Source organism: Neoluteolibacter marinus (assembly GCF_014904755.1).
GTDB lineage: Bacteria > Verrucomicrobiota > Verrucomicrobiia > Verrucomicrobiales > Akkermansiaceae > Haloferula > Haloferula marina.
In genome coordinates, this window is sequence record NZ_JACZFQ010000086.1 from 1 (window position 1) to 57,671 (window position 57,671).

General features: G+C 64.6%; 35 protein-coding genes (1 of these 35 running past the window's edge). 24 read left to right on the forward strand and 11 right to left on the reverse strand.

Annotated elements, in window-relative coordinates; all coding sequences use genetic code 11:
• Positions 1–2,604, reverse strand: a 2,604-nt coding sequence (locus tag IG178_RS16225; RefSeq protein WP_193213621.1) for a glutaminase family protein, incomplete at its 3' end; no start/stop codon positions are given.
• A 133-nt stretch (positions 2,605–2,737) separates the two neighbouring features.
• Positions 2,738–3,802, reverse strand: a complete 1,065-nt coding sequence (locus tag IG178_RS16230; RefSeq protein WP_193213622.1) for an SAM-dependent methyltransferase — start codon at positions 3,800–3,802, stop codon at positions 2,738–2,740.
• Positions 3,803–3,913: 111 nt separating this feature from the next.
• On the opposite strand from IG178_RS16230, the gene IG178_RS16235 reads away from it, so the two are divergent.
• On the forward strand, positions 3,914–4,240 hold the full coding sequence (locus tag IG178_RS16235) for an RNA recognition motif domain-containing protein (RefSeq protein ID WP_193213623.1): 327 nt from the start codon (positions 3,914–3,916) through the stop codon (positions 4,238–4,240).
• Positions 4,241–4,258: 18 nt separating this feature from the next.
• Here IG178_RS16235 and IG178_RS16240 read toward each other — a convergent pair whose 3' ends face one another.
• The gene (locus IG178_RS16240; protein ID WP_193213624.1) at positions 4,259–5,149 is read right to left on the reverse strand and encodes a hypothetical protein; all 891 of its coding nucleotides are present in this window, start codon (positions 5,147–5,149) and stop codon (positions 4,259–4,261) included.
• A 122-nt stretch (positions 5,150–5,271) separates the two neighbouring features.
• On the opposite strand from IG178_RS16240, the gene IG178_RS16245 reads away from it, so the two are divergent.
• The 9 genes from IG178_RS16245 (at position 5,272) to IG178_RS16285 (ending at position 18,193) form a co-directional block, all read left to right on the forward strand.
• Positions 5,272–5,913 carry a DNA-3-methyladenine glycosylase family protein gene (locus IG178_RS16245; RefSeq protein WP_226895508.1) on the forward strand — a complete coding sequence of 214 codons (642 nt, stop codon included), beginning with the start codon at positions 5,272–5,274 and terminating at the stop codon, positions 5,911–5,913.
• Between the two features lie 149 nt (positions 5,914–6,062).
• A complete protein-coding gene (locus IG178_RS16250; protein WP_193213626.1) occupies positions 6,063–9,161 on the forward strand; it encodes a DUF5060 domain-containing protein in 3,099 nt (1,032 codons plus the stop codon).
• Positions 9,162–9,414: 253 nt separating this feature from the next.
• The gene (locus tag IG178_RS16255; RefSeq protein ID WP_193213627.1) at positions 9,415–10,230 is read left to right on the forward strand and encodes a PEP-CTERM sorting domain-containing protein; all 816 of its coding nucleotides are present in this window, start codon (positions 9,415–9,417) and stop codon (positions 10,228–10,230) included.
• Between the two features lie 632 nt (positions 10,231–10,862).
• Entirely contained in the window at positions 10,863–11,951 is a 1,089-nt protein-coding gene (locus tag IG178_RS16260; protein WP_193213628.1) for a ribonucleotide-diphosphate reductase subunit beta, read from the forward strand.
• Positions 11,952–12,007: 56 nt separating this feature from the next.
• Positions 12,008–12,391: a four helix bundle protein gene (locus IG178_RS16265; RefSeq protein WP_193213629.1), complete on the forward strand. Its 384-nt coding sequence runs from the start codon at positions 12,008–12,010 to the stop codon at positions 12,389–12,391.
• Positions 12,392–12,529: 138 nt separating this feature from the next.
• On the forward strand, positions 12,530–15,817 hold the full coding sequence (locus IG178_RS16270) for a ribonucleoside-diphosphate reductase subunit alpha (protein ID WP_193213630.1): 3,288 nt from the start codon (positions 12,530–12,532) through the stop codon (positions 15,815–15,817).
• A 625-nt stretch (positions 15,818–16,442) separates the two neighbouring features.
• A complete protein-coding gene (locus tag IG178_RS16275) occupies positions 16,443–17,345 on the forward strand; it encodes an ATP-binding protein (protein ID WP_193213631.1) in 903 nt (300 codons plus the stop codon).
• Positions 17,346–17,678 carry an STAS-like domain-containing protein gene (locus tag IG178_RS26230; protein ID WP_193213632.1) on the forward strand — a complete coding sequence of 111 codons (333 nt, stop codon included), beginning with the start codon at positions 17,346–17,348 and terminating at the stop codon, positions 17,676–17,678.
• Complete coding sequence (locus tag IG178_RS16285) at positions 17,678–18,193, forward strand: hypothetical protein (RefSeq protein WP_193213633.1); 516 nt, start codon at positions 17,678–17,680, stop codon at positions 18,191–18,193. Before IG178_RS26230 ends, IG178_RS16285 begins: the two co-directional genes overlap by 1 nt.
• A gap of 87 nt (positions 18,194–18,280) precedes the next feature.
• Here IG178_RS16285 and IG178_RS26375 read toward each other — a convergent pair whose 3' ends face one another.
• Positions 18,281–18,379, reverse strand: a complete 99-nt coding sequence (locus tag IG178_RS26375) for an integrase core domain-containing protein (RefSeq protein ID WP_193213669.1) — start codon at positions 18,377–18,379, stop codon at positions 18,281–18,283.
• A 313-nt stretch (positions 18,380–18,692) separates the two neighbouring features.
• Between IG178_RS26375 and IG178_RS16295 the strand changes: the two genes are divergently transcribed.
• From IG178_RS16295 to IG178_RS16335, 9 genes are all read left to right on the forward strand, one after another.
• Positions 18,693–18,989 carry a hypothetical protein gene (locus IG178_RS16295; protein WP_193213634.1) on the forward strand — a complete coding sequence of 99 codons (297 nt, stop codon included), beginning with the start codon at positions 18,693–18,695 and terminating at the stop codon, positions 18,987–18,989.
• 264 nt (positions 18,990–19,253) lie between these two features.
• Positions 19,254–20,222: a transposase gene (locus tag IG178_RS16300; protein ID WP_193213635.1), complete on the forward strand. Its 969-nt coding sequence runs from the start codon at positions 19,254–19,256 to the stop codon at positions 20,220–20,222.
• 284 nt (positions 20,223–20,506) lie between these two features.
• The gene (locus IG178_RS16305) at positions 20,507–21,952 is read left to right on the forward strand and encodes a LamG-like jellyroll fold domain-containing protein (protein ID WP_193213636.1); all 1,446 of its coding nucleotides are present in this window, start codon (positions 20,507–20,509) and stop codon (positions 21,950–21,952) included.
• Between the two features lie 240 nt (positions 21,953–22,192).
• Positions 22,193–23,776: a bifunctional AfsR/SARP family transcriptional regulator/alpha/beta hydrolase gene (locus IG178_RS16310; RefSeq protein ID WP_193213637.1), complete on the forward strand. Its 1,584-nt coding sequence runs from the start codon at positions 22,193–22,195 to the stop codon at positions 23,774–23,776.
• Between the two features lie 100 nt (positions 23,777–23,876).
• On the forward strand, positions 23,877–27,380 hold the full coding sequence (locus IG178_RS16315) for a choice-of-anchor Q domain-containing protein (protein WP_193213638.1): 3,504 nt from the start codon (positions 23,877–23,879) through the stop codon (positions 27,378–27,380).
• Between the two features lie 296 nt (positions 27,381–27,676).
• Positions 27,677–29,653 carry a choice-of-anchor Q domain-containing protein gene (locus IG178_RS16320; protein WP_193213639.1) on the forward strand — a complete coding sequence of 659 codons (1,977 nt, stop codon included), beginning with the start codon at positions 27,677–27,679 and terminating at the stop codon, positions 29,651–29,653.
• A gap of 147 nt (positions 29,654–29,800) precedes the next feature.
• Entirely contained in the window at positions 29,801–32,512 is a 2,712-nt protein-coding gene (locus IG178_RS16325) for a hypothetical protein (protein ID WP_193213640.1), read from the forward strand.
• A gap of 193 nt (positions 32,513–32,705) precedes the next feature.
• A complete protein-coding gene (locus IG178_RS16330) occupies positions 32,706–33,311 on the forward strand; it encodes a L,D-transpeptidase (protein WP_226895509.1) in 606 nt (201 codons plus the stop codon).
• Between the two features lie 96 nt (positions 33,312–33,407).
• Positions 33,408–34,346, forward strand: a complete 939-nt coding sequence (locus IG178_RS16335) for an SGNH/GDSL hydrolase family protein (protein ID WP_193213641.1) — start codon at positions 33,408–33,410, stop codon at positions 34,344–34,346.
• Positions 34,347–34,457: 111 nt separating this feature from the next.
• On the opposite strand, the gene IG178_RS16340 is transcribed toward IG178_RS16335, so the two are convergent.
• The 6 genes from IG178_RS16340 to IG178_RS16365 form a co-directional block, all read right to left on the reverse strand.
• Positions 34,458–35,981: an OmpA family protein gene (locus IG178_RS16340; protein ID WP_193213642.1), complete on the reverse strand. Its 1,524-nt coding sequence runs from the start codon at positions 35,979–35,981 to the stop codon at positions 34,458–34,460.
• A gap of 822 nt (positions 35,982–36,803) precedes the next feature.
• Positions 36,804–37,280 (reverse strand): hypothetical protein, encoded by a 477-nt coding sequence (locus IG178_RS16345; protein WP_193213643.1) that lies wholly within the window; start codon positions 37,278–37,280, stop codon positions 36,804–36,806.
• Positions 37,281–37,390: 110 nt separating this feature from the next.
• Positions 37,391–37,891 carry a sigma-70 family RNA polymerase sigma factor gene (locus IG178_RS16350; protein ID WP_193213644.1) on the reverse strand — a complete coding sequence of 167 codons (501 nt, stop codon included), beginning with the start codon at positions 37,889–37,891 and terminating at the stop codon, positions 37,391–37,393.
• Between the two features lie 281 nt (positions 37,892–38,172).
• A complete protein-coding gene (locus IG178_RS16355) occupies positions 38,173–38,472 on the reverse strand; it encodes a hypothetical protein (protein WP_193213645.1) in 300 nt (99 codons plus the stop codon).
• A 258-nt stretch (positions 38,473–38,730) separates the two neighbouring features.
• Positions 38,731–39,960 carry a hypothetical protein gene (locus tag IG178_RS16360; protein ID WP_193213646.1) on the reverse strand — a complete coding sequence of 410 codons (1,230 nt, stop codon included), beginning with the start codon at positions 39,958–39,960 and terminating at the stop codon, positions 38,731–38,733.
• 19 nt (positions 39,961–39,979) lie between these two features.
• Positions 39,980–42,946, reverse strand: a complete 2,967-nt coding sequence (locus IG178_RS16365; RefSeq protein ID WP_193213647.1) for an IPT/TIG domain-containing protein — start codon at positions 42,944–42,946, stop codon at positions 39,980–39,982.
• 377 nt (positions 42,947–43,323) lie between these two features.
• Here IG178_RS16365 and IG178_RS16370 point away from each other — a divergent pair, with 377 nt between their 5' ends.
• The 5 genes from IG178_RS16370 (at position 43,324) to IG178_RS16390 (ending at position 57,378) form a co-directional block, all read left to right on the forward strand.
• The gene (locus IG178_RS16370; protein ID WP_193213648.1) at positions 43,324–45,024 is read left to right on the forward strand and encodes a right-handed parallel beta-helix repeat-containing protein; all 1,701 of its coding nucleotides are present in this window, start codon (positions 43,324–43,326) and stop codon (positions 45,022–45,024) included.
• A gap of 141 nt (positions 45,025–45,165) precedes the next feature.
• A complete protein-coding gene (locus tag IG178_RS16375; RefSeq protein ID WP_193213649.1) occupies positions 45,166–50,688 on the forward strand; it encodes a right-handed parallel beta-helix repeat-containing protein in 5,523 nt (1,840 codons plus the stop codon).
• 104 nt (positions 50,689–50,792) lie between these two features.
• Positions 50,793–54,977, forward strand: a complete 4,185-nt coding sequence (locus IG178_RS16380) for a choice-of-anchor Q domain-containing protein (RefSeq protein ID WP_193213650.1) — start codon at positions 50,793–50,795, stop codon at positions 54,975–54,977.
• Positions 54,978–55,075: 98 nt separating this feature from the next.
• The gene (locus tag IG178_RS16385; RefSeq protein WP_193213651.1) at positions 55,076–56,428 is read left to right on the forward strand and encodes an SGNH/GDSL hydrolase family protein; all 1,353 of its coding nucleotides are present in this window, start codon (positions 55,076–55,078) and stop codon (positions 56,426–56,428) included.
• A gap of 194 nt (positions 56,429–56,622) precedes the next feature.
• Positions 56,623–57,378 carry a PEP-CTERM sorting domain-containing protein gene (locus IG178_RS16390; protein ID WP_193213652.1) on the forward strand — a complete coding sequence of 252 codons (756 nt, stop codon included), beginning with the start codon at positions 56,623–56,625 and terminating at the stop codon, positions 57,376–57,378.
• A gap of 41 nt (positions 57,379–57,419) precedes the next feature.
• Here the strand turns inward: IG178_RS16390 and IG178_RS16395 are convergent, their stop codons facing one another.
• Positions 57,420–57,671, reverse strand: the 3' portion of a protein-coding gene (locus tag IG178_RS16395; protein ID WP_193213653.1) for a DUF3137 domain-containing protein. It continues 750 nt past the right edge of the window; the window shows 252 of its 1,002 coding nt (coding positions 751–1,002); its start codon lies beyond the right edge, outside the window; the stop codon is at positions 57,420–57,422.

The window sequence follows — 57,671 nt, forward strand, 5'->3', positions numbered from 1 at the left end:
CTTGCCCGGCTGGACGTCGACGATGCCGACGTCGATGTACTGGCCGCCGCTGGTCTGGTGGCAGTGCACGGCGATCAGGTTCTTGCCGGGCTTGAGCGCGGCCTTCCCGGCATCGGACAGCGGGATCAAGGTGTGATCGGTCACGAAGCCACCGGCCGAGCCGGCGCGGACGCCGTTGATGTAGATTTCCACGTCTTCATCGAAGTGGGCGGAAAGGGCCGCGCTGTCCGGAATGCTTGCCGGCAGGGTGACTTCCCGGCGCAGCCAGATGTCGGCGCTGGTCCACGGGGTGCGGATCTTCGTGTTCGGTGGGCCGCCGCCGCCGAAGCCGGCGGCGCCGGACTTCCAACGGGAGGCATCGTAGTCCGCGGCGAACCAATCGCCCTCCGGCCGGTCGGTGGTGTATTGCCAGATCACGTCGCCCTTCTCCATGGCGTTCGGGACGATGGAGGTGAGGATCGGGGCAATATACTCCGGCATCGGCGCCCAGCCCTTGGACTTGGACACGTCGCGGGCGGCATACTTGGCCCACATCTCCTTGTCGTAGAGGGCGGGGATGAAGACGCCGCCGACCACCGGGCGGGCGGTGAAGTTCTGCTTGCGACCGGTGATGGTATCGTACCAGTCGGTCAGCGGGGCGCGGGCCGGGCCTTCGTTGACGAACTTGAAGACCGGATCGACCAGCGCCTGGAAGTCGGCCTTGTCCCCGGTGAGGGTGGCGGTCCAGACGACCCAGTCGAGCTTGGTGTAGGTCGCGCGGTTGTCGAGCGGCAGGCCATAGCGGTTCTGCTTGGCTTTGTAGAAGTCCATTTCGGTGCGTCGGACCTCATCGGGGAAGAGCTCCAGGCCGAGGATCTTGTCCCAGACCAGGTTGTACTTCTGGCTCCAGGTGCCCGGGCGGTCGAAAGCGAGCTTGTAGTGGTCGCCGTCCTTGCCTTCCTCCACCCAGCGCTGGGCGTAGTCCTTGGCGATCTTGCCATACTCGGCGGCCATCTCCTGGTCGCCGCGCAGTTCGCAGAGCTTGGCGAAGGCACCGAGGCCGCAGATCGCCTTGGCGGAGAGGTTCACGTTGTGCGCCAGGTGGCCGGAGAAGTCGTCGGTGCAGAGCTGGTTGTCGGGGTCGAAGCCTTCTTCCTTCAGGTAGTTCGCCCACTGCACCAGGCGGTCCCAGTAGCGGCCGGCGAAGTCGGCATTGCCCTCCATCTGCGCGACGGCGGCCATCAGGATGAGCATGTTGCCGCTTTCCTCGACCGGCATCTGGTTCTCCTCGGTCTTCTCGCCGCCGCCGTAGACCTGGCCGTTGGCCTGCGGGTAGGTGCCGAGGTCGTGGGGAGCGAAGGGAAACTTCCAGCGCTCGCTTTTCGCATACTCCATGAAGGGCGCGATGAAGGACTTCGCGAGGCTCGGGCTGAAGAGCAGAAACTGCGGGGCCATCGGGTAAAACACATCCGAGGTGGCGATGCAGCCGTTCGAGTGGTTCTCCTTGGAAAACTGCAGCGGCTGGCCGTTGTCATCCGCGACGAACTTGCCCGCCGCGAGCGCCTGGCGGTAGCAGAGCGCGGCGAGCTTGGCGTATTTCTCGCCGCCGAGCTTGGCCATGTCCGCCATCACCTCGGCGTCGAAGGCCTCGCAGCGCTGGCGCAGGGTGGGGAATTGCTTGGCGCTGTCCTCGAGCAGGTCCTTCGCCTCCCAGCCGTCGCGGCGCCAGAAGGGCCGCAGGTTCTTGCGGTTGAACTGGATGCCGAACAGGTCGTCGTAGGCGATCATCGCCCAGGTCGAAACGGTCTCGGCGCCGACTTTCAGCGGCTTCAGCTCCAGGCCGGCTCCTATGCTGTCGGCGTGCTTGGCGGTGCCGGAAGCGCCCTGCTGGTCGGCCAGGCCTTTGCCGGCGAAAGCGACGGCCAGCTCGTTCGGCCGGGCGAAGGCGCGGGCGGCGGTGTTTTCCTCCGGCGCGGCGAGGTAGAGGTAGCCCCAGTCGATGCGGTGGTCGTCACCCTTCTTCATCAGGATCGGTTGCTCCACGCTGCCCATGCGGACCGCGGCGAGGCCGCCGCCGCTGGCGTCGTTCCACTCGATCTCCTGGTCGGTGTTGTTGACCGTGAGCTCGCCGGAAGCGCCGAAATAGACGGCCACCTCGTGTTCCTTGCCGTCCGTCGCCTTGAAATCATAGGCGAGATAAGTGACCGGGCGGGACAGCAGGTCGATGTCTTCCGGCAGGGCGGGGGTGATGAAGTTCAGATCGAGCGCGATGCCGCCGCCTTCGAAACTGTAGGTGGTGGTGGTCGGCAGCACGGTGAGGCCCGTTTGTGCCATCGGCGGCGTGGCGACCGGGGTCGCGCCCATCACGCGGAAGGCCTGGCCGTCGACCTTCACCACGCTGGTGACCTGGTGCCGGCGGCCGGTCCAGTGGGTGGTTTCCGTGGCGGTCAGCGTGTCGGCGGGCGACCAGATGCTGAAGTAGGGATCGCAGGCGACCAGCGGGGTGGACGGCGGGATCAAGGTGTTGTCGCCGGGAGGGGAGGGGCGGAGTTGCGCCTGGGCCAGGCCGAGGGTCCCCGCCGCGAGCAGCGCGGACCTGGAAATGCGGAACGAGTGGATTCTCATGACGTTGCGTGGATGGAGGGGAGGATGAGTGTGGACCCGATCCCCGGGATTGTCTCCGTGAAAACTCCCGCCGATGCGGGAGACGCAGCGTCTAAAACGCGTTTTTCATGTCAAACCCAATGGGCGACAGCGCTCAGTCCGGCTTTTCGAAGAAGAGGGTGAACTCGTGCCGGTTGTAGGTCAGGTGGGTGGTGGCGAGGTGGGCCAGCCCCGACGCGGTGGCATAGGCGACGGCGGCGCGGGTGAGGGTGGTCAGCTCGTCCGGGCTGTCGGCACCGGCGCCTTTCAGGGTGAAGATGACGAGGCCGCCGGGGTTCAGATGGGCGGCAAGCCGAACGACCTGGCGCAGGGTCGAGCGGGCGTCGCCGTTCATGTCGCTGAGCAGGGCGTCGAATCGTTCGCCTTCCGCCGGCCGGTAGGTCTCGACGTCGGCGCGGACGAAGCGGAGGCCGGGTGCCTTCGCCAGCCGGTCGTCGAGCTTGGCCTTGTCGACGGCGGTGACCTGGAAGCCGCGGGCGAGCAGCTCGGAGGTCATGCCACCCGGGCTCGCACCGAGTTCCAGCCAGCGGGCACCGTCCGGCACCGCGGGGCGCAGGAGTTTCAGGTAGTGCAGGGCTTCGACGACCTTCGCGCCGGCGCGGCTGATCGAATCGGCCTGGCGGATGAACTTGGTGCCGCCGGGATAGAAGCCGTTCGAGTCGCGAGGGCTCTGCAGGCCGCAGTAGAGGCCCTCCTTGCCCACCAGGCAGAACAGGCTGGGGACCGAGGGATCCTGCGCCTCGACGTCCGCGGCGGCGGGCAGCGGCGGGAAGAGCTGCAGCGTCCGGCCGCGCAGGTTGGTGGCGAGGTGCTTGTAATAGGGATGCGGCGCGCCGGGTTGCAGCGGACCGGCGAGCAAGGTTTGGGGATGGCTTTCACCGAATTTGCGGAAGATCGCCTGCGCCGCCTTTTCGACGAAGCCGTCCATCTTCTGCGGGCAGCACGGCCAGGCGTGATGGACGGGGAGGTTCCAGCTGACAAAGGGCGCCCAACGGGAGTCGCGCAGCACCGCGGGGTCGTCGAGGCGCACCAGGTGGTAGTCGGTGCCGAGCTTCTTGAGCGGCGACGCGCCGAGGCCGTCGAGGATTTCCCGTGTCCGGTCTTCGAAAACCTCCGGGATCCGGAGGAGCCAGCTGGCGGGATTCGGCGGCGTCGTCATGGCGCTGTCCTTGCGGGCAAGGCGGCGGCGAGAAAAGGACAATCCGGCGGGGCGGCGGCGAAATCCGTTCTCGTTCTCCGCCGCCGGCGGCGATTATCGTCCGCCCATCTCATGATCATCCTGGTTCGCAACATCGACCGCAGCATCACCGAGGACGAGGTCCTGCGGTTGTTGAAAAAACACGGCAAGGTCCGCTCCTTCGACCTGGTCCGCGACAAGGTGGCGGACACGTCGAAGGGCTTCGGCTTCGCCGACATGCCGTCGCTCGAACAAGCGACCCAGGCGATCGAGGCGCTGGACGGCTACCAGCTCGGCACCCGGAAGCTGCGGGTGAAGAAGGCGGCCTCGTCGTCGCTGCTCAAGGAGTCGCCGAAAAAGAAGAAGGGCAAGAGCTACGGCAAGAACCCGTTCAAGGAACGCCGGGAGCGTCCGGACTGACGCCCCCGCGCCCCGCGGTCACGGTTTGGTGAGGGTGATCGTCTCGAGGATCGTCATCGGTCCCTCCACGTGCATCTCGGCCTGGGGACCGACCGTGCCGTGGATGGTCATGGTGCCGTTGACCTTGGCGTCGATGTCCTCGAGATCGGCGAGCGAGCGGTGAATCAGCGAGTCGCCCTTGAAGGTGACCTTCATGGAGTTTCCGGTGCCGTCGGAGGGGGTGTTGCCGGTGACTTCGAAGGTCGACTTGATCACGGCGCAGGGCGTGCCCTGGAAATCGGTGACCTCGACAAATTCGAGCTCCATGGTCCCTTCCATCGCCTCGATGGAGCCGAAGGAGCTGAGATCGGCGGGATTCACCTGCCAGCGGTCCCCGGGCTTGCGGGGATCGGTGCCGTACATGGTGAGGCTTTCGCGGGAGCCATTCCGCTTGGCGATCTTCGCCAGTTCCTCCTCCTGCTCCGGGGTGGCGGTCCCCGATTCCAGGGTGGCGGTCCAGGTGCCGTCCTTCTGTTCGATCATCACCGGCAGTCCCAGCAGGGGTTTGGGCTCGCCGGGAACCGGCCGCTCGTTGCCGTTGAGAACCATCGAGCCGGTGGCCTCGGCTTCGACTAGCAGGTAGCGGGCCTTGTTGCCGGGGAGGCCCTCCAGGGTTTTCACCTCGCTGTCGCGGCGGGTCATCGTGCCGGCCATCTCCTGGCCACCGGCGGAAACGGTCATGGAACCCTCGTCGAGGGTCATCGTGGACTCGATCCGGGCGATCACGCCCGGGGCAGGCACGGCTTCGTTGTCGGCCAAAACATAGCCTTCCTCCGCGGGAGCTTGCGCCGCCGCCGGCTCCTTCTTTTCGCCACAGGAGGTGAGCAGGAATCCGACCCCGAGCCAGGTTGCCAATGTCAGTTTGTTCATGTTCCCCGCATCTAGATCGGAACTTTTCAATCTGGAAAGATGATATTGGAAGCAAGATGATCAGGAACGGCGATGCTTGTCCGGGGGTTGACGCGCCGCCGCGGGATTCCATGCTCGCTGCCATGCCGACCGATCACACCCGGGCCATCGCCGGTTTGCGGAAATCCTGCCCGGCGATGAAGGCGCTGATCCAGAGGGTCGGCCCGTGCACGCTGGAGAGCGATCCGAAACGCTCCCCGTTCCAGTCGCTGGTCAGCGCGGTGGCGCACCAGCAGCTCCACGGCAAGGCGGCGGCGACCATCCTCGGCCGCTACCGGCAGCTGTTCGGCGGCCGCATGCCAGGGCCGAAGGCGCTCGCCGGTGTGACCGACGAGCAACTGCGCGGGGCCGGTTTCTCGCGGGCGAAGACCGCCGCAATCCGTGATCTGGCGGATAAAACCTTGGCCGGCGTGGTGCCGGGGCCGCGGGCGATCGCGACGATGCCGGACGCCGAGATCATCGAGCGGCTGGTGCAGGTCCGCGGGGTCGGCAAGTGGACCGTCGAGATGCTGCTGATTTTCACCCTCGGCCGCCCTGATGTCTGGCCGGTCGATGATTTCGGCGTCCGCGCCGGCTGGCGCATCCTCTACGACTTGGAGGGCATGCCGACGCCGAAGCAGCTCCAGGAGGCCGGGGAAAAGTTCCGCCCGCACCGCTCGGTTGCGGCCTGGTACCTGTGGCGGGCGACCGATCTGAATCGCTCGCCGGAGGTGCAAAACTCCTGATCCGGATTTGACGCCGTTGCAGTTTGCCCCGAGGGGTGGCGCGCCCTCAACCGGGCCAAGACGGAAAACCCCTTGAATTCAGGGGTTTCGGGGACAATTCCCGCCGATCCGGCATGGTCCGAGCAGCCCCGTAGTAACGAAAGGTCGCCATGAAAACTTTAGCCTCATTGATCATCTGTATCCTCGCCGGGTTGTTGCCAGCGGCGGGGGTCGTGGGCCCGGTGACCGGCGAGCTGAAGCGCTGGCACAAGGTGACGATTGATTTTACCGGCCCGCCGACTTCCGAAGACGCCGCCGTGAATCCGTTCACGGACTACCGCCTCGATGTGACTTTCACCCATCCGGCATCGGGCAAGACCTACCTGGTCCCGGGCTATTTCGCCGCGGACGGCGATGCGGCGAACACCTCGGCCACGGCCGGGGACGTCTGGCGGGTTCATTTTGCCCCGGATGAGATCGGCACCTGGATCTTCACCGCATCGTTCCGGACGGGTCCCGACGTGGCGACCGACGACGACCCGGCGGCCGGTTCCAGCGCCGGCTACTTCGACGGCGAAGGCGGGAGCATCGACGTCGAACCGACCGACAAGACCGGGCGCGATTTCCGCGGCAAGGGCCGCCTCGAGTATGTCGGCAAGCATCACCTCCGCTTCGCCGGCAGCGGCGGGTACTTCATGAAGATGGGGACGGACTCGCCCGAGAACCTGCTGGCCTACCAGGATTTCGACGGTGATTTCAAAACCGACGGCGTCGAGGACGACCGGATCAAGGACTGGGCGCCCCACGTGCAGGACTGGCACGAGGGCGACCCGGTGTGGCAGGGGGACAAGGGCAAGGGCCTGATCGGAGCGGTCAACTATCTCGCCTCGGAAGGCCTCAACGCCTTCTCGTTCTTGACCATGAACATCGACGGGGACGACGAGAATGTCTTCCCCTACGTCAGCAACTCCGATGTGGAGCGGATGGACGTGTCGCGGCTGGACCAGTGGGAGATCGTCTTCGAGCACGGCACCCGGATGGGGATGCATCTTCATTTCAAGACCCAGGAGACCGAGAACGAGCGGCTGCTCGACAACGGCAACCTCGGCAGGGAGCGCAAGCTCTACTACCGCGAGCTGATCGCCCGCTTCAGCCACAACCTCGCGCTGAACTGGAACCTCGGCGAGGAGATCAACGACGCCACGACCTCGCAGAAGGCGGCGTGGGCCCGCTACTTCCACGACCACGACCCGTACCAACATCCGATCGTGATCCACAACGGCGACAGCCACTTCGACCTGATGGGCGAGGACTTCGACCTTACCGGGATGTCGCTGCAGTTCAACCAGCCGGACTTTTCCGACACCTTCCGCTTCACGTTGCGCTACGTGAAACGCTCGACGGAATACAACAAGCCCTGGGTGGTGGCGGCGGATGAGCCGGGCAATTCATCGACCAGCTTGCAGCCGGACGACGAGCCGGCGAACAGCCACATCGATGCCCGCAAGAATGCGATCTGGGGCAACATCATGGCCGGAGGCGCCGGCTGCGAATTCTACTTCGGCTACAACTTTCCGAATTCCGACCTGACCTGCAACGACTTCCGCAGCCGTGACCGGTTCTGGGACTTCTGTCGATACGCCCTCGAGTTCTTCGAGGACCACGATTTCCCCTTCCAGCTGATGAAATACCAGCAGGACTTGGTCAGCGGCGACGGGTCGGACGAAGACGCGGACTCCAACCGCTGCCTGGCGAAAATTGGCGACACCTACCTGATCCAGCTCCACGACGGCGGCAACCATACCCTGGACCTCACCGCGGCCAGCGGGACCTTCACCTCGCTGTGGTTCAATCCCCGCACCGGAGCCACTCCGGTCACCGGGCCGATGCTGACCGGGGGCGCGGTCGTCCCCCTCGGCGACCCTCCGGACAGCGAGACCGATGACTGGATCGTGCTGGTCGAGTCGACCAGCGGTGGCAGTGCAACCAACAGCCCGCCGGTGGTCGACGCCGGTCCCGACAAGTCGGCGTTCCTGATCGATTCCAGCGTCGCCGTGGACCTCAACGGCTCGGTGGCCGACGACGGCTTGCCCGAAGAGTTCGCGCTCACCCGTAGTTGGTCCCAGGTCAGCGGTCCGGCGGAAGTGAGCTTTTCCAGCACCGCGGCGTCTGTCACCACCGCCACGTTCACCGCGGACGGGGAATACGTTCTCCGCTTGGCTGCAAATGACAGTGATCTCAGCGCCGCGGACGACGTGGTGGTGAACATCCGGCTGCCGGAGCCGGACCAGTTCGTCGGGTATCTTCCGCTGCACGACGCGTTCCTCGATGCGGGTGCCAACGACAACGGCACCTTGCTCAAAGTCGGCGGCGGGGAGAAAACCGCCTACCTGAAGTTCGACGTCCCGGATCCCGGGGCTCCGGTCACCGGGGCGGAACTGTTTCTCACCGAAGGGGCATCCGTGGACTCCGGCACCGTGGCCTTGCGGCTCTACGAGGCGGCCGCGACGCCGTGGACGGAGACCACCCTTGATGGCACCAACGCCCCGTCCAAAGGGGCCCAAGTCGCGGTTTTTTCGGGCGAGGTCCAAGCCGGGTCCGTGATTTCCTTCGATCTTTCCGGCCATGTCACCGCTCCGGGCAGCTACGGTTTCATCCTCGAGGCCGATCCCGGCGCAGCGGAGGTCGCCTTCGCCTCGAAAGAAAACTCCACCGGGGCCGGGCGTCCGTCGCTGGTGATCAGCCATGCCGGCAACAACGATCCCGAGTTTTCCGGCTTCCTGCTGGCGACCCCGGTGAACACCACGGCACGCGTGCCGGTGTCCCAGATTCTTGCCGAAGCCTCGGACCTGGACGGCGACCCCCTGTCGCTGGCCAGCGGGGAAGGTGGAACCACGGCCGGTGGCTATGTTACCTTCGAGCCCGGGTTCTTGGTTTACACCCCGTCGATCGATTTCCTTGGCAGCGACTCCTTCGACCTGACAGTGCAAGATGGACGGGGTGGTTTTGTCAGTGCCTTGTTGAGAATCAACGTATTGGAGTCCGATGGCCTCGGCGGTCAGGTGCCCTCGGTAACCAGGCTGCCGGACGGCACGATGCGAATCAGCTTCGCGGGCGTGGCGGGTTTCCAGTACCAGGTCGAGCGCTCGGTCAATCTGGTCGACTGGACATTGATCGGCACCCTGGGTGGGGGCGAGACCGGTGAGGTCCAGTTCATCGACGACGATCCGCCGGAGGGCGCTGCGTTCTACCGGTGGCAGACCCCCTGACTGGACCGGCGAACTCCGGGAGCAGGGGGCATCTCGATCCCGGGGGCCTCCAAGGGCATGGGGGAGGGCATAGGCCGGGTCTGGACCGGGTCCGGCCGCCTTGGAGCTTGATGGATCAAGACGGTTCAGGACGACCCTTCGGCTTCGGAAAGGGTCCGCGGGACCTGCCCGGCGAGCCGGGCGACGGGATTTGCACCTTGCCATTATATTTTTGAACCGGTAATTAACCGCCGATCCCTTGCGCCGAAGTTTTATGAAGTTACCCCTCCCTCTTCTATCTCTTGCTGCCGCATTGAGCAGCGTCGCTTCGGCGACAGTGGTGAACATTGACTTCGGAACATCCGAGAGTTTCACCGGTCTCGCGGCCGCGCCTGATCCAGAGAATTCGTCTGCCATGTGGAACTACATGGCCTCGGTGGCCGGCACAGCGAGTTCTTTGGACTTGAACGATTCCGCGGGCAATTCCACCGGGATCGAGTTCAGTATTTCAGGGGTAGCCAATGAGAATCAGACGAGCGGAAATGGCGATCTCGCGGCTGGCATCGGGCTGATGCGGGACTATTTGCGAATCGATTCCGGCTCATCGACCTCGCCAGTCAGCGTCACTGGTCAGTTTTCGGGACTCGTGGTAGGTGGCACTTACGACCTCTACTTGTTCGGTCAAGGGCAGTACATGGCTCCGTCGGGCGGTACCAACCGAGGGCAGAATAGCCTTTTTACGGTCAACGGAACATCCAAGCAGACGGGATGGGATGGAGTTGTCGGGGGGAATGGCCTCTTTGAGGAAAGCACTTCACTGTTAAATCAAGGTGAGTATGTGAAATTCACAGTGGTCGCGGTGGACGGGGGCGGTTCTCTGGGCGGCGTTATCAGCTTCGATTTTGCCAATGTCGTTCCCGGTGGAGCTTCCCCTAATCCCGTCGATGACTTCGCAGACAATGGTTCGGGTGGTGGATCCCGTTATGGTGCGCTGAATGGCATCCAGTTGGTCTCCGTCGTCCCCGAGCCTTCGTCGATGTTCCTCGGCGCGCTTGGAATGCTCAGCCTGGCTCTTCGCCGCCGCCGCTAACCGTTCGCCACTTCTTTTTCGAGCAGCCTCCGGAGTTCACTCCGGGGGCTGTTTCGTTTCATGGGGGCGCGGAGGCCGGCCGGCCGGAGGGGCAATCGATGGACCCGGGACGGGAGGGGAGTCCCCTCGAGAGGATCCAGCTGTGCATTCCATCCCGCCCACGCGCGCTCGGATCGTTTGAAGATGCGGACTTTTTTCGATCGCCAGATCGCCCGTTCCACGGGCTTTCGCCTGCCAGGGACGGGCATCGCGGTCCCCCGGATCGGCCCGCGCCCGCGATTCGGGCGCCTTCCCGGATCTAACATTTTAAAACTTTGGTGAGCCCCGAGAGCGGCAAAATCGCTGCGTAGTTTTTCGCGCCCCTAGACGCGCCACCCCCGGATTCGGGCACGTCGCCGAATCCCCACATCTTTCAAGCCCTTACGACAGCGTTGAGGATTGTCAAGTTTGCGCACGAATTTCAATACCACCACATGTAGTAGTGTGAATAATTTGTGGATACTATATGAGCAGAATCGGCTTGAGCCCTGCTTTGGATTCCGGCAGCCTCCCTGACGCTGCGCCCGCGGCGCCAGGCTGCCTCCAGCAGCCTTTCAAACAGCAAGAATTCACCCGAAGTCGCCTCCCTGTCCATGTCCGCCACCACCACGATCACCGTCGGTCCCCGCACCTTCATCCTCGACAAAGAAAAGGCCGAACAGGCCTTCAACGCCAAACGGGTCATCAACGGCAAGGACACCATGTTCTTCAACATCCTCCCGCTGAAGTACCAGTGGGCGTACGACCTGTACAAGACGATGAAGAACAACCATTGGGAGCCCGAGGACATCCCGATGCAGAAGGACGTCGAGCAGTGGCGCTCCGATGAGATCTCCGACGTCGAGCGCTGGATCATCAAGATGGGCATCGGCTACTTCTCCGCCGCCGAGGGCATCGTCGGGGACAACATCCTCCACGTCGTCCGCGAGGTCGTCACCGCCCCCGAGCTCAAGCTCGTGCTTGGCCGCCACGCCCACGAGGAAAACATCCACGCCGACTCGCTGGTCTACATGTTGAGCTCGATCGGCCTCAACCCGCACGAGTGCGAGGCGATGTTCGAGGACGTCCCGACCATCACCGCCAAGAATCACTTCGTCACCTCCAACAGCAAGGCCCTGCGCCGCGACATCGACCTCACCGTCACCGAGAACAAGCAGGCCCTCGCCAAGAACATCTTCATGTTCGGCCAGGTCATGGAGGGCACCCAGTTCTACGGCCTGTTCGGCATGATCCTCTCGCTCTACCGGCAGAACAAGTTCCCGGGCATCGGCCAGATGTTCCGCTACACCCTGCGCGACGAGTCCAACCACATCGAGGTCTTCCGCAACCTGCTCATGGACCTCATCGACGAGAACCCCGACATCTGGACCGACGAGTTCCGCGAGGACCTCCGCCAGACCATGGCCGAGGGCATCCGCCTCGAGAAGGAGTTCATCCGCGACTGCCTGCCGGTCGCCGGCATCGGCCTCAACGCCGAGGAATTCGAGATCTACATCGACTACATCGCCAACCGCCGCCTCGAGTCCTGCGGCCTCAAGCCGCTCCGCGAGGACGTCTCCAACCCCTTCCCCTGGCTGGCCGAGATGATGGACATCAAGAAGGAGCAGAACTTCTTCGAAGGACGCGTCACCGAATACCAGAAAGCCTCCGCCCTCGGCGACGTCGACGACGACGACCTGTAAGCCCCGGCGGAGCCGGGGAGTGGCGAGTGAAAAGTAGAAAGTAAAAAGCGTTCCTGATGAGCGAGATCGAGAGTTTCGAAGACCTGGATGTCTGGAAGCGCGGCTGCCAGCTCGCGGTCGAGGTGCATGTCGCCCTTGCGGACTCCAAGGACTTCGCGCTCCGCGGCCAGATGGAGCGCTCATCACTTTCCATTCCGTCCAACATCGCCGAAGGATCCGAGCGCGAGAATACCGCCGAGTTCATCAATTTCCTCCGTTACAGCAAAGGCTCCTGCGGCGAACTCCGCACCCAGCTCTACGTCGCCGAACGCCTCCGCCAACGACTTGGCGCGCCACCGGTGCAGGGCTCCCGCGAAATGATCACCGAGACCCGCGAGATCTCCCGCATGCTCGGCGGCCTGATCAAGTCCCTCAAGCGCCGCCTCAAGGACCACCCCTGACCGCCCCCCCGCTTCTCACTCTCCGCCCAACCCACCACTTTCTACTTTTTACTTTCCACTCGCCACCGCGCCTCCGGCGCAATTTTCCGCCTCCGACCAGTCCCCGCCTCCGAAAAAACGCCCCACCCCACGCACACCATGTACTCCAACCTGACCCTCGACGAAGACCTCCTCCTCAAGCAAGTCATCACCGACCGCTTCGCCCAGGCCGCGGGCGAGCCGACCACCGGGGACCGGGGCCGAAGTTTCGACTGGCGCGGGGTGCTGCCATCGGAGCGCCGCCAGCCGATCGCCGACATCGTCGTGCTCCGCGGCAACCAGGAATCCCACTTTTCCCTCGATGACGTCGCCGACGCCATCGGCCACTCGCTCACCGACCTCCTCATCGCCCGCAAGGAGAAGGAAGACGCCATCTTCACCGAGGAAAACCGCAAGTTCGTCTCCGACGTCGCCCACGCCGTCGCCAACTCGCTGACCAAGTCGCTCGACGAGGGCGGCCGCCTGCGCCTGTCCGAGGCCGACCTCTACCTGCTCATCGAAAAGGCCCTGCTCGAGAACGACGCCTACGACGTCGCCAAGTCCCTCGCCTTCCGCCGCTCGATGGAGCAGGGCGGCTCGATCGCCGTCGGCACCCAGCCCCACGCCCTGCCGGTCCGCCTGATCCGCCGCAATGGCAACGTCGTGCCGTGGAGCGAGACCAAGATCGAGATCGCCGTCCGCAAGGCCTTCCTCACCATCCACGAGAACCCCGAGCCCGCCGCCGAGGTCGCCCACGCCGTCACCGAGCTGGTCCGCCGCGGCGACCAGTCCTTCGTCCACATCGAGGACGTCCAGGACATGGTCCAGGAGGAACTCATGCGCCAGGGCCACTTCAAGGCCGCCGCCCACTACATCCGCTACCGCGACGAGCGCTCGCGCCTCCGCATCAACGAGGAACTCACCCCCGACGAGTCCGCCCAGGACCTCTTCATCACCGTCATCACCGACGACGGCGAGACCAAGCTCTGGGACGGCATCGAGCTCAAGAAGCGCATCGCCTTCGCCTCCATCGGCCTCGACCTCTGCCTCGGCGAGGCCGAGATCGAACGCGAGCTGCGCCGCTCCATCGGCGCCGAGATCAAGGAAAAGGACCTCAAGAACACCATCATCCTCAATGCCAAGTCGCTGATCGAAAAGGACGCCGACTTCGCCAAGTTCGCCGGCCGCATCCTGCTCTCCTACATCTACGAGGAAGTCCTCGGCTGGAGCATCCAGAAGGACGGCATCGAGAAGCTCAAGGCCGCCCACCAGGCCGCCTTCAAGCAGTACCTCAAGCACGGCGTCGCCATCAAGCGGCTCCACCCCGAGCTGCTCGAGACCTACGACCTCGACCGCCTCGCCGAGGCCTTCGACCCCACCGCTGACCTCGACTTCGACTACCTCGGCATCCAGACCCTCTACGACCGCTACCTCATCGTCGACAAGACCGGCGCCCGCCCGCGCCGCCTCGAGACGCCCCAGTTCTTCTGGATGCGCGTCGCCATGGGCCTCTTCAAGAAGGAGCAGTCCGATGCCGAGGGCTGGGTCATCCGCCTCTACAACCTCTACAAGGGCCGCCGCTTCTGCTCGTCCACGCCGACGCTCTTCAACTCCGGCACCCTCCACAGCCAGCTCTCCTCCTGCTACCTCTACAAGGTCGACGACTCCATCGAGAGCATCATGATCCGCGGCATCGCCGAAAACGCCTTCCTCAGCAAGTGGGCCGGCGGCCTCGGCGGCTCCTGGACCTCCGTCCGCGGCACCGGCGGCTACATCCAGGGCACCAATGGCGAGTCGCAGGGCATCATCCCCTTCCTCAAGCTCCACAACGACCAGCTCGTCGCCGTCAACCAGGGCGGCAAGCGCCGCGGCTCCGGCTGCGCCTACCTCGAGACCTGGCACAATGACATCGAGGACTTCCTCGAGCTGCGCAAGAACACCGGCGACGACCGCCGCCGCTGCCACGACATGAACACGGCCAACTGGATCCCCGACCTGTTCATGAAGCGCATGGAAGACCGCGGCGTCTGGACCCTCTTCCGCGCCAACGAGGTGCCCGACCTCCACGACCTCTACGGCAAGGCCTTCGAGCAGCGCTACACCGAGTACGAGGCCATGGCCGCCGAGGGCAAGATCTGGTCCCGCCAGATGCCCGCCATCGACCTCTGGAAGGGCATGCTCAAGATGCTCTTCGAGACCGGCCACCCCTGGATCACCTTCAAGGATCCCTGCAACGTCCGCTCGCCGCAGGACCACGCCGGCGTCATCCACTCGTCGAACCTCTGCACCGAGATCACCCTCAACACCTCCGACGAGGAGACCGCGGTCTGCAACCTCGGCTCGGTCGTGCTCGACACCCACGTCACCCACGACGGCGCCCTCGACCACGAGATGCTCAAGGAGACGATCACCGTCGCCATCCGCGCGCTCGACAACGTCATCGACATCAACTTCTACCCCACCCAGGCCGCCGCCACCGCCAACTCGCGCCACCGGCCGATCGGCATGGGCGTCATGGGCCTGCAGCACGCCCTCTACAAGCGCGGCCTGTCCTTCGCCAGCGACGCCGCCGTCGAGTTCAACGACGAGTTCATGGAGGCCATCGCCTACTACGCCTACAATGCCTCCAGCGATCTCGCGGCCGAGCGCGGCACCTACTCCTCCTACAAGGGCTCCAAGTGGGACCGCGGCCTGCTCCCGCAGGACACCCTCGACCTGCTCGAGGACGAGCGCGGCAAGAAGCTCGACGTCCCGCGCGGCGGCAAGATGGACTGGAGCGTGGTGCGCGAGAAGATCGCCAAGCACGGCATGCGCAACTCCAACGTGCTCGCCATCGCCCCCACCGCCACGATCTCGAACATCATGGGCACCACCCCGTGCATCGAGCCGAACTACAAGAACCTGTATGTGAAGAGCAACCTGAGCGGCGACTTCATCGTCCTCAACGGCACCCTCGTCAATGACCTCAAGAAGGAAGGCCTGTGGAACCAGGAGATGCTCGACCAGCTCAAGTACTTCGACGGCGAGCTCGACGCCATCGACGACATCCCCGAGGCGATCAAGCAGAAGCACAAGACCGTCTTCGGCGTCGGCTACGAGTTCATCGTCGACGCCGCCGCCCGGCGCCAGAAGTGGATCGACCAGAGCCAAAGCGTGAACCTCTTCCTCGCCCAGCCGGACATGAAGACCCTGTCGCACATGTATCGCCGCGCCTGGGACAAGGGCCTCAAGACGACCTACTACCTGCGCACACTGCAGGCTAGTAACATCGAGAAGGCGACGATCTCGGTGAAGAAGGAAGTCCGCGGCGGCATGGCCGGAGCGAAGCGGGAATACTCTGAGGCGGAGAAGAACGCGTGCTCGATTGACGCGATGCTGAACGGTGGGACGTGTGAAGCTTGTCAGTGATTAAATCTTGATGCGGCGGCCCCCCACGGGCCGTCGTTTTCACTTTCTCCCAGGAAATCCAGATCCCCAGAGCCTATCTACCAGACGGAATTAATTAAACTCGAGAGATCGCCGAGTGACGCAAAAAATCCTCAGCTGGATTGACAGTTGCTAAACCATGTCGGGTTCGTAGCTTCGCGAATTAGTCTAGATAGTGAATGACGAAGTCGACGAGGGGTGCTTAGGCACTTGCCAGAAGAGCGGAAGGAATCGCTTAACGGGTGCTTTGTTCCAAGTGCATCCGACCGAATAAAAGAAGGACGCTTGTATTGGGCGAAACTTATTCAGAGTATTGGTAGTGCATCAGAGTCTCAGTGGCGGGCCCAAAGAGCCCAGCATCGGAAGTTGCCAAGTTTAGGGATTTTTCTTCAGCTGCCGCATCGAAATGAAGCAGTCGGGCAACACCCGCCGACGCGAAGCAAAGCGCCGTTGGCATCTCAAAAGACGAGTTCGACTCTTACAGCACAGGCAAAGAAGAAGAGGCGCCTGGCAGAGGCGGCTGCACAGAAAATCCCACCTATTAGGGTTTGATCGGAATAATAGGCGCTCGGCAGTATATCGTCCGAGCGATAATTCTATTTCTGTGGTGCTGCCTGCACACTTGAATTTCGAGGCGGACTACGATGAAACAGCGAGCAATCTCAGGATACTCCGACGAGCGGTTGAGAATGGAGTAAGAATTCGGACGATTGATTTCAGCCGCCTGAAGAAGATGTCGACTTCGGCTGCGCTTGTTTTGGCGTCAACTGTAGACCAATGGAATATTCGAGTTAAAGGGAAGCTGAAGGCGGACCTTCCGAGTTGGGACGAACGTATTTTGGTGCTTTTCTATCAAATGGGGTTTTTCGATCTTCTGGGTCTTCCGCAACCAAAGGTTGAACTCCCAACAAGTAAAATCGAATACCTAAAGTTCTCGCGAGGGCAGGTTGGTGAAGCTGATCCCGGCTCGATTGCTGTAGAGCTCCGAAAGCGCATCGAAGAAATAGTGGGAATTCGGATTAAGCGCCCAGAGCTTTTTGAGGGTCTTTCTGAGGCGATAACCAACGTTTGTCACCATGCTTATAACGAGGTAAATGATGATAGGCGAAAGTATTGGTGGGTTTCGGCTTCATTCAATCGGGAGAATAAAGAGCTAAAAGTTACTTTTTATGATAAAGGTGTCGGAATCCCTCGAACTCTGCCAGCACATGATTTGTTCGAGAAAATCCGAACATTTTTCTTCGGATGGGGAGATTCGCAAAAAATTGAAGCTGCAATGGAGCTGGGTCGCACCTCGACGAAGAAAGCTGAGCGTGGTCATGGACTGCAGAACCTTGTCCGATTTGCCCGAGCCCACTCACGTGGGCGCATTCGAATCTACAGCATCAAAGGAGTATACGAGGAGGTGTTCGAAGTGGTTGACAACCAGGTGAAAAGCAGTTCCTTTCGGCCGGAAGACTTCCGAACCTCGATCGGAGGGACGCTTATTGAATGGTCCGTAACTCTCTGAATGAAAAGAATTTGCATAGGGGGGGATTTTTCTCCGACTCCGATTGGTAGGTATCCTTCCGATGGCGAGAGCTGTGGAGAGAATTTTCGGAAGCGATTCTTGGTTCCAGCCCTCCGAGAGGCCGAAAGGGTTGAGGTAGTGATCGATGACGTAGAAGGGTATGGATCCTCATTCTTGGAAGAGGCTTTTGGTGGGCTGATCCGAAAGGAGGGTTTCAAGATTTCCGACCTACGGGAAAAACTCAAAATTGTTTGTCACGACGAAGATTTTAAGATCTACGAAATGCTCATCACGAAGTACATTTCGGACGCTTCGAAAAACGGAGATGTTTAATGATTTATCTTCTTTTCGTCTTTTTGGGCACGGTAGCCGAGAGTGAAGATTCACTTGCCCTTTCGGGAAGGATTGGAAAGTGGCTCTATCATGTGTCGCCCGCCCTTCTTGCCGTTATCCTTGGTGCCTTCGGGGTTAATCGCTTTTTTATTCGAAGAGCAAATGCTGCCGCATTTGCAGATCGAATCTGTGAAGATTTGAAGATTTTGGCTAGTGATCTACTTGAATATTGGTCTTTTGATTCTTCGGATCAGAGCTCATATAGAAGGAATCAGATTCTCGCTCAAAAGATCAAAGGTGCATTGCAAGCGGTGGATCGAGATATAAGATGCTTTAGCTCAAAATATCAAAAGAGAAAGTCGTCGGAATTTCAATTATTGATGGTTGATCTCGTGGATGCGGCCACAGGTGGTGATTTTGAGTCTGATAATATCGATTTTCGGCCTGAGAAATACATAAAGATAGCAAAACGGATAGGTGAGATTAGATCAAAGCTGCTGGAGACGAAGATATAAAGTCTCGGGAAGCTGGAGTGGGAACTTGGCCACCTCCGCGCGATGGTGTAGTGCTCCCCCCGGAAGTTGGACAGCCTTTGTTCTTATTCAGGCTGCGGATTTGCATAGCTCTTGGTTTCGTTGGTTCGGTGTCTGGTAGCCGAGGGCCTGGTGCGGCCGGGCATGGTTGTAGTGTAAGCGCCGCAGCTACCCCGTTGTGCCAAGGGAATCAGATTTGTGAGAGGTATGATACCTCTGGTGGTTACGCAAAGCCGATAAAATGCCTGTCCCTTTATGAGAAAAACCTCGCCGTTTTCCCCTGATCCCGCCATCCTCCTCCCATGCGCCGGCCCCGCCTGAAGGCTCCTGCCTCCCATCCCGTCGCCTACTACCACTGCGTGTCGCGGGTGGTGGACCGCAGGTTCGTGCTGGGGGAGGAAGAACCGAGCGGAGCGAGATAGAGCGTCCGAAGGACTCCCCGAAGGGTGACGGCGGGGGCCGTCATCAAAAGGACAAACTGGTGGAGTTCATGCGCACCTACGAGCGGCTCTACGGGCTTCGGGTGCTGGCCTACTGCATGATGTCGAACCACTTCCACATCCTGGTGGAAGTCCCGCAGCGACCGGCGGATAGCGAACTGCCGGACGACACCGCCTTGGTGGCCAAGGTGCGGTCCTGCCTCGGGGACAAGATCGGCGGAAAGCTGGAGTGGGAACTTGGCCACCTCCGCGCGATGGGTGCGAAGGACGTGCGAGAAAATGCCCGTGCGAGAAAATGCCTGTCCCTTTATGAGAAAAACCTCGCCGTCTGCCCCTGATCCCGCCATCCTCCTCCAGATAAAATGCCTGTCCCTTTATGAGAAAAATCTCGCCCTCCGCCCCTGATCCCGCCATCCTCTTCCCATGCGCCGGCCCCGCCTGAAGGCTCCTGCCTCCCATCCCGTCGCCTACTACCACTGCGTGTCGCGGGTGGTGGACCGCAGGTTCGTGCTCGGGGAGGAGGAACCGAGCGGAGCGAGATAGAGCGTCCGAAGGACGCCCCGAAGGGTGACGGCGGGGGCCGTCATCAAAAGGACAAACTCGTGGAGTTCATGCGCACCTACGAGCGGCTCTACGGGCTGCGGGTGCTGGCCTACTGCATGATGTCGAACCACTTCCACATCCTGGTGGAAGTCCCGCAGCGACCGGCGGATAGCGAATTGCCGGACGACACCGCCTTGGTGGCCAAGGTGCGGTCCTGCCTCGGGGACAAGATCGGCGGGAAGCTGGAGTGGGAACTTGGCCACCTCCGCTCGATGGGAGCACAGGACGAGGCGGAGGCGCTGCGGGAACGCTGGTTCTCGCGGATGTGGGACGTCAGCACCTACATGAAGGTGCTCAAGCAGCGCTTTTCCCAATGGTTCAACAGCAAGCACGCACGCCGCGGAACCTTGTGGGAGGACCGCTACCGTTCCGTGCTCATCGAGGGCCGCGGCAATGCCCTGCGAGCGATGGCCGCCTACATCGACCTCAATCCGGTGCGGGCGAAGATTTGCGATGATCCGAAGGACTACCGCTGGTGCGGCTACGCCGAAGCGGTGGCAGGCGGGAAGCAGGCGCGGCAGGCGATTGCCTGGCTGGCGGCGGTCGATCCCCACGGCGGGATGCTGCCGGCCGAGCGGATCCCCAAGCCCGCCGAAGCACTGCGGAGATGGCGCTGCCATCTGTTCGGCGTGCCGGAGAACGAAGCCCGCCAGCTCGAGGAGGCCGCGAAGCAGGACAAGGCCGCCACCTACCGGAGGCGGGTCTCCAGAAGGAAGGCGCTTGAGGTGTTAGAGAAAGGCGGGCGGCTGTCCGAATCCGACTACTACCGCTGCAAGGTTCGCTACTTCACCGACGGCGGGGCGATCGGCAGCCGCGAGTTCGTGGAATCGATCTTCCAGTCATCCCGCGACCACTTCGGTCCCCGACGGAAAACCGGTGCAAGGCCCCTGCGCGGACTGGAGCGGCCCGCCTCGAAAGGCGAGCGGCTCCACAATCTCCGCAACCTCCGGCAAGAGGTCTTCCTGTAGCTCTGCGGGAGGATGGCGCGTGTCAGGATAGACTTGTCCTTTATCACGCCATTGATGCCTGACGCATTGTTACCCGCAGGTCGATGAGCGGATAGAAGTGGCAGCGATTGCCCTTCCGGCCGGTCATGAATTGTCATGGATCGCGTGAAACGGTAAGTTTCGCCAACCGGTCGCGACCCCTCATTGGATCTCATCCCATCGAAGATCGGGATACCCGGATCGAAACTCCTCTTCCCAACGTGCCGATGAATGTCCCTCGCCTTGTCCTTGCCGGATGGCTTTCCATGGCCCCACTCGCGTTCTCCGAGATGATCGGTGGCGTCGAATTTCCCCAGGGCGTGCTGAGCTTTGCGGACCTGGCGTATGTCAACGACCCGGGGAGTCCATCCGCGACGGCGGCCAACTACGTGGACTCCAGCCGGACGACCGGGCCGCCGGACTACGTGTCCCCGACGGGTAGCTACTCGCTCGGTCGCGGCGGGAGCATCACCCTCCAGTTCACCAACAACCTTCTCACCGGGAGCGGGAACAGCGATCCCGACCTCCACATCTTCGAGATCGGCCCCGACATCGAGGACACCTTCGTCGAAATCAGCACGGATGGAATCCTGTGGACGAGCGTCGGCAAGGTGTTCGGCTCCACCTCGTCCGTTGACATCGACCAGTACGGCTTCGGCACCGGCGACCAGTTCCGCTTCGTCCGTTTGACGGACGACCCCGACGAAGGAAACCAAAGCGGCGAGACGGTCGGGGCCGACATCGACGCCGTCGGTGCGATTTCCACCGCGCCCCTGCTGGATGCTCCGGTCCTGAGAATCCGGAACGGGGGTTCGGCCGCCTACTCCAGGGCAATCATCGATGACGGGCCGCTCGCCTACTGGCGGCTCAATGAAGCGTCCGGGAGCATCGCTGGAAACCTCGGCTCGCTCGGACCTTCGGCGAATGGAACCTATGGTCCCCATGCGCTGCTGGATGTCCCGGGTCTGCGCGAGAACTCCGTCGACGCGGCCCTTGGATCGCCGTTCGCGAGCACCCGGTCCGGCATGCTGGTCGATGCCTTCCCCATGCCCACCGATTCCGTCAGCATCTCCCTTCTGGTCGAAGGAACGAACAGCGGCAACGCCTGCTTGTTCGGATACGGAGCCGGAACGAGTCCCAACGAGTTCAGTCTGTTCACCGATGGAGGAAATCTCGTCGTTTACCTGAATGCGACCCGCCTCGATTTCCCGTCATTGGAGGTGATGGATGGCGATCCTCACCAGCTCGCGATCACATGGACCAAGGATGGCGGAACTCTCGAGCTCTATCTGGACGGGAGTCCGGCCGCCTCGTCCACGGTCTCCGACGGCGTTGCGCTCGAGTCGAACGGAGTGTTTGCGCTTGGACAGGACTTCGACAATCTGGTGGCTCCGGGCTACGGCTTCGATGCCGGCCAGTCCTTTGTCGGGACGACGGATGAAGTGGCCGTGTTCGATCGCCAGCTGTCGCCGGAAGAAGTCGACGAGCAATGGAAGGCCCGGCTCCGGGAGGGTGGCGCGAGCGAAGAGGTGATCGAGATGATCCTGGAATGGGATTCGGCAGCGGGAAGCATCTACGAATTGCAAGGATCCGAAAGCGCGGACACCTGGGAGACGATCCAACCCTGGGTGGGAACCGGCGGTACGATCCGGTTGACCCATGAGGCGGATCTCGCCTCCTTTTTCTTCCGGCTGTTGACCACCGCGGAATGACAGGATTCCGCAGGCGCGGAGTTGCTGCGAAAATCCCCGGGATTTCGAAATGCCGTATTGGAAAGGAGAGGGGCGAATCCCTTGCGGACGCGTATCCGGAAGGGATGAGTTGCCTGTCTCTTCAGTCACATGGATGGAAAAAGAGGAAATGCCTGTCCTCTTATGTGCGTTCTATCAGCCAGTGATCGCATTTCGCCACAATTGCCGGGGAAGGGTGACGCTGAACACTCCAACAGACGGATGCCGGTTTCGATAGAGGTATTGGGAGAACTGCGGGTGAACCATGGCGGACAGGTTCGGCCGCTGCCGTCGTCGAAAAAAACCCGGGCATTGCTGGCTTTCCTGGCGCTGGCGGCGCGGCCGCATCGCCGCGACCGGCTTTGCGAGATCTTTTGGGAGATGCCCGATGATCCGCGCGGCGCGCTGCGGTGGGCGCTGAGCAAGATCCGGCCGCTGGTGGACGAGCCCGGGCGCAAGCGTCTGGTGGCGGACCGGGAGCGGGTGACGCTCGAGACCCGCGAGGTGGAAATCGACCTGGCGAGCTTGCGCGAGGCGGTCGAGGTCGACGGCATGGCGGTCGATGAACTCGCGGCCGCCAGCCGGCGCCTGGCCGAACCGCTTCTGGCCGGGATCGATCTCGAGGATCACGAAATTTTCCAGCGATGGCTGGTCGCCGAGCGTCTCGAGCTCCAGCGCCTGCGAGCCAAGGTTCTCTCGAGGCTGTCCTGCCACCCCGGCCTGCCGCCGCATGAAGCGCTGCCGTGGACCCGGCAGTGGTTGGAGACCGAGCCGTTTTCCACCGACGCGGCCAGCCACTGGGTCACGCAGCTCGCCAAGCTGGGCCAGGAGGAGGAGCGCGACGCGGCCGTGCGGCAATGCGCGGAGCGGTTCCACCAGGCGGGAATGCCGTGGAACGTGCCGGACCCGACCGATCCTGCTTCACCCTGGCCCGCCCCAAGCCCGGACTCGCCCCTCCAGCTCCAGCAGCGCCAGCGGATCCAGTTTTGCACCGTGGAAGACGGCGTGCGCCTCGCCTTCGCCTCGATCGGCGAGGGGCCCCCCATCGTCAAGGCGGCCAACTGGCTGAGCCATCTCGAGCTCGACTGGGACGCGCCGATCTGGAGCCCGCTGTTCCGCGAACTGGCGCGGGACCATCACTTCGTCCGCTACGACGAGCGGGGCAATGGCCTCTCCGACTGGAAGGCGGCGGACCTTTCGTTGGATGCTTTCGTCACCGATCTGGAGGCGGTGGTGGACGCCAGCGGGCTGGAGAAGTTCGCCCTGCTGGGCATTTCCCAAGGGGCCGCGGTGTCGATCGAGTACGCGGCGAGGCATCCCGGGCGGGTGTCCCACCTGATCCTCTTCGGCGGCTATCCCGCGGGCTGGCGCATTGGGGCCAGCGAGGAGACGACCCGCGAGCGCGAGGCGGTGATGACGCTCACGAGGACCGGCTGGGGGCAGGACAACCCAGCCTACCGGCAGATCTTTTCCTCGACCTTCATGCCTTCGGCGACGGCAGAGGAGCTGTCATGGTTCAACGAGTTCCAGCGCCGGACGACCTCGCCGGACAACGCCGTGCGCTTCCTCTCCGCCTTCGGCGATATCGACGTGCGCCATCGGCTCGCGGAAGTGAAAGCGCGGACCCTGGTGATCCACTCGCTGGGGGATCGCCGCATTCCGGTCGAGGTCGGCCACGAGCTGGCGGCCTCGATCCCCGGCGCGGAGTTCCTCGCCTTGGAAACCGACGGCCACCTCCTGCTCGGGCGCGAGCCCGCGTCGCAGGTCTTTGTCGAGGCGGTGCGCGAGTTCGTCGCCCGGCGATGACGGGATTCTCGCGCCGGCGGAGCGATTCCACGGTTTTTACCACGCTCGCTACCACGGTCGGGAGGGAAGGTGGACCCCGCGATTCACCCCGCGTGCCACCATGTTTCAACGTCTCCACCCTTACGCGTCCGCCGTCATCGGCTTCGCCCTTCCTGCCCTGATCCAGCCCGCGTCCGCCGCCAGCGTCTTCATGGACGAGGCCGGGCTGAGCTGGCTCACGCCCAGCGTCTGGGGAAACGACGCCGCGCCCTCGGCCAGCAACGACTACTTCCTGCGCGCCAACGTCGGTGCCACCAGCGTGCGAGGCACGATGCTCACCTCTCCCGCCGGCACGACCTCCAACGGAAGCGCCAACTTCACCGGCAGCAGCCTCGAGGCGAGCGAACTGACCACGCTCGTCGTGAAGCAGCGCGGCACCGAGACGCTCGCGATCCGCAACGGCAACGGCGATCTCAAGCTCAGCGGCGGCACCATCCGCTTCGACCCCAACCAGGGCGGCTCCACCCCGGTGTTCGATGTGGACCGGCTCACCTTCGACGGCGGCAGGCACTTCATCGAGGTCTCCAGCTCGTCCACCCGGATCACCTTCGACGGCATCCTGAGCGGCACCGGCCGGCTCCGGCTTCTCGCCAAGCGCAACAGCTTCCCGGCCGGCAACGTCGTCACCTTCACCGAGGTCAACAACACCGCCCTCACCGGCACGATCTCCGTGAGCGACGGCATCGTCCTCGACTTCGGTTCGGACGTGTCTCCCGCCGGGAGCATCGAGCTGGAAGACAGCGCCCAGCTCCGCGTCGATCAGGTCATCCGTCTCGGCAGCGGCCGCCTCACTGATCCGGTCAACGGCACTGTGCCCGACGGCACTTATCTCGGAACCTCGCTTGCTGCGCTCGGTGCGAATTACGTCGATGGCGGCGGCGCACTCGTCGTCGGCACGGGCGGCGCCTTGCCCGTGTTCACGGTCACCACGCTTGCCGATGAGCTCGACACGCCGGTCGAGACGGGCGCGGGCCTTTCCCTCCGCGAGGCTCTCGGCCTGGCCGTGCTCGGCCGCATCCATTTCGACCCCGCGCTGGACGGCGGCACGATCCAACTCGACGCCGCGCGCGGCCCGCTGGCGGTGCGCACCAGCGTCACCATCGACGCCTCCGCCCTGCCGGCTGGCCTGACCATCGACGGCGGCTCAAACGGCGACGACGTGCAGGACGCCGGCGAAACCCGCTGCCTCCTCATCGACGACGAAAACGCCGACAACCTCCTCGAGGTCGTGCTGCGCGGCCTCACGCTGCAAAACGGTGTCGCCTCCGGCGACGACGCGGGCGGCAATATCCACAACCACGAGCACCTGACCCTCGAAAATTGCCGCCTCCTCGACGGTCGTGCGGTCGGCTCGGGCGCGAACGGCGGCGGGATTTTCAGCGCGCCGGGCAGCCGCCTCATCCTCACCGGCTGCACCCTCTCGGGCAACCGCGCGGCGAGCACGACGAGTTCCGGCGGCGCCGTCTATTTCGAGACCGAGGCCAACTTCAACTCCGCCACCCTGGTCTTCGCCATGAGCGCCTCCACCGTCTCGGACAACTTCACCGGCGGCCACGGCGGCGGCCTCTTCGTCGGCACCTTCGGCCTCGACAACGGCGGCCTCGCCACCATCGCCACGAGCACGATCTCCGGCAACACCGCCACCAGCGCCGCCGGCGGCATCAGCACCAACGGCATCACCCTCCGCATGAGCGCGACCACGGTCGCGAACAACACCGTCACCGCAACGAGCGGTTCCGGCGGGGGGATCGTCTTCCTCGGCAACGCCATCTTCTCCAACAGCCTCAAGCCCCTCATCATGACGAACTGCACGGTGGTCGGAAACACCGCGGGGCGCGACGGCGGCGGCCTCTTTCACGCCGGCCCGATCGCGGCGAGCCTCCAGCGCTCGCGCTTCACCTCCTGCACCATCGCGGGCAATCGCACGACGGTCCGCGATGGCGGCGGCTTTCTCAACGCGAACGGCAGCCAGCTCGACCTCGTCAACTCGATCGTCGCCGGCAACACCGCCGCCGGTGCCGGTCCCGACATCGACGGCGGCTTCACCTCCGGCGGGGTCAATTTCATCGGCACCACCTCCGGCAGCTCGGGCTTCCGCAACGGCACCGACCGCTCCTTTGCCAACACCGGCTCGTCGCTTGCGACCTTGTTGGCCACGACCGCCGGCGGCAGCGGTTCCCCCCTCCCGCTGCTCGCCGGCAACGGCGGCCCCACGCCGACCGTCGCCCTGCTCCCCAACAGCCCGGCCATCGACGCGGGCCTCGACGGTGCCCTCCCGGCCGGCTTGGAGAACGACCAGCGCGGCGCGGGTTTTCCCCGCATCCGCGACGGCCGCGTGGACATCGGGGCGGTCGAGGCGAATTTTCCCGTGGTCATGGACGCGGCCAACAACAGCTGGCTCACCCCCGCAGTGTGGGACAACGACCAGGTGCCCTCGCCGGCCAACGACTATCTGCTCGCTCCCGTCGGCAACACGATCATGCGCACCTCACCGCAGGGCACAATCGACGGCGGAACCGCCGATTTCACGGGCCGTTCGCTTACCGTGCCCGGCGGGACCAGTCTCCTGGTCAAGCAGCAGGACGGCGAGACCGCCTCCATCCGCGCGGGCGCCGGAGATCTGATCCTCGACGGCGGCTCGCTCCTCTTCGGTCCGAACGCCAACAACCGCCCCAACTCGGTCACCTTCGACGTGAACGACTTCGTCGTCACCGCCGCGCCCGGCGCGAGCATCGCGAACTCTCCGGCGATGGGCCGGGCGACGATCGACGCCCGCCTCACCGGTCCCGGCGATCTGTTGATCGAGATCGATGGCGACCGCACGCTCGCCGGCCGTCCCGTGGCCTTCACCGCCGTCGATGAGGATGGCTACACCGGCACGATCACGGTCGCCAAGAGCCTGGTGCTCGACTTCGACACCGACGTCCTCTTCCGCGGCGGCGCCGGCGTCACCCTGCTCGGCGCCTCGCAGCTTCGCGTGGACCAGCTCCTCGCCTTCCGGGTCGGCCGGCTCGTTGATCCGGTCAACGGCCCGGTGCCGCCCGGTATCTATTTCCCCGGTCACGTTTCGGCCCTCGGCCCCAACTACCTCGACGCCGGCGGCACCCTCGTCGTCTCCAATGCCCTCGGCGACACCGACGCCGACGGCCTGCCGGACTACTTCGAGCAGTTCATCATCGACTTCGACCCGGCCGACGCGGTGTTCGGTTTCGAGGGCGTCGCCGGCCTCCTCGCCGCGACGGCCACCGACTTTGACAACGACGGCGTGAGCGACGCGGCAGAGTTCAAGGCCGGCACCGATCCCACCGATGCCGCCAGCTTTCCGCCGGGGATCCGTTTGGAAAGGATCGAGCCGACAGTTGTCGGAGGCGTGGTCACGCGGGTGGACATTACCTTCAGGAACCTCGACCCTTCCACGACCTATCAACTCCGGCGCGGCCTGAATCTGGAGGTCTTCGACGTGGTGGTGGACACCCAATCTCCGGGAGAGACGGTGGCGACCTTCTCCGACACCAGTCCGCCCGCGGGTGGCCGGGCCTTCTACCGCCTGGAAGAGAGCGAGTAGCGAACGGATCCAACAGCGGGGAACCGGTCCATCAAGGGGGGCGGACCCCGGTGACAGGCTGGCGAATGACGTGGCGGGCGGTGCGCGAGTGCACCGCCCGGCCGTGATCGGGGTCCGGGTGCCGGACATTCCGCTCCGACGGACCGATTCCACGGTTTTTACCACGCTCGCTACCACGGTCGGCAAGGACGATGCGCCGCCGCGATTCACCCCGCGGCCTTCACCCTGGTTCACGGAGCTTCCCGGAAAAATAAGAGGGGCACCGGTCCGCACCCACGATCAACCCAAGCCATCATATGAAACGCAGCTTCCTCGCGCTCGGCGCCAGCCTCGCGGCCCTAGCCACCGCCCCCGCCGATATTACCATTACCGGTGATGTCACCGATGCCACGGGCACCTTCACCCTCTCCATCAATGCCCCCATCACTCTTGAAATGACGGGCACTACCAATCCCGCATTTCTCGTCTTCAACGAATGGGTGACGACGGACGGTACACGAACCGCCACGATTACAAGCCCCGCCGACCAAGCGCTGGAATTCACGGTCATCTCCGGGGAAAGCCAGACTTCCGGCACCGCCGGAATCAACCTCCTGGTTGACAACCACCATCTCAGATCATTCAGCGTCAGCGCGAACGACCCGCTTTTCTCATTTTCTAACCACATTCCTTCAACGAGGGGCGATACCGTCATCATCCCACCCCAATCCGTCACCTTTGCGGGCAACCCGGCCTTCAACCCGGCCCTCTCCAACAGCACCTTCACCGGGGATGTCTTTCTGGCGGCCGGCTCGGATTTCAGGCGTGTCTCCTCCATCGAGGCCGTCCACCTCGTGGTCGATACGGCAAGCGATATCGACGATGGTGACTTTTCTCCGGGCAACCTTTCCCTCCGCGAAGCGATCGGTCTCGCCAACGAGACCGGCGCGGATGTCATTTCCTTCGACCCTTCCCTCTCCGGGTCGACGATCACCTTGACCGGGGGGCAGCTTGAAATATCGAGCTCAATGACGATCGCCGGTCCCGGTGCAGATGTCCTGACCATCAGCGGAGGTGGTGCGAGCCGCATTTTCGCGGAGGTGGGAGACGGGCAGGGACTCATCAGCATCAGCGACCTCACCCTGGCCGATGGGAACTCAAATGAGGATGACGAGAGAGGGGGAGGGGCGTTCTTCTCCAATGGAGGAGCCGTCACCCTGAACCGCGTGGTGATGAGAAACAACAGCTCTCAAGCAAACAGCGGGAGCACCATCGTGATCCACTTCGGCACCCTCGACATCAATGGATGCGCCATCGTCGACAACCTGACCACCGGGGTCGGTGCGATCCGTGTCAGGGAGAGCCGGGCGACCATCACCAACACCACCATCAGCAACAACCAGACACGAGCGATCAGTTTCTTCAGTCAAATTACGAGTGGCAACGATCGCCTGTCGCTGACCAACGTCACCATCAGCGGAAACAGCCTTGGGGGCATCGAGATCATCGCCGACGCCGGACCGATCCTCTTTGAGTATCAAAACACCATCTTCACCGACAACGGAGATTCAAACATCACCGCGGTGACCGGAGGAGTGGCGGGCGTCTCGATCGTCTCGCTCGGCAACAACCTCCTCGATGATTCGCCCGAAGGCGATGCCGCCCATCCCGCTGCGGCCGGTGACCAGCGCGATTCCGACCCGCGGATCGCCCCCCTCGGTGACTACGGCGGCCCGACACCGACCAGCCCGCCGCTACCGGGCTCACCCGCGATCGAGGGAGGAGCGGCGGTTGAAGGAGTCACGGTCGACCAGCGCGGATCTGCCCGGATTTCCGGTTCCTTTCCCGACATCGGTGCCGTCGAGGCGTTCCCGTTCTCGCTTCTTCCCCTCGTCGACACCGCGGATGGCGACGGCATCGACGACCGGATTGAAACGGGCATCTTTGGCAACACCACCACGGCAAACGGCTCGACCGATACCGACGGCGACGGCCGCTCCGACCGGGAGGAGATCGCCAACATGACCGATCCACTCGACGCCACCGACTTTTTCCGGATCCTCGGCATCACTCCGGCCGCAGGATTCGATCCGGTCAGCAACCCGCTTTTCGAAGTCGCGGTCAAAACGTTTCCCGGGCTCGACTACGAGCTGCAGCTCCTTGAGGACCTTGAGCCTCCGACGCCGCCCGCACTCGCGAGAACCGTGGAGATCGTCGAGACCGGCAGCTTTGTCGAAGTCGTGACCGTCTTGATGAACCCCGGAAGGGACTTCCTCCGGGCGGTCCGGAAGTAGGGCGATTCCTGCAAGCCTCCGAGTCAGGAGCCCGCGGATCGTGGGCGGCAGCCCGAGAATTGACGACACAGGGCAGGGCGCTCGCGCCTGCGGGAGAATATGCTTGTTAGGTCTGGATGCGAGAGATAGCGCATCGCGATACAAGCCATGAAATCCCTTCTGATCCTCGTCGGTGCCATCCCCGCGCTCGTGCCCGTCCTTTTCGCGGAGACGGTCAACCGCACAGGGATCGCGGGGACGCCCGGAACCTCCGGAAGTTCGCCCGGCCAATCCGGTAGCAACGGTGGCAATGGCGAAGGACTCACCGATTCCGTGGTTTCCACCACGGATGCAGACAAGTCGCTGACCCTGGTCGCGGGGAGCGGCGGCACCGGCGGTGGAGGCGGGGCCAATGCCAACGGCACCGGCGGCAGCGGGGGGCGCGGAGGCCATGGCGGCGCGGCGAATGGAACCGGGGAGATCACCCTCGACGCGCCTTCGCAAATCCTTTCGCTGACCATCCGCGGAGGGAACAGCGGACAGGGAGCCAACGGCGCCAGCAAGAACGGCGGCGGTGGAGATGCCGGCACTCCCGGTGACGCTACGGCGCACGGAACCCTCACGGCAGGTGCGTCCACCACCCTCCAGCGGGCGACATTCAACGTGAACGCGGGCGCATCCAACGCCGCGGGGGCGGGTCACGTGGACACGCAAGCCCAGACGGGCGGCACGGGTGGCTTGGGCAAGACCGGGGGCGAAGCGCGCGCCAGCCTCGTGATGCACGGCGGCGTGACCACCACCACCCAGCAGGTCAACATCACTTCCCTGGCTGGTGCGAACGGCCCCCACGGCAGCGGATCGGGCCTGGGCATTTCCTTGCTGAACGATCCCAGCCATCCTGTCGGTTCGGAAGTGGATTTCGACATCTCCACCCCGGCGGACAATGCGTCCGTTTCCGCGTCGGTGATTTCAGGCGGTGGCGGCGGGATCGGCCGGCCGGCCAGCGTCTCCGGTGGTCCGATGCCCTCGCGCGGAGTCCTGCGCGCTTCGCGGATCGAGGCGAGCGGATCGAATGCCTCGATCACCGCTGGGATGGATGTGAGGGGAGGCACCTGTGTTTCCTACGCTCCGCCGAGCCTGGGGATCACGTACGCCATCCCCGGGGATTTCCCGTCCGTCGCAAGGGGCGCTTCGCCGCTGGTCGAGCCGCTCGATCTCGTGGCGGGGCCAGGTGGCTCGATCGGCGGCAGCGTCACGCTTTCATCGGGAGCGGGGGGAGCCGTCTTCGGCGGCAGCTTGCTGCGCCCTGGCGATGGAGGGAAGATCGAGGTGACGTCGCCGGTCCTGCGTGCGGTTTCCGGCGGCGGCAGCATCGGGCTCACCCTTTCGGGCAATGCCGGCGCCGGCGGGTCGGGGACATCCAGGAACGGCACCGGCGGCCACGTTTCGCTGTTCAACGGTCTGAGCGCCGACACCGCGGCCGGACAGGTCTCCCTCACCCAGACCGCGACCGGCGGCCAGTTCGGCGGACGGGGTCTTTCCCATCTTGAAATCGATGGCACCACCAGCGGGATCCTTACCGTCAATGCCACGGCATCCGGCGGACAGGTCTCGGATGGCAGCTCGCCGGGCTCTTCGCTCGGCTCCGGCGACGCGACAGCCATCGTCCGCGGCATCGGCTCCCACACCACGGCGAACGCGACCGCCACGGGAAATACCGCTTCGAGCGTGAGCTTCGGCGCGTACGCCAATGCCCTCGGCGATGCGACCGGGCCATCGAACGTCAGCACCGTCGCCCTGGCGCGTGCGGGGAAGGGGATCAACCACGGAAGCTCCACCGCCACCAGCGTCGCCCGAGTGACTTCCGCGGGAACCATTGCCTCCGCCCGCTCCACGACCAACGGAAACTTCGGCAAACACGACGCGACCGCCGTTTCCGCCGGGCACGCGTCGCTTCCGGTCTCATGGGTCGCCTCCACCTATGCCGCGGATCGGATCAGCCGCGGCATCTCGGATGTTTCCAACGCCGCCCTGGCCGGCGCGAATGTCCCGAACACCTCGTTCGCGAACTTCGCCACCCGGAATGCGTCCTTCGACGATCAGAACGCGGGCCAGAAGCAACAGGCCGTGACCACGCCCTTTGGCTCGAACCCGGTTCCGGCCGCGTTCTTCGACAACCTCACCGACGAGAGACACCTGATCTCCTGCCGCTTCGTCCAACCGGCCGGCACCTACGATTTTCCGAACGGCGCGACGACCACGCACACCCACGGCGGTGTGTTCAAGCTGCGCGCCGGGGCCTCGGGCGGGCAGCTCGTGATGTCCGGGGTGGGATTCACCTCGTCGGGCGACGGCTTTGATGACGGCGTGTTCCGCTTCCTGAAGGATGGCGTCGCCGTGCAGGAGATCCCGTTCGCCAATCCCGCCGAGGCCGCCGCGGTTTTCGCCAACCAGTCCACCGTCCTCGCCGATCTTTCCCAGGCGAACGACGGGACGGTTTTCTCTTGGGAAGTTCAGTTCACCGTCTCCGCCTCAACGCAGGGCTTCAGCGGAGATTTCCTCCTGTCGGCCACGGAGGACAGCGGTCTGGCCACCGCACCTCCCGCTCCTCCGGTCCAACCGGTCATCGATCAGCTCACGGTCTCGATCGATCTCTCCGACGCCTTCGCTCCAGCGGGCAGTTTCGATGGGAGCATTGGAGGGGCAGCGCCCTTCTCCCAGGTCGGCATCGAGGCGTCGGCGGATCTCGGGGAAGACGATCCATGGACCGTCATCCGCACCGTCACCGCGGACTCGACCGGCCGGGCGATGTTCGGTGATCTCCGGCACCCGGCCCAACCGGATGCCCCGAAGATGTTCCTCCGGGCCCGCACGGAATGAACCCGTCGCCCGGAGACTCCGGGCCGATGAACGGAAGCAAGTCGTTGCATTCCGCACGTTCGCGGGATGAGACGGGATCCACCCTGCATGATGGTTCCGCCGTCGGCGGTCCCGCGGTCGGAGGAAATCCCTGCTCGCAGCAGGGTTCTCGCGTTGGCGTCGCCATGGAATTCCTTCTGCTAGAGACCGCTCCATGCATTGTCCCGCCTTCCTCAAAGTCCTCGGTGCCATTCCCGTTCTGCTCCTTGCCAGCTGCGCCACCGGGCTGCAGTCCGGGGATGACCCCGGTCTCCAGCACGATCTGGATGGCGAGCACACCTATCAGTCGGAGACGGGATACTCCTACTGGGACAACCGTCCGGGCGACGGGCCGATGCGGGTGACGGTGGACCTCAGCGAACAGACCGCCTACTTCTTCAAGGGCACCGTGCCGGTCGGCAAATCGCGGGTCGCCACCGGGCTTCCCGGTCACCGGACCCCGACCGGATCGTTCACGGTGATGGAGAAGGTCGTCGACAAGCGATCGACACTCTATGGCAGGATCGTTTCATCGACGGGTGAGGTTCTGGTCAGCGAAGCGGACATTCGCCGGGACGAGGTTCCTCCCGGCGGTCGATTTGTCGGAGCCGCCATGCCCTACTGGATGCGCCTGAACTCGTCGGGCATCGGCATGCACGTGGGACCCATCCCCAACCCGGGGCTCCCCGCGTCCCACGGCTGCATCCGGATGCCCAAGACCATGGCCCAGATCCTGTATGCCAACGTCAGCGTCGGGACGCCGGTGAAGGTGGTCCGTTGACCGGGGCCGCTGCCACCGGCTTGGCAATCGCATATCTTTCATGGCAACTGGCAGGAGAGCTGGCAGGACGCCAGTCCACGGCGTGCATTTCCATTCATGAAGCTCTTCGATTCCTTCCGCGCTCTGTTCCGGCCCGGCAGCGACCTGTACGTGTTGGGCTCGTCGATCCTGTGGGGGCAGGGTCACCCCGCGGCGGCGAAGATCGACCGGAAGGTCGCGGGCTTCATCGGCTCGGAGTTCGAGGAGCGTCCCCGGGTCCATCTCCTCGCTCATTCCGGCGCTTTGCTCGATGGCGATCCGTCCTCGCCGCCCGAGTCCGTTCACGGCGAGGTTCCCACGCCATGGCCATCGGTCCTCGCGCAACTCCACGCGGCGCCCGCACCCCGGTCGGACCGGATCAGGGTTCTGTTAGAGGGAGGGATCAACGATGTCGGCGGCGTGCGGATTTCAAGTCCGGCGACTCCCCCGGAATACCTCGAAAAAGCCACCGAACGTGCCTGTTACCACGATTTCAAGCGGCTGCTCGAGGCGGTGTTCGCGCGTTTCCCACGGGCTGAAGTCTATGTGCTCGGCTACTACCAGATCCTCGCGGAACGAACCGTCCGCAAGGATGTCGAGGACATGCTCGACCGTGAAGGGCTGCCTCCAGTCGACGATGACGACTTCGACCTGGCGGAAAGGGCGATTGGCAATAGCCGGCTCTTTCGCGAGCGCTCCGACTTCTGGCTGGCAAAGGCCTGCCGGGAGGCCGGTCCGTCCTGCACCTTCGTGGAGGCGGGCTTCGACGCGGACGAAGGCATGTTCGGGAAGCCCAGCTTGCTTTTCCATCCATGGTCGAACGATCCGATGATGGGCCTGCGGGCGAGGAAATGCACCTTGGCCCTCGCGAGACGAAAGACGGGCTTGCACTGCTTTCTCGCCGCAACTGCGCATCCGAATGAAGCCGGCATCGACCGTTATGTAGCGAACCTCATCGGCGCGATGAGGGAAACCGCGGCGCGGCGGAAGCGGGGACCAAACTTCAGCCCCCGGTGACGGCTCGCCGCTATCGCGACAACAGCCGTGTCCCGGGGGAGGAAGCAAGGATCACAAAGGGATCGGGGTCCTGGCCACCAAGAGACGCCTGTGGCCAGGAACGAAGTCCCGTCATTCAACGCCGATCCTGAAAACGCGGACGTTCCGGTCCAAGCTGCGATTCCGCTCGGGGGCATCCGCCGGATAGCGGGCTTCGCTCTCACCGTAGCCGACCGGGATCAAGCGCTCGGGATCAATTCCCTCGCGGACCAGGTCGCGCACGATCGCCTCGGCCCGCCGCTGGGACAGGACCATGTTGTCATCGTAGGAACCCTCCGCCGAGGCATGGCCCTCGATGACGAATCGGGCATCCGCCAGAGCCGGATTGGCAATCGCATCGGCGAGCGCCATCAGCATGTCGTAGGAGTGGCCGTCGGCGAAGCGCGTCGATCCCTGGGCGAAAATGATGTCATTGCTGCTGATCATCGAGCTCTGGCTGACCGGGTAGGACACGACCACCGACTCCTTGCGCCGGTAGTTTTCCGGCGGCTGCTCGTTGGCGTATCGATGACTTCCCCTTTCGTCTGGGAAGTAGCGGTCGACCCGTTCCGCCGGTTGCACCGATACCCGGTCGAGCGCGGCGGCGGCGAGAAGGATCGCCGGGATGGAGTTGCGCGAATCGAAGCGCACGTAGCGACGGCCTTCGTGGTAGTAGCGCGGGGGTGCTGCCTGGAATCCACCGGCTGCCGGGCGCCGCCGGCCGTCTTCTCGCGCATCGCGGCGAGGTTCGACGCGGCCGGGCCGGCGGAAAAACTCGGGGGCTTCCTCTGACTTCGACCGGCCGCTGAGCTGGCGCAGCAGGAACTCGGAAGCGCTGCGGATTTCATCGCGATCCCGGCTGCCACCGCCTTGGCGCCGGTTGTCGCGGAGCCGCGGTTCGAGACGCGTCTCCCGGGCAGCCTCCGCCTTGGATACCGCGCTTTCGGCGCCGATCAGCTCACGGATCATGGCGCGGGCTTCTTCCTTGTCCTTCAATCCGAGCTTCCTGCGATCCGCCTTTTCCTCGACCTGCCTCGCGGTGCGGTCCACCGCCCGATCGGCATCCTTGGCCTCCTTCACTTCCTGCTTCGACTCAACCCTGTCTCCGGGCGGCGACGCGGGATCAGCCTGACGGTCCGGTTTTGCTTCGGTGACGTCGTGCGTCGGCGCGGGCCGCCCCTTTTCCGCCATCGGCCGCCCCTTCTCCTTGCCGGCAGTATCACCGGAGTTCGGTTGCTTGTCGTTCCGCGGATCCTTCGCGGATCTGGCAGCACTTTTCTCCGCGCGCCGGCTGGCTTTCTCGTCTTTCGCCTCGCTCCGTTTGATCGCGTTCTCCAAGCGCTTCCGGGCAAGCTTGACCTTGGCCTCCGCCATGGCCTTTTCCGCACCGGCGGATTTCTCCGCCAACTCCTGGGCATCCTCCAGATCAATCCTCGCCTGCTCGACCCGCGGGTCGTCGGCTTCGGGGCTTTTCACGGCATCGTCAGCGGCATTGCGGACATTCTCCGACACCGCTTCCTCCCGGTTTTCATCGACGTCCTGCGCCAAAGCCGGGTGGCCGGGAAGGATCGAAAGCATGACGGAAAGCGGGATGTAGCGGGAAACTTTGAATCTCATGATGTGGTTTCTGGGTTGGCCATCCCTCCTTGCGGTAAGCATGCCACCCCCGTGAACCTTGAAACCACGTTGATTCCGGCCGCTTCCGGATGATTGACCGGGTCAGAATGCACCATCCGATTGCAGGGTGCAAAAGGATCGCCGATCCCGTGCACTCCTTGCCCCCTGGGCCGGAACGGCTGCAATACTCCTCGATGAACACGGTCAATCGAGGCGGTGGAGCTGCGGGGGCTCTGGATCTCGCGGATGGGGGACGTGCAAGGGATGCGTCCTGACGAAGAATTTTTCCGGGGCGCAATTGCCGGGTAGATAGGCAGTGAATGACCCATCTTCAGGGGAATGACCTCGATTTCCCGGGCGCATTCCGTCGTCTGTTTCCACTTCGTGTCGCGGGTGGCGTGTCGCAGGTTCGGAACTCGGCATGAAAAGAACAAACTTGCGGAGTTCATGTGGACCTACGAGCGGCTCTGCGGACGTCGGATTCTGGCCAACGGCAGGATGGCGAACCACTCGCATTCTATAGCGAAGGTCCCGCAGCGACCGGGCGGATTGCGAACTGCAGGACGACACCACGTTGGTGAACAAGGAGTCGTTCTGCCTCGGGAGGAAAATCGGTGGAACGCTGGGATATCTTCGACCATTGCGGCGCGGCCGCGAAGCTGGTTCGAGGCCATTGCGCTGACTCAACCGACCCGCCTCAAAAGGCGATCGATTTCACCGATCTCCACAACCTTCGGCGGGAGGTCTCTTCTAGCTCCAGAACGAGAAGATTGCAGTGAGTTGGGCTTGAGCCAAGCGCCGGCGTATCTCGAGAGTCCCCCGCTATGCTGAAACCAGTTCGGCGCGTCCGCGCTCCAGGAGTTGCTGCCGGGGGATCAGTGTGTTCCGTCGATGCATGAACAACACGGCGAAGTTTCCGCCGAGAATGATCAGCGAGAACAAGCCGAAGCCCAGCGATTGGTCGCCGCTCAGTTTGCCCGATGCCATCAAGGACCGAGCGCCGAGCGCGGTCAGGGGCACCACCAGCAGCGCGTTCACGGCGAGCAGGAGCTTGATCTCCCTCGCGGCGGCCCTGGTCTGAACCAGCGTCCATTCGATGGCGGTGCGCACGTCATTCGTCATCGGCGCGAAGCGGCGCGACTCGGCGACCCGGAAGCGGATGAACTCAAGGTAGGTGGCCCAGAGTGCGAGCATTGTGACGATGGCCGGCCAGGCTTCGCCCATCGACGTGCGTCCCGTCGCGAGTGCCCAGATCCCGAGTCCGGTGACGAGGCTCATGTTGAAGCCGAAGAAGCCCATGCGGATCTTGAAGCGCCTTCCCGAGTCCCGTTCCTTTTGAAGCACCTTCGCAAGGTCACAGGGGACCGTGTTCGATGCGGCGTTTGAGTTCCAAATCGTTTCGATATCATTCATTTCATTTTCCCTTTCATGGTTTCAGCCAGTTGTTTGCGCACCCGATGAAGACGAACCGCCACGGCGTTCTCCGTGGTGCCGATCACCTCGCCGATCTCCGCGTGACTCAATCCGTCCAGTGACATCGTGATCACGGACCGGTCGATCGGCGGGAGTTCGCGGATGCACTCGTAGAGAATCTCGAGCCGTGGATCCGGCGGAGACGTGGCGGAGGGTTCCTGTTGTTGATCTGTCGTGGTCCCGGCTTCCCGAAACCTGCGCCTGCGTTCGCCGCGGACCCAGGTCAGGGCACAGTTGTGGACCACCCGGTAGATGAAAGTGGAGGACTTGGCATCGCCGCGGAAGTGAGGCATCGCCTTCCAGAGGCCCAGCATCATCAGCTGGATCAGATCGTCCCGGTCGGCGGGCGCGGCGAACGAGCTGGCGACCTTGTGAAGGATGGCCTGATGCTCCCTCAGCCGGCCGGCAAATTCGTTTTCTCGATCCGATGAATCCACAGCGTGTTCGTTTGTGGAATAGGATGCCGGCCCAGGCGGATTCCTTACATGAGAATCAGCGGCCTCTCGGTCGGAGGCTCTGCGCTCACGTGAAAACGGGCCGGAAAGGGGAGCAGGTGACAGAGTAGATGCCTGCCCCGAATGTCACCGGGCCAGGCCGTGTTTGCCCACGTTTGGCGGTGCTCGCCTTGCCTCTTGTCGCGGAAGGACCGCGTCCTTCCGTCGGGGTGCGGTGTGCTGGAAGCCAGACCGAGAAAATGCCTGCCCCTTGATGCCGTTGATCAGCTGTCGATTTCGAGACCCAGTTCCTTCCGTAGCAGGAACCCGAGTTCCGTTTCGGTGGGTGCCAGGCACTCGGACATGCCGAACTTCACGATTTGCACCCCCTTTTCGGTGGTTCCGATCGCGAGGTAGACGTCCGCGGCCGCGGGCAATCCGCGGTAGCGGATCGCCGTGACCTTGCCGAGGAAGCGGCCGTCGCCACCTTCGCTGGTCATCATCTCCATCCCGTCGGCGGTGAAGCCCTCGAAGTTCCCGCGGATGGCTTCGTTGATGTAGCTCTGGATTTCCTCAGTGGTCATGTCGCGAAGGCGGACTCTCCGGCTGGCAAGGTCATATGGCCAGCACAATGGGGTCAGCTAGTGGGGCTGGCTCCGGATGGCATGGGACCAGGACACGCTTCGCAAGTTGCTGACGGTGGCTCGCCCTTCCTCTTGTAGCGGAAGGACCGCGTCCTTCCGGCGGGGTGCGGGTGTGATGGGAATCAGACGACAGCATGAACGAGCAGGGCCGCCTTCCGCTACTTATTTTGAGCTTCAACGGCTTCCCTCCGCTCCGGATCAGCGCCCGCTGGCAGTCATCACCGCGATCTCCTCCTCCGTGTGCCCCAGCCGCTTCAGGAAGGGCCCGAGGTTCTTGCGGTGGCGGGCGGCGACCACGTCGCCCTGCAGGACCTCCATCCGTTGGGCGGGATCGAGCGCGGAGATCAGCAGCGCGCGGGCCTCGTCGAAGTTGTGTCCTCCGCTGTATTCGCCCCGCCGGAGCATGCCGATGACATGCTGCTCAATGGTCGCGTCCCCGCCGACCTGGTCGAGGAAGACCTGTAACATCTCCTTCTCCGGCGTTATGGCCAGCGCCTCCCATGCCGGCTCGTAGCGCGCCTTCTCGTCGGTGGAGGGATCGAAGCCGTCCGCCAGGAAGGTGCCCACCTCGGCGGGCGTCGCGACTTTCGTGTAGCCCTCGAAGAAATCCCGGATGTTGCTGTTGAACGACACCTCGCGGCCGAGCTGGAGCCACGCGTAGGCCGCCTGAGGATCGAGCTTTGACCACTCGGTGAGCAGGTTGCCAGGAACCGACGACAAGGTAAGGCCCGGGCCCGCCGCCTCGCTGGCGTCGGCGATGCCGTTCAGGGCTGTTGCGAAATCAAATCCCTCGGGATATTCCAAGCCCGGCCCGGTCCTAAAGCTTTTGTTCGAGACCCCCAGCCGGCAAACTTCGACCACGAACTCCGCACCACCCTTGGCGGACTCGAAAAGAAGGCCGGAGGGGATCTTCGGATTGCCCTCGTTGTCCTTTGAAAACTGCCGCGCGAGCTCAATGGCCTTCGCCAGATCGGTCTTTGCCTCGTGCCCGATAAGGTCGGCGATCAGCGCAAGCCGGTCCTTCTCCGACGACAGCGACTGCGTCCAGGCCAGTGCGCCGTCGGGGTCCTGCTCGTACCATTGCAACAACAGGTCCTTCACCAACCGCTTGTCGTCGTAAGCCAATCCGAACAGCCCCGCCCTCTCCTCGAGCAGGCCGAGCAAGGCGGGCATGTCCTCCGGAGATAGCCCGGCGAGCAGGTCCTTGTGAGCCTGCCCATGGGGCTCGCGGGTCAATTCGTCGAGCGTCCGCTCCGCCGTCGCCCGCCGCTCTGCCGATCTTGACCGCATCTCCGCCGGCGGACGCCGGGACACCTTGGCCGGTGGCGCTGATTTCTCCGGCACAGGTTCCGGCGCGGGCTTCATCCACCAGCCGATTCCGAATCCCACTGCCACCGCCGGCACGATCACTGTCCAAGTTGCTTTCATCGGTCCAGGAAGATGAGGGTCACGGCGTGTCCGCGGGGCCGACCACGAAGAATCCGCGGCCAGGGCCTCCCGGGGCGGTCACCGTGCGGCTGGCCGGGGCACCGGTGCCGGCGACCGTTTCGAGCAGGACGTAGTCGATCAGGTTGTTCGAGAAATAGATGCCGTAGTCCTGTCCGGCGGCGGTCTCGAACTCGATCGTGTTGCCGCCTTCGCCATCGGGCTGAAAGGAAAGAATGGTGATCTGTGGCAGCGGGATCAGCGTGGAGGCTCCCGGTCCGGTGGTGGTGAAGCCTGCCGGAACCGGAAGGGTGGTGCCGGAGCCCGGGACCGGCGAGTAGGTGCCTTCCGGGGCGGGGACGGCGGAGCGGCAGCCGGGAATCGGCGTGAAGGTTCCGGTCGGCGCGGGGAACTGCGTCAGGTTGCCGCTGCCGGGCGCGTAGCTGCCGATATCGGCGGGAGTCTGGTTCATCGATCCAGGTACGGGGACGTAGTAGCCGGGACTCGCCGGGATCGCCTCCTGCATGCCGGGAACCGGACAGTAGGTGCCCGCTGGGGCGGGGGTGGGTTCGATCGCGTCGGCGACCGCGGTGAAATGTCCGGCCGGTGCGGGGAGCACCTGCTCGGTCTCGAGGTCGATGTAGTAGCCGGGCAGACTGCTAAGGTCGACCGAGCGGAAGATGAGGCCGTTGCTGGTCTGCGCTGCGGTCGTTACGGTCACGGTGACGTCGCCCACGGGCGTGACCGGCTTCTGGACGGTGATGGACGTGTGGCTGCTGGTGAGGACAGGTGCGTCGAGGCCGCCGAAGGTCACTGTCGGGGTCAGCCCGAAACTGCTGCCCGACAGGGTCACCTGGCTGGTGCTGGTGACGAGGGCCCGCGCCGGCATGAGCGAGTCGAGGACCGGTGCGTCGTAGGAGAGGAGCCCGTCGGGCGAGACCTGACCGGCGACGGTCACCTTGACCAGCTTGTTGGTGCCTTGGCCGGACGGCAGGGTGCACTGGATGGTGCTGTGGGATTGGAAGGTCACCGGCGCGATGGCCCCGCCGATGGTGACCGCGGCGCCAGTGGTGCCGAAGTTGTTGCCCTGGAGCTCGATCATGACGCCGCCGGCGGTCGGCTTGCCCGCGGGAACAAGGATCTCCACCAGGACCGGCGCGTCGTAGGAGACGAAGGCCTCGGGGGCGGTCTGGCCGGCGACGGTGACGGAGACCGTCCGGTTGGTGCCTTGTCCCGGTGGCAAGGTGCACTGGATCGAGTCATGGGTTTGCGAGATCACCGGCGCGATGGCCCCGCCGATGGTGACCGCGGCGCCGCTGATACCGAAGTCGCTGCCCAGCAGTTCGACCGTGACGCCACCCGCGGTCGGCAGGCCCGAAGGGCTGTTGACCTCGACCACGGCCGGGGCGTCGTAGGAAAGGAAAACCTCGGGAGAAGTCTGGCCGGCGACGCTGACCGCGACCAGCCGGTTGGTGCCTTGGCCGGGAGGCAGGGTGCACTGGATCGAGTTGTGGGTTTGCGAGATCACCGGGGCGACGGCGCCGCCGACGGTGACCGTGGCGCCGCCGAGTCCGAAGTTGTGGCCCAGCAGTTCAATCGGGACTCCTCCCGCGGTCGGCTTGCCCGAAGGGGCATTGACCGCTGTCACGGCCGGGGCGTCGTAAGAAAAGAACACATCGGAGGAGGCCTGGCCGGCGACGGTGACCACGAGCGGCAGGTTGGCGCCTTGGCCGGACGGCAAGCTGCATTGGATCGAGGTGTGGGTCTGCGAGATCACCGGGACGGGGCTGCCGCCGAGGGTGACCATGGCTCCGATGGAGCCGAAGTTGTTTCCCTGGAGTTCGATCGTGACAGCGCCCGTGGTCGGCTTGCCGGAAGGGGCATCGATCGCCGTCACGACGGGTGCGTCGTAGGAAAAGAACGTCGGGGGCGGGGTCTGCCCGCCGACGATGAGCTCGAGCGGAAGATTGGCACCTTGGCCGGGCGGCAGGGTGCACTGGATCGAGGTGTGGGTCTGTGAGATCACCGGAGCGGGCGCGCCGCCGATGGTGACCCAGGCGCCGGCGGTGCCGAAGTTCTCCCCCTGGAGCTCGATGGTGACGCCTCCGGCGGTCGGCTTGCCCGAGGGGGCGGCGATCGAGGTGACAGAGGGGGCCTCGTAGGAGAGGAAGGCGTCGGGCGAGGCCTGGCCGGCGACAGTGACCGTGACGATCTGGTTGAAGCCTTGTCCGGGTGGCAGGGTGCACAGGATTGAGGTGTGGCTCTGCGAGATCACCGGGGCGTTGGCGCCGCCGACGGTGACCGAGGCGCCGGTGCTGCCGAAGTTGTCACCCTGGATTTCGATGGTGACACCGCCCGCGGTCGGCTTGCCCGACGGGGTGTTGATCGAGGCCACGAACGGCGCGTCGTAGGAGAAGAAGGCAGGAGGAGCCTCCTGGCCGGCGACTGCGACCGTCACCAGCTGGTCGCTGCCTTGACCGGGCGGCAGGGAGCAATGGATCGAGGTGTGGGTCTGCGAGATCACCGGGGCGGATGCGCCGCCGATGGTGACCGTGGCTCCGGATTCGCCGAAGTTGCTGCCCAAGACCTCGATCGCGACCCCGCCCGTGGTGGGCTTGCCCGAGGGGGTGTTGAATGCCGTCGCGAGCGGCGGGTCGTAAGTGAATTGCAGCGCGTTGGACGTGTCCCCGAAGGCGGTGACCGTGACCGGAAGGTTGGCTCCCTGGCCGGGCGGGGCGCTGCAGGTGATGTCGGTGTCGGTCTGGGCGGTCACGGTGGCCGCGGCGCCGCCGATGAGGACGGTGGCCGAACCGAAAGGACCGAAGCCGGTGCCTTCGAGGGTGATCGAGCCGCTGCCGCTCGTCGGCGAGCTGCCGCTGATCGAGCTAAGAACGGGCGCGGCGTGGACGGCTCCGGCCGCCAACAACAACAAGCCGATGCGAAGGACAAGCGAGCGCAGGGCCGCGAATGGAGAAGTCGGGTCGAGCATGGCCGGGAGGTTCGGGGAAAAGCGCGGCCAAGTCGATAGGGAAGGGGACGGGGGAACGTGGACCGCCCTCTTGGCGTGGCACTTGGGATCGCAGGACATCCACATGATGATTCCTTGGTGGCGGCCTCTTTGAGCTCCCGTTGTTAGAGAATCACCGCATCGGGCGATCGAAAAGTTGGACCGGCTGGAACCTTCGACGGCATTCCGGTGAAGGATCCCTCGATCGCCGGGGAACCCCGTGCAAGCGGAGGGAGCTCCGATAGAGCCGCCCTCCCGGCACGGGGAGAATTCCGGAGACCAATGCCCTTGACGGGACGGGGAATCTGCCGCCCCTTAGCCCTACTTTCCCTCACCAGCCGTATTTTCCCGACGTCGAGATGATCATCCGTTTCCCCCTGCTTGTTCCCGCCCTTCTCTGTTCCATTCATCCGGCGATCGCGGACACGATCCACGTCGATGCCTCGATTTCCCCGTCCGGCGACGGCGGATCATGGGAAAGTGCCTTCGGGAATCTTTCGGACGCCTTGGACGTGGCGGTCTCCGGCGACACGATCCTGGTGGCGGCCGGCGAATATCTTCCGGGTCCGTCCGGCCCGAGCTTCAAGGTCAATCCGGGTGTGACGGTCCTCGGAGGTCATCCCAAGGGAGGCGGAGAGCGTGATCCGGGCACCCATTCCACGGTTTTGCAGGGCTCCGGCAGAATTCTTCTGGTGGTGGGTGGATCCGCGCCGGTGGTTCTCGACGGCCTGCGTTTCGAAGGGGGCGAGGCCGTGGTGAGCTCGAACCTGCAGCCCGCCGGCGCCGCGATCGCGGCCTTCGACGGCGGGCAGCTGGAGATCCGGAACTGTCAATTCGCCAACAATCTCGCCTGGGACCAGGGCAGCGGGTTCTCCCGCAGTCCGCTTGGCGGCGACATTTACTATCATCATAGTGGGGGGACCTACGCTGATATCCTGACCATCGGGAGCTGCACCTTTTCCGGTTCGCTATCGCCCGACGTGGACGCCTACGGCGGGGCGATTTACGCCAGCGTCCCGCAGGCAACCCTCACCGACTGCGAGTTCACCGGCTACCGCGCCTTGAATGCCGGTGCCATCTATCTGCTGATGGACGGGAGCGGGGGCGGCGCGGTTTTCTCGAGGTGCCGCTTCAAGGGCAACGAGGCTCGGTTCGACGGCGGGGCGATGATCATCGAGGGCGGCGCACAGGCGGTGAACTTTTACAACTGCCTGTTCTCGGGGAACCACTCCGGGGACTATGGAATCCCCGATGCAGACGGCGGCGCGATCCGGCTCGGCAAGCCGGGGCCGACCACGTTCATGAACTGCACCTTCGCCGGCAACTCCGCGGGCGGGGATTACAACCAGCTCGCGGGTCGTGGCGGCGCCATCGCGGTGAACGGGGGAGCGGGACAGACGATCCAATTCCTCCACAACCTCTTCGCCGGCAACTTCGAGACGGCAGGGCTCGGGCCCTATGTCAACGCGGTGAACTTCCCGGCCGGTTACATGGGGAGCGCGACCTTCGCCGGCAACCACACCAGCGAGGAGGAACTTCCGGATTCAATCCCCGCCGTGCCGAACCACACGCCATTTTCCGCGGTATGGTCGCCGCCGGAATTCCGCACCCCGATCACCCTCCAGACCTCCCAGCTCGGGGGTGCCACGCGGTTCCTGGCGACGACGGCAGGGGACCTTGGCATGGACTATCCGAGTCCGCTCGCCGATCTCGCGGCGGAAGGAGTGACCTCGCATGCAACCCTCTATCTCCCCGCCGGGAGAAACGAGTTCGACGCGGCGGGGCAGGCGCGTTCGCAAGGGTGGGTGCCGGACCCGGGATGTTTCGAAGCCCAGCCGGCGCCCGGCACGGTGGAAGTGGTCGGGTTCGAGGTCGATACGACTTCGCAGACCAGCAGGCTTGCCTTCGTTTCCGATGTTCCGGTGCGGGTCCAGCGCAGCTACGATCTCAACTTCTGGTCATCGACCCCGGTCAGGACGATCTCCCCCTACTCCCGCAACGAGTCGCTTCAACTTCAGTTCGGCGAATCGACCTTCTATCGCGTCGAGCGCGCCCCGTGATTCGCGGGCGAATGGGGGTCCACGGCATCGGGTTCCTGCGGTAGGGCCTATCATGGATAGGGAACCGGCGTGAGCCGGCGACGGGCGGAGGAATGACTTTGGGCTCGACTTCGGGTGGGTGAAGCAGGGCTCAATGACCGGATGATCCGATCCCGTCCCCTCCGGCACCGGCTTGGCTTGCTGCCCTGCGTCCTCCTCTTTCTCTGCGGTTGGTGTCAGGCGCAGAACATCCTCCGCGTCCGGTCCACGGCGACGGGTGCGGCCAACGGCACCACTTGGGCCGACGCCTACGTCACGGTTCAGGATGCCCTCGCGGTGGCCGTCCTGAACGACGAGATCTGGGTGGCGGAGGGGACCTATTACCCGGACGAGGGCACGGGGCAGACCGACGGGGCCGTGCTCTCGAGCTTCCGGATGCTGCCGGGGGTGGCGCTCTACGGGGGGTTCTCCGGTTCCGAGACCCAGCTCTCGCAACGCGATCCGGAGGCCCATCCGACCGTCCTTTCCGGCGATTTGAACCAGGACGGGATCTTCAACGGCAACTGCTTCCACGTGGTGGACGCGGCCGGCCTGAGCAACGCGATCGCCAGGCTGGACGGCTTCATCATCACCGGTGGCAACGCGGTGGTGGCTCCCCACGGACGGGGCGGCGGGTTGCAATGCAACGGACCCGGTCAACTCCATCTCAACGACTGCCGCTTCATCGACAACCGCGCGCAGGCGGGTGGGGCGATCTCGTGCGCCAACGCTTCGCCCAGGATTTCGAACTGCCGCTTCGAAGGGAATGTGGCCAACCTGACGGGCGGTGCCCTCTATCTGACCTCCGGGTCCGTCCCGCTCGTCGTCAACTCCAGCTTCGCGGGCAACCGGTCCAATGCGGACGGCGGTGCGGTGGGCACCCAGGGCTCCGGCGCCGAGCCGATCTTCGAAGTCTGTGCCTTCTCCGGAAACCTCGCCTCGTCGGACGGCGGAGCGTTGTGGGTCGGCGACCAGTCCGGGCCGCGGATGACGAATTGCAGCTTTCAGGGCAACCGCTCGGTCGGAAAAGGCGGGGCGATCCACGTGGAGGGTTCCTCCAGTCCGGACTTTCGGAACTGCCTCGCCTGGGGCAACGACCGGGTGAATCCGGTGACGAACCCGGAGCGCACGATGACGATCGATGGCTCGTCGCCCACCTTCGTGGGATGCCTCTTCGAGCACGTCAACCTGATCCCCTCAGGGGCGGGCAATCTCGACGGCACGCTGGCGAGCCTCGATCCGCGGTTCGTCGCACCGCTTGATCCTTCGCTGGCACCGGTCGTGGGGGCGGATCTCCGGCTGATCGGCGGATCGCCCGCCATCAATGCGGGAATCAACGCGGTGGCGCCCGCCGGCACCAATGTCGACCTGGCGGGGAATCCCCGGGTGGTCGGCCTCATCGACATCGGCGCCTACGAGCACCAGGGGATCCTCCGTGTGCGACCCGGCGGGGGCGGGGCGATGAACGGGACGAGCTGGGGCAACGCCTTCGCGAGCTTGCAGGATGCCCTCGCCGCGGCGGTGAACGGCTCCGAGATCTGGATGCAGCGGGGCACCTATCATCCCGACGAGGGAGCGCTGCAGGTCGATGACGACCGGACCGAGTCCTTCCGGATCGGCGGCGTGCATGCGGTCTATGGCGGGTTCGTCGGGACGGAAACCCTCCGCACCCAGCGCGATCCGGCGCTCAACGTGACGCGGCTCTCGGGCGACATCGACCAGTCGGGCGACCTGGCGGGCAACAGCTATCACGTCGTCACGAGTTTCGAGCCGGGCGCGACGCTGGACGGGGTCACGGTCAGTGACGGCAATGCCGACAGCACCAGCCCGGCCAACCGCGGGGCCGGGCTCTACGTGCTGGGCGGGAGTTCGCCCCGCGTCCACGGCTGCGTCTTCCGGGACAACCGGGCCCAGTTCGGGGCGGCGATGGACATCGGCGGAGCCTCGTCGATGCTGGTGACGGATTCGAGTTTCCGCGACAACACGGTGACCAGCAACGGGGGCGCGCTCTACATCTACGGTGCGGAAGCGAAGCCGGTCTTCCGCAACTGCGTCTTCACCGGAAGCGTCGCGCCGATCAACGGCGGGGCGGTGCACCTCATCACCGCCTGCGCGCCGTCCTTCGAGCGCTGTGCGTTCCGCGGCAACTGGGCGAACAACGTGGGCGGGGCGATCTTCAACTCGTTCAACTCGCGGCCCGTGGTGAGCGACAGCGTCTTCAGCGGCAATGCGACCAACAACGTCGGCGGCGCCGTCTTCAGCTCGCGGACCTCCGACATCCTGATCCGGGGATGCACCTTCCAGGGGAACTCGGCGACCACCAACGGGGGCGCCATCGCGGCCGACGACACCGTCACGACCCTCGTCAACACCGTGGTCTGGGACAACCGGGCCGGCGGCAGCGGGACCGGTGGCAACGCGTCGCTTCAAGAAACGACGGGCGCCACCACGGTCGCGACGAACTGCCTGCTCCAGAACATCGACCTCACCGGAACGGGGTCGGGGAATCTCGACGGCACCGACCCGGCGAATGATCCCCTTTTCGTGAGACCCGTCGACCCGGCCAACGCTCCGGTGGACGGCGGGAACCTGCGCGTGCTTTCGGGCTCGTCGCTCATCGATGCCGGGTCGGGCGCGGCGGTGACCTCGGAGCTCGACCTCGGGGGCCGGCCCCGCGTGCAGGACGGCGATGCCGACGGCTCGGCGGTGGTCGACCTCGGGGCCTTCGAGGCGTCCTCGCCGATCTTCGTGAATGCCGCCGCCACCGGGGCGGACGACGGTACGGAATGGGAGCACGCTTTCGTGTCGTTGCAGGACGCGCTCGCGGCGTCGTCGTTCGGCGACGAGATCTGGGTGGCGACGGGCACCTACTTCCCGGACGAAGGGGCCGGCATCCTCGACAACAACCGGAGCGTCGCCTTCAACCTGCAGAACGGCGTTCGGATCTACGGGGGCTTCGCCGGCGGTGAGACCCGACGTGCGCAGCGCAACCTCGTGAGGAATCCCGTCGTCCTGTCCGGAGCGATCGTGCCGGGCGGTGGAGCGACGACGCGGAGCTACCAGGTGCTCCGCGCCGGGTCCGGGGCGGGTCCGGATTCGCTGCTCGACGGTTTCACGGTGGTTTCCGGCAATGCCAATGGCATCGGCGCGCTGTCGAACGGCGCCGGCCTCGTCATCGACGGCGGATCGCCGGTGATCCGCAGCTGTCTTTTCGCCGACCACCGGTCGAGCGTCTACGGCGGGGCGGTCGACGTGACCGGGAGCGGGTCGCCGGTCTTCGAACAATGCGTGATGCAGGGAAACCTCGCGCAGTTCGGCGGGGGCATCACCCTGCGGGGGACCGGATCGCCGCGCTTCGTGAACTGCACCTGGCAGGGAAACCGCGGCACCTTCCGCGGTGGGGCGATCTACAACGGCACCGCCCTTCCGAACTTCATCAACTGCCTGGTCTGGGGAAACCAGGAAGGGGATTCGACCGCCCTGCCGGACGCCTCGATCGACGACGCGGGCGTGGGGGCGAACTTCTCCTCCTGTTTGATCCAGAACATCGACCTTTTGCAGAGCGGGGGTGGTCTCAACGGGAAGGGTGCCACCAACGATCCGCGTTTCGTCACGGAGGTGGATCCGGCGTTTTCCCCGCAGCTCCCCGGAGACCTGCGCCTCGGTGAGGGGTCCGTGGCGGTGGATGCGGGGGAGCCCGTCGCGGACGGCGAGATCTTAGATCTCGGGGCCCTTCCGCGGGTCGCGGACGGGGATCTCGATGCGGTCGTCGCGATCGACCTCGGGGCCTACGAGCGGCCCGTGCCGATCTTCGTCGACGCCGGTGCCCCGGCGGGCGGGGACGGCGCCACCTGGGGCACCGCGCTCGACACGCTCCAAGAAGCCCTCGCGGAGGCCGTGGACGGGTCCCTGGTGTGGGTCGCGGAGGGGACCTACCATCCGGACGAGGGACCCGGGGTGGTGGACGGGGACCGGCTTGCGAGCTTCGTGCTTCCGGACGGGGTCTCGGTTTTCGGCGGATTCGAGGGATCCGAAACCGCGACGACGCAGCGCAACCTGGGGCTGCTCCGCAGCACCTTGTCCGGCGACATCGACCAGTCGGGGACGGCGGCCAACAACAGCCGTGCCGTGACGACCGCCGTCGGGAACAACGCGCGCACCGTACTGGATGGCTTCATCGTATCGGGCGGGGAAGCGGAGCTCGACGGGGCGGGGATGCGGGTCCTGGCCGGTGCGGTGCAGCAGGTCCGCAATTGCATCTTCGAGAACAACCATGCCGTGAATCATGGGGGGGCGGTGCAGGTGGAGGGGGGCGCGGTCGTTTTCACGAACTGCGCCTTCAGCGGCAACCATGGCACCTACGGCGGAGCCGTGAACGTCGCCACCGGCAGCACCGCGGAGTTCACGAACTGCACGCTGGTCGGGAACCGGGCAATCAAGGATGGCGGCGCGCTGCGGGTGAACGCCGGAACCCTGGTGCTCCGCAACACGGTGGTCTGGAGCAACGCGGCCTTCGGCGACATCGCGTCCGCGACCGCCTCCCTCTCCAACGCCGGGGGAACGTCCGTCATTTCCTACGAGCATTGCCTGGTCGACACCCTGGATCTCACCGCGTCGGGATCCGGCAATCTCGACGGGACCGACGCGCTCAACGCGCCGCGCTTCATCCATGCGCCCGACCCGCTGCTCGCTCCCTCGGCGGGGGCCGACCTGCGCCTCGCCGACGTGTCACCGCTTCTGGATGCCGGCTCGAACGCGGTCGGCGTGCCGCCCTTCGATCTCGGCGGGGCGGCCCGGATCTTCAACAGCACGATCGATATCGGAGCATACGAAGGTCTGCCGTTTCCCGAGATCGAAATCCTCGATCCGGTCGTGGGGCTGCTGGTGGATGACGGCCCCGTGGTGGACGTCGGCCTCCTGCTCCAAGGCTCCGGCAACCTGCTTCGCATCCTGACGGTGGGGAATCCCTCCACCGCGACGCTGGGGCCGCTGGCCGTCACGCCGCTCACGACGTTTCCCGGATCGATCATGATCACCGGGCAACCCCCGGCCTCGCTCGAGCCGGCCACCAGCGGACTCTTCCGGATCCGGTTTCCCAGCAGCGGCCCCGGGGTCTTCCAGCAGACCCTCGTCATGGCCAGCAACGACTCCGATGAGGACCCGTTCGAAATCACCTTCGCCTGGATCGTGGCGTCGGATCAGGCGGATGCGGACGGCGACGGTCTTTCGGACTACACCGAGTATGGCGACGGGGATCCCGATACCGATCCCTTCCTCTACGACACCGATGGCGACGGCGCCTCGGACGCCGCGGAGATCGCCTTCGCGGCGATGGGCTTCGACAACGGTACGGACGACTCCGCCCTGCTCGCGACGGTGCGTGAGAACAGTTCCGGTCTCGGGCTTCACACCGAGGAGAGCCTCCGCTCGCTCGCCGTGACCGGTCCGGTCATCGCGCGGAATCCGCTGACGGGGAACTTCGAGCTGCGGCTCGAGGTGTCGGGGACGCCGGATCTCGGCATGCCTTTCACCGCGTTCCCCGACTACACGCTGTCGAGGATGCCGGGTGCGAGCGGCTTCCTCCTCGAGTTCGCCCCGCCGGACCCGGAGGCTTACTTCTTCCAGATCTTCCTGGGTGAGCCCTGACCCGCGGAGTTCCAAGCCATAGGGCGGGGAAACGAATGAGATTGCGGTTGATGCTCCAACTTGCAGGATGCGCGGCAAATTGAGGACCAACGGGTCCCGTGAACATGAAGCCGCCCTCCCTTTCCCCCCTCGTCACGGCCTTGCTGCTCGTGGCACCGCTGTCGCCGGCCCAGGTGATTCCGAACCCTTCCTTCGAAGAGGATGACTACAATGTCTGGCCCGGCTACGCGATTGCCAACGGGGGTATCACCGGTTGGACCGCCGGTTCCGCGGGTTTGAATCCGGCGGCGGGAATCCCCTTCGCGGACAATGGAGTGACGCCCGATGGCAACAACGTGGCGTTCATCCAGAGCTCCTCGGACTCCGACGAACGGATCAGCACCACCATCACGGGGCTCACCCCGGGCGTGGTCTACGAGGTGAGCTTCCGGGCCAACTGCCGCGCCGGGACCTCCGCTCCGGTCGCTTCATGGTCGCTCGATGGCGGGCCCTTCGTTCCCTTCACCGCCAGTCCGGCCGTCGGTGAGGGCGAACCGTACTACACGGTCATCGGCTCCTTCACGGCATCCGGTCCCACGGCCGCTCTGGCGATCCGCAATCAGACCGTCGCAGACTCCTCCGTGCTGCTCGATGACTTCCGCATCGTCGCGCAACGGGTGCCGGGCTCGGCCTGGACCTTGAACCGCTGGGGCAACGACCTCTCCAGCGGTCTTTCGACCGGGAACACCCTGTGGGCCTATGCCTTCGGAACCTCCGCCAATCCGGAGCTGAATGGCGTCACCATGACCGGGGTTGCCGGAGGATCGCCTGCCGTGGCGGGGCGCTTTTCGGTCACCGGGGCCAGCCTCGTTCTCTCCGCGGACAGCAACCAGCTCACCGCCCTGACCGGCAGCGGCAGTGCCGGGCTCGCGGCGGATTTCATCTACGCCGGCAATCCGACGACCCTCACCCTCGAGGGCCTCACGGCCGGCCAAGCCTACCGGGTCTCGCTTTTCGGGGTGGGATACGGCGGCGGGACCGCCCGGGCGCAGACCTTCTCCAGCGGATCGAACCAGCGGGTGATCGACGAGGAAGCCTTCGGGGCGGACAACGGCTTGCGCATCGAGCATAGCTTTGTGGCGGATGCGACGAACCGCATCCTCACCATCACGCCGACCAATCCGGTGGCGACCTTCCACCTCTACGGCCTGGCACTCCATTCCGTTTCCGTCCCCTCCGTGGCCACGCTCAAAGCGCGGGACGTCGCCATGGGTGAGGCCACCCTCGAAGGTGTGGCGAACCCCGCAGGCGAGGTGTCCACCGGGTGGTTCGAGTGGGGCGACGTGGACACGCCGTTCAGTCAAAGTACGACGCCACAGGAACTTGGTGAGGGCGAAGTCGAGCAGGGCATCACCGCGGACATCTCAGGTCTGGAAAGCGGCGTGTTGTATCGTGGCCGGGCGGTCCTGAGCAACATCCTGGGGACCTTTTACGGGGATCCCGTCGAGTTCCGCAGCGGCTTCACCGCGGTCGTGACCCAAACGGACGACAATGGTCCAGGGTCGCTGCGCCAGGCCATCGAGGACTCCGTCACCGGCGATGCGATCACGTTCGATCCGGCTCTTTCTGGTCAGAGCATCCTGCTGACCGGCGGGGAACTGGTCATCGAGCGCGACCTGACCATCGACGCGTCCTCATTGGCCGCCGGGCTGACCTTGGACGCGCAGGAGGCATCGCGTCTGTTGAGCGTGACGGCGGATGCCGAGGTCGTGCTGACCGGGATCACCTTGACCGGCGGAAAGATCGTTTCCGCGACAGAAGCGGATGCCCGGGGCGGGGCGATCCTGAATTCGGGCGACCTGACGATCAACACCTGCACCATTGCCGGCAATGCCGCCGTCGGGGGCGACCACGTTCCGCCGCAATTCAGTCCGGTCACGGCGACGGTCGCGGGAGGGAACGGAAAAGGAGGGGCGATCTTCAACGAGGGACGCCTGGTTCTCAATCAGGTCACGATGGCCAACAATGCCGCCCTCGGCGGCCGCGGCTCGAACGAAGGTGGCAATTTTTTCTCCGGGTTCATTCCTCCCGGGGCGGGTGGCGATGCCGTCGGCGGCGCGATCTACAGCAGGGGAATCCTGTTCGTCCATCAGAGCACGCTCTCGGACAACCAGGCCAGTGCGGGAAGCGGGGGGGACGGGGCCATCGATCCGATCTCTCAAACCTATCGTGCCGACGGCCCCGCAGGTCTGGCCGACGGAGGCGGGATCTTCGTGGAAACGGGGGAGGCCACCCTTTTCAATTCCATCGTGGCTGGCAATTCGGGAGGCGCGCTGGACAACAATGTGACGGGTGCTTTCACGCCAGCCGGCAGCAACTTTCTGTCCGGGGACCCGCAGATCGCTTATCTTGCCCAATACGGGGGGGCGATGCCGACCATGCCGCCTTATCAAGGTTCTCCCGTGCTCGGCGCGGGGAGCATCGAGGCTTTGTCGCCGCCGTACAACTTCACCACAGACCAACAGGGAGTGACGCGCCCTCCGGGAGGACCGGTCAGCATCGGCTCGGTCGAGACGGTGTTGCCTCCGTCCACCCACTGGGTGAGCAGCCTCGAAGATGATGGCAGTCCCGGCTCCTTGCGGCAGGTGATGGCGCTGGCCCATCCCAATGACACCCTCCGGTTCGAACCGGGCCTGTCGGGAGGAACGATCGCCTTGACCGGCGGCCCGATTCACTTGGCACAGGATGTCATTTGGGATGCCTCCACGCTTCCGGCAGGGTTGACCCTCGACGGTCAGGAATTGTCGCGGCTCTTGATTGTCGATGCCGGTGCCGAGGTGGTGCTCACCGGTCTTACCTTCATCAACGGGAAAGTGGTCGCTCTGCCCGGGGAGGATGCGATGGGTGGGGCGATCCTGAATTCCGGCCACCTCACGGTGAATGCCTGCACCTTCGCCCACAACTCGGTTCTCGGAGAGAGGGGATCCGATGCGATTGCCCAGCTCTCATTATCCGTGGCGGCAACTCCGGGCGGACCCGCGGCCGGCGGTGCCATCTACAACGAGGGGACGCTTGTTTTGAACCAGGTGACCTTCGGTGAAAATCTCGCCCGGGGCGGAGCGGGTGGGGATGGAGACACTTATAACGATTTCCTTTCCGGAACGACGACCGTGCCCGGTGGAACAGGTGGCTTGGCGACGGGCGGCGCGGTTCACAGTGCCGGCACGCTGATCGTCAACCAGAGCACCCTTTCGGCGAACTCCGCGGAAGGCGGAGCGGGCGGGTCGCTGGGAGGTGAAACCGGTGGCAGCCTGGGTGGTGGCGTCTTTGTCGAATCCGGGGCGGCGACCCTTTTCAACTCCATCGTGGCAGGGAATGCCTTGGATCCTGCGAACGAGATCGCCGGGGTCTATGGGGGCGCGGGCACGAACCTCATCGCGTCGGCACCCTCCCTGAAACCCTTGGGCGACTATGGAGGTCCCACACCCACCATGCCTCCGGAGCTCGGCTCGCCGGCGATCGGGGCGGGCAGCCCGGATGCCCTGCTTGCTCCCTACGAATTCACCACCGACCAGCGGGGCTTTCCGCGGGCGGTCGGACTTCCGGTCGATATCGGTGCGGCGCAAATCCAGCCGCAGCAGGTTCCGGATCTTGCCGATTTCAGCGCGACGATCCTCTCCAGCGATCCGGCGAGCGGACTGGTGCGTGTCGAGTTGAAGCTCAGCGTCGATCCGAACTGGCTACCCACGGTCGCGACCTTCAGCTACGGGTCCACCGAGCCCTTGTCCGGCGCTGTCGGCCCGAGCGGGATCCCGGTCCTTTTTGCCGGGACTTCGTCGGTGGCCTACGTCCTGACGGCCGAAGTGAATCTGGCACCAGGGTTCACCTACCTGTGGCGGGTCGTGGCCTCCAACGATGTCGGTGAGGTCACCTCGGCCACGCAGACCTTCCGGATCAACCCGGTCGGCGTCCCCGGTGACACGGACGGGGACGGCGTGGTGAGTCGCGAGGAACTCGACGCGGTGCTGGCCTTCGCGGAGGGCGGGCTGACCACCATCAACGAGTCCGGTTACTACACGGCGGAGCAGGTGCAGACCTTGAATGTGGGCACCCCGTTGATCCAGGCGGTAAGCCCCGGTCGATTCCAGATCGTTCTCCGGATGCAGAAGAGCAGCACCCTCAACAACGACTTCCAGCCCTTGCCGTTTTCAACCTTGGGCTCGCTCCTGGAAGTCGATGCCAACGGCGATCTCTTGTTCGAGTTTCCTTCCGACGACAACGCGGCGTTCTTCCGGATCGAAAGCGAGTAAGCCGTGCGAGAACGGGCAAGCGGGTTGCGCATGCCTGAACCGCGCGGCCGAAAGGTTCCAGGCCATGGAAACGTTGAGGGACATCCATGAAAAAACCCATGAAAGCCTGGACCGCCGCCCTCTTCCTCTCGCTTGCCGGGCTCGCCGCCGCGGAGGAGCCGGCCTACGTCCCGCGGTCGCCCTTGGCCGAGCTGGAGCTCCGCGACGGCGACACCATCGTCTTCCTTGGCGACAGCATCACGCACCAGTGCCTGTACACCCAGTACGTGGAAGACTACCTCTACACCCGCTTCCCGAAGATGAGACTGCGGCTGCACAATGCCGGGGTGGGGGGCGCGCGGGCTTGGGACGCGTTGCTGCGCTTTGACAAGGACGTCGCGGCCTACAAGCCGAAGTACGTCACCGTTCTGCTGGGAATGAACGACGGCCGCTACGCCGAGTACCTGGACGATGTGTTCACGACCTACAGCACGGAGATGAACCAGCTGCTGGAGAAAATCGACGCCTGCGGGGCCAAGGCGATCCTGATGACGCCGACGATGTTCGACGCGCGTGCCAAGCGCATGCAGCCGCCCGGCGGCTTCATGGGACCGAAGGCGGTCACCTTCTACAACTCGACGCTCGCCTATTACGGCGCCTGGCTCCGGGACACCGCGTGCGAGCGGGGGCTGGGGTTCGTCGATCTGTGGGGCCCCCTCAATGAGACCACGCTCCATGAGCGGCGGAAGGATCCGGCGTTCACCCTGATCAAGGACTCGGTGCATCCGGACGCGCCGGGGCAGGTGGTGATGGCGGCCGCAATGATCGAGGACCTGGGCTTCCCGCGGGTCGTCTCGGACATGCGCTTCACCGTGAAGAATGGAACCTGGACCTCCACTGCCGAGTCCACCGAGATCACCGGAGTGGAAGGTTCGGCGGATCGGCTTGCCTTCACGTCCCTGGAAAACGCGCTGCCCTGGGTGCTGCCGGAGGAGGCGCAGGCCGGAGTCCGATTGACGGATCTCGGCCGGGAATACGGGCGGGAAATGTTGACAGTGGCGGGGTTGCCGGCCGGAACCTATGCCGTGTCGATTGACGGAGTCGAAGTGACCCGGTCGACCGGCGGGGAGCTTCATGCCGGCCTGCCGCTGCACGCCTTGCCAAATGCCCCCCAGTATCAACAGTCGGCGGCAGTCGCCGGACTGAACAAGCAGCGGAACGAGGGGCCGGTCAAAGCTCTCCGCAACGAGTGGTCCCAGTTCCAGCAATGGAAGTTCCTCCAGGCCCAGGTCGAAAAGAACCCGGCGGACGATGCGGAGAAGCAGCGGTTGGCGGATGTGGAGCAGAAAATGCCCGGCATGGACGAACGGGTGAAGGCAGCGGAAGCCGCGGCGCGGGAAATCGAGGATGAGATCTTCAAGATCAACCAACCCCGGCCGCACCGGTTCGAGATCAAGAGGGTCGGGGAGTGATCGTCATCCACACGTTTCGGCAAATGCCCGCCCTCTCTGGACGCGGCCGTTTTCGAATGGGAGCCCGATAATGGAAGCCGGAGCGATCAAGGCGGTGGCGATCTGAAAAATGGCACGTAAAATCACGAAAAAGCCAAATTCGTGAAATCGACGCATTGACGAGGGCCAGGGGTCTGGTCAAATCGGGGCGCTTTATGTCGTCCAAGAACTTCGTCCCAATCTCCGCCGCTCTTCTGCTCACCGGCTCTGCCTCCGCGGCGATCATCGTGACCGACGACTTCAACGGTGCCAACGTCGGCCTGAACGGGGCAGCGGCCGATGTCGGCGGCACTTGGACGGCGGGTAGCAATTTTTCCGCCGACGGCAGCGGGGCCTCGACGGGAGGAAGCGGGGACGATAACTCGGCCTTCATCGGGGTGGCCGCCCTCGAGGCCGGGAAGGTCTACACCATCAGCGCCACGCTCACCGAGCTCAGCGGCAACTTCTTCTACGTCGGTCTTGCGACCGCTGCCCCCACCAACACCGACGAGCGGTGGCAAGCGACCCAGGGAAACAGCTCGGTCAACATCGAGTGGCGCAATCTCGGGCTCAGCCAGGACTTCAGCTTGCATACGCAGCTCGGTGGCAGCGAGACACGTCACGGCACCACTTCGCTCACCACCACTCCCTCGCTCGATCCGTCCACCCTTTCGCTGGTGATCGACACGAGCTCCGGACTGGCGTCTTCGTCGGTTTCGCTTTTCAACAACGGCGCGGCCGTGACCGGTGCGGAGGGCATCAGTCTCGACCTGTCGGGATTCGCCGTGGTGCCTGCCTTTGGTTTCGGCAACGAGGCGGGAGGCGGAGCGTGGCAGCTCAACGCGGTGACCTACAGCGTGGTGCCCGAACCCGGAGCGCTGGCTCTCACCCTGCTCGGTGGGTTGTTGCTGGTGCGCCGCCGCCGTGTCTGACGGGCATCCGGGGTGAAGCGAACTGAACGCGGCAGCTTGGCTCAGACGACGGTCCTGATGTTCAACTTCAGCGTGTTCACGATGTCGAAGAGCCGGGTGAATTCCCTGACGATGATCTCGACCCGCTTCTTGCTCCGGACATCGGTGAGCATGCCGCCGCCCTCGAACTGGTTCCTTACGACCGGAACCGAAATCAGCAGGCGTTTGTTCCTGAAACAGAGCTCCAGCTTCGAGGATCCGAAGGCCTCGGCGAGTTCCACGACGCGCTCCATGAACGTCGGCGTGAGAAGGTA

Excerpts from the sequence above, each read along its gene's own strand:
- IG178_RS16230 (WP_193213622.1), bottom strand. The coding sequence starts at position 3,802 with ATGACGACGCCGCCGAATCCCGCCAGCTGGCTCCTCCGGATCCCGGAG.
- IG178_RS16235 (WP_193213623.1), top strand. The coding sequence starts at position 3,914 with ATGATCATCCTGGTTCGCAACATCGACCGCAGCATCACCGAGGACGAG.
- IG178_RS16240 (WP_193213624.1), bottom strand. The coding sequence starts at position 5,149 with ATGAACAAACTGACATTGGCAACCTGGCTCGGGGTCGGATTCCTGCTC.
- IG178_RS16245 (WP_226895508.1), top strand. The coding sequence starts at position 5,272 with ATGCCGACCGATCACACCCGGGCCATCGCCGGTTTGCGGAAATCCTGC.
- IG178_RS16250 (WP_193213626.1), top strand. The coding sequence starts at position 6,063 with ATGAAAACTTTAGCCTCATTGATCATCTGTATCCTCGCCGGGTTGTTG.
- IG178_RS16255 (WP_193213627.1), top strand. The coding sequence starts at position 9,415 with ATGAAGTTACCCCTCCCTCTTCTATCTCTTGCTGCCGCATTGAGCAGC.
- IG178_RS16260 (WP_193213628.1), top strand. The coding sequence starts at position 10,863 with ATGTCCGCCACCACCACGATCACCGTCGGTCCCCGCACCTTCATCCTC.
- IG178_RS16265 (WP_193213629.1), top strand. The coding sequence starts at position 12,008 with ATGAGCGAGATCGAGAGTTTCGAAGACCTGGATGTCTGGAAGCGCGGC.
- IG178_RS16270 (WP_193213630.1), top strand. The coding sequence starts at position 12,530 with ATGTACTCCAACCTGACCCTCGACGAAGACCTCCTCCTCAAGCAAGTC.
- IG178_RS26230 (WP_193213632.1), top strand. The coding sequence starts at position 17,346 with ATGAAAAGAATTTGCATAGGGGGGGATTTTTCTCCGACTCCGATTGGT.
- IG178_RS16285 (WP_193213633.1), top strand. The coding sequence starts at position 17,678 with ATGATTTATCTTCTTTTCGTCTTTTTGGGCACGGTAGCCGAGAGTGAA.
- IG178_RS16305 (WP_193213636.1), top strand. The coding sequence starts at position 20,507 with ATGGCCCCACTCGCGTTCTCCGAGATGATCGGTGGCGTCGAATTTCCC.
- IG178_RS16310 (WP_193213637.1), top strand. The coding sequence starts at position 22,193 with ATGCCGGTTTCGATAGAGGTATTGGGAGAACTGCGGGTGAACCATGGC.
- IG178_RS16315 (WP_193213638.1), top strand. The coding sequence starts at position 23,877 with ATGTTTCAACGTCTCCACCCTTACGCGTCCGCCGTCATCGGCTTCGCC.
- IG178_RS16320 (WP_193213639.1), top strand. The coding sequence starts at position 27,677 with ATGAAACGCAGCTTCCTCGCGCTCGGCGCCAGCCTCGCGGCCCTAGCC.
- IG178_RS16325 (WP_193213640.1), top strand. The coding sequence starts at position 29,801 with ATGAAATCCCTTCTGATCCTCGTCGGTGCCATCCCCGCGCTCGTGCCC.
- IG178_RS16330 (WP_226895509.1), top strand. The coding sequence starts at position 32,706 with ATGCATTGTCCCGCCTTCCTCAAAGTCCTCGGTGCCATTCCCGTTCTG.
- IG178_RS16335 (WP_193213641.1), top strand. The coding sequence starts at position 33,408 with ATGAAGCTCTTCGATTCCTTCCGCGCTCTGTTCCGGCCCGGCAGCGAC.
- IG178_RS16340 (WP_193213642.1), bottom strand. The coding sequence starts at position 35,981 with ATGAGATTCAAAGTTTCCCGCTACATCCCGCTTTCCGTCATGCTTTCG.
- IG178_RS16345 (WP_193213643.1), bottom strand. The coding sequence starts at position 37,280 with ATGGGCTTCTTCGGCTTCAACATGAGCCTCGTCACCGGACTCGGGATC.
- IG178_RS16355 (WP_193213645.1), bottom strand. The coding sequence starts at position 38,472 with ATGACCACTGAGGAAATCCAGAGCTACATCAACGAAGCCATCCGCGGG.
- IG178_RS16360 (WP_193213646.1), bottom strand. The coding sequence starts at position 39,960 with ATGAAAGCAACTTGGACAGTGATCGTGCCGGCGGTGGCAGTGGGATTC.
- IG178_RS16365 (WP_193213647.1), bottom strand. The coding sequence starts at position 42,946 with ATGCTCGACCCGACTTCTCCATTCGCGGCCCTGCGCTCGCTTGTCCTT.
- IG178_RS16370 (WP_193213648.1), top strand. The coding sequence starts at position 43,324 with ATGATCATCCGTTTCCCCCTGCTTGTTCCCGCCCTTCTCTGTTCCATT.
- IG178_RS16375 (WP_193213649.1), top strand. The coding sequence starts at position 45,166 with ATGATCCGATCCCGTCCCCTCCGGCACCGGCTTGGCTTGCTGCCCTGC.
- IG178_RS16380 (WP_193213650.1), top strand. The coding sequence starts at position 50,793 with ATGAAGCCGCCCTCCCTTTCCCCCCTCGTCACGGCCTTGCTGCTCGTG.
- IG178_RS16385 (WP_193213651.1), top strand. The coding sequence starts at position 55,076 with ATGAAAGCCTGGACCGCCGCCCTCTTCCTCTCGCTTGCCGGGCTCGCC.
- IG178_RS16390 (WP_193213652.1), top strand. The coding sequence starts at position 56,623 with ATGTCGTCCAAGAACTTCGTCCCAATCTCCGCCGCTCTTCTGCTCACC.